The organism is Vibrio sp. B1Z05, from assembly GCF_052955985.1.
Map to the genome: position 1 here is coordinate 173,015 of NZ_CP130463.1, position 57,671 is coordinate 230,685.

General features: G+C 44.0%; 56 protein-coding genes and 1 pseudogene (2 of these 57 running past the window's edge). 44 read left to right on the forward strand and 13 right to left on the reverse strand.

The window, feature by feature from the left end; all coding sequences use genetic code 11:
* Nucleotides 1–1,076: the 5' end (the start) of a primosomal protein N' gene (gene priA / locus QV280_RS00815; RefSeq protein ID WP_152822191.1), read on the reverse strand. It extends 1,126 nt beyond the left edge of the window; only the first 1,076 of its 2,202 coding nucleotides appear in the window; the start codon lies at nucleotides 1,074–1,076; the stop codon falls past the left edge of the window.
* Nucleotides 1,077–1,376: 300 nt separating this feature from the next.
* Here priA and rpmE point away from each other — a divergent pair, with 300 nt between their 5' ends.
* Together rpmE and QV280_RS00825 are read left to right on the forward strand one after the other, a co-directional pair.
* The gene (gene rpmE, locus QV280_RS00820; protein ID WP_021714266.1) at nucleotides 1,377–1,595 is read left to right on the forward strand and encodes a 50S ribosomal protein L31; all 219 of its coding nucleotides are present in this window, start codon (nucleotides 1,377–1,379) and stop codon (nucleotides 1,593–1,595) included.
* Between the two features lie 213 nt (nucleotides 1,596–1,808).
* Nucleotides 1,809–3,071: a malic enzyme-like NAD(P)-binding protein gene (locus QV280_RS00825; RefSeq protein WP_023402420.1), complete on the forward strand. Its 1,263-nt coding sequence runs from the start codon at nucleotides 1,809–1,811 to the stop codon at nucleotides 3,069–3,071.
* 110 nt (nucleotides 3,072–3,181) lie between these two features.
* On the opposite strand, the gene metJ is transcribed toward QV280_RS00825, so the two are convergent.
* Nucleotides 3,182–3,499, reverse strand: coding sequence for a met regulon transcriptional regulator MetJ (metJ, locus tag QV280_RS00830; RefSeq protein ID WP_021714268.1), 318 nt, complete (start codon nucleotides 3,497–3,499; stop codon nucleotides 3,182–3,184).
* Between the two features lie 190 nt (nucleotides 3,500–3,689).
* Here metJ and QV280_RS00835 point away from each other — a divergent pair, with 190 nt between their 5' ends.
* From QV280_RS00835 to metF, 3 genes are all read left to right on the forward strand, one after another.
* Nucleotides 3,690–4,853 (forward strand): O-succinylhomoserine (thiol)-lyase, encoded by a 1,164-nt coding sequence (locus QV280_RS00835; protein ID WP_152822193.1) that lies wholly within the window; start codon nucleotides 3,690–3,692, stop codon nucleotides 4,851–4,853.
* Nucleotides 4,854–4,855: 2 nt separating this feature from the next.
* Nucleotides 4,856–7,264 carry a bifunctional aspartate kinase/homoserine dehydrogenase II gene (locus tag QV280_RS00840; RefSeq protein ID WP_152822195.1) on the forward strand — a complete coding sequence of 803 codons (2,409 nt, stop codon included), beginning with the start codon at nucleotides 4,856–4,858 and terminating at the stop codon, nucleotides 7,262–7,264.
* 170 nt (nucleotides 7,265–7,434) lie between these two features.
* On the forward strand, nucleotides 7,435–8,319 hold the full coding sequence (gene metF / locus QV280_RS00845; protein WP_152822197.1) for a methylenetetrahydrofolate reductase: 885 nt from the start codon (nucleotides 7,435–7,437) through the stop codon (nucleotides 8,317–8,319).
* A gap of 163 nt (nucleotides 8,320–8,482) precedes the next feature.
* On the opposite strand, the gene QV280_RS00850 is transcribed toward metF, so the two are convergent.
* The 3 genes from QV280_RS00850 to argE all read right to left on the reverse strand — a co-directional run bounded on the left by QV280_RS00850 (nucleotide 8,483) and on the right by argE (nucleotide 13,453).
* The gene (locus QV280_RS00850) at nucleotides 8,483–9,013 is read right to left on the reverse strand and encodes a PadR family transcriptional regulator (RefSeq protein WP_023402424.1); all 531 of its coding nucleotides are present in this window, start codon (nucleotides 9,011–9,013) and stop codon (nucleotides 8,483–8,485) included.
* Between the two features lie 465 nt (nucleotides 9,014–9,478).
* Nucleotides 9,479–12,109 (reverse strand): phosphoenolpyruvate carboxylase, encoded by a 2,631-nt coding sequence (gene ppc, locus QV280_RS00855; RefSeq protein ID WP_023402425.1) that lies wholly within the window; start codon nucleotides 12,107–12,109, stop codon nucleotides 9,479–9,481.
* 186 nt (nucleotides 12,110–12,295) lie between these two features.
* On the reverse strand, nucleotides 12,296–13,453 hold the full coding sequence (gene argE, locus QV280_RS00860) for an acetylornithine deacetylase (protein WP_152822199.1): 1,158 nt from the start codon (nucleotides 13,451–13,453) through the stop codon (nucleotides 12,296–12,298).
* 131 nt (nucleotides 13,454–13,584) lie between these two features.
* Here argE and argC point away from each other — a divergent pair, with 131 nt between their 5' ends.
* The 6 genes from argC (at nucleotide 13,585) to oxyR (ending at nucleotide 20,255) form a co-directional block, all read left to right on the forward strand.
* Nucleotides 13,585–14,604 (forward strand): N-acetyl-gamma-glutamyl-phosphate reductase, encoded by a 1,020-nt coding sequence (gene argC / locus QV280_RS00865; protein WP_152822202.1) that lies wholly within the window; start codon nucleotides 13,585–13,587, stop codon nucleotides 14,602–14,604.
* 22 nt (nucleotides 14,605–14,626) lie between these two features.
* Nucleotides 14,627–15,409, forward strand: coding sequence for an acetylglutamate kinase (gene argB, locus QV280_RS00870; RefSeq protein ID WP_152822204.1), 783 nt, complete (start codon nucleotides 14,627–14,629; stop codon nucleotides 15,407–15,409).
* A gap of 77 nt (nucleotides 15,410–15,486) precedes the next feature.
* The gene (locus tag QV280_RS00875; RefSeq protein ID WP_021714277.1) at nucleotides 15,487–16,701 is read left to right on the forward strand and encodes an argininosuccinate synthase; all 1,215 of its coding nucleotides are present in this window, start codon (nucleotides 15,487–15,489) and stop codon (nucleotides 16,699–16,701) included.
* A 56-nt stretch (nucleotides 16,702–16,757) separates the two neighbouring features.
* On the forward strand, nucleotides 16,758–18,632 hold the full coding sequence (gene argH, locus QV280_RS00880; RefSeq protein WP_021714278.1) for an argininosuccinate lyase: 1,875 nt from the start codon (nucleotides 16,758–16,760) through the stop codon (nucleotides 18,630–18,632).
* Between the two features lie 273 nt (nucleotides 18,633–18,905).
* Nucleotides 18,906–19,253, forward strand: coding sequence for a RidA family protein (locus QV280_RS00885; protein WP_023402429.1), 348 nt, complete (start codon nucleotides 18,906–18,908; stop codon nucleotides 19,251–19,253).
* A gap of 111 nt (nucleotides 19,254–19,364) precedes the next feature.
* Nucleotides 19,365–20,255 carry a DNA-binding transcriptional regulator OxyR gene (oxyR, locus tag QV280_RS00890; RefSeq protein WP_152822206.1) on the forward strand — a complete coding sequence of 297 codons (891 nt, stop codon included), beginning with the start codon at nucleotides 19,365–19,367 and terminating at the stop codon, nucleotides 20,253–20,255.
* A gap of 55 nt (nucleotides 20,256–20,310) precedes the next feature.
* On the opposite strand, the gene QV280_RS00895 is transcribed toward oxyR, so the two are convergent.
* Entirely contained in the window at nucleotides 20,311–22,971 is a 2,661-nt protein-coding gene (locus QV280_RS00895; RefSeq protein ID WP_367869620.1) for a penicillin-binding protein 1A, read from the reverse strand.
* A 132-nt stretch (nucleotides 22,972–23,103) separates the two neighbouring features.
* Between QV280_RS00895 and QV280_RS00900 the strand changes: the two genes are divergently transcribed.
* The 16 genes and pseudogenes from QV280_RS00900 (at nucleotide 23,104) to QV280_RS00975 (ending at nucleotide 38,608) form a co-directional block, all read left to right on the forward strand.
* Nucleotides 23,104–23,964: a hypothetical protein gene (locus tag QV280_RS00900; RefSeq protein ID WP_152822210.1), complete on the forward strand. Its 861-nt coding sequence runs from the start codon at nucleotides 23,104–23,106 to the stop codon at nucleotides 23,962–23,964.
* Nucleotides 23,964–24,509 carry a hypothetical protein gene (locus tag QV280_RS00905; RefSeq protein ID WP_152822212.1) on the forward strand — a complete coding sequence of 182 codons (546 nt, stop codon included), beginning with the start codon at nucleotides 23,964–23,966 and terminating at the stop codon, nucleotides 24,507–24,509. The genes QV280_RS00900 and QV280_RS00905 overlap by 1 nt, the downstream gene beginning before the upstream one ends.
* Nucleotides 24,506–25,063 carry a hypothetical protein gene (locus tag QV280_RS00910; RefSeq protein WP_023402434.1) on the forward strand — a complete coding sequence of 186 codons (558 nt, stop codon included), beginning with the start codon at nucleotides 24,506–24,508 and terminating at the stop codon, nucleotides 25,061–25,063. The genes QV280_RS00905 and QV280_RS00910 overlap by 4 nt, the downstream gene beginning before the upstream one ends.
* A gap of 124 nt (nucleotides 25,064–25,187) precedes the next feature.
* Nucleotides 25,188–26,219 (forward strand): annotated as a pseudogene (locus QV280_RS00915) (type IV pilus secretin PilQ); the annotation flags it as partial.
* Nucleotides 26,220–26,370: 151 nt separating this feature from the next.
* Nucleotides 26,371–26,889 (forward strand): shikimate kinase AroK, encoded by a 519-nt coding sequence (gene aroK, locus QV280_RS00920; RefSeq protein ID WP_023402436.1) that lies wholly within the window; start codon nucleotides 26,371–26,373, stop codon nucleotides 26,887–26,889.
* 35 nt (nucleotides 26,890–26,924) lie between these two features.
* Nucleotides 26,925–28,028 (forward strand): 3-dehydroquinate synthase, encoded by a 1,104-nt coding sequence (gene aroB / locus QV280_RS00925; protein ID WP_023402437.1) that lies wholly within the window; start codon nucleotides 26,925–26,927, stop codon nucleotides 28,026–28,028.
* A gap of 22 nt (nucleotides 28,029–28,050) precedes the next feature.
* Entirely contained in the window at nucleotides 28,051–29,487 is a 1,437-nt protein-coding gene (locus tag QV280_RS00930; protein ID WP_023402438.1) for an SPOR domain-containing protein, read from the forward strand.
* A gap of 67 nt (nucleotides 29,488–29,554) precedes the next feature.
* Nucleotides 29,555–30,376 carry a Dam family site-specific DNA-(adenine-N6)-methyltransferase gene (locus QV280_RS00935; protein ID WP_023402439.1) on the forward strand — a complete coding sequence of 274 codons (822 nt, stop codon included), beginning with the start codon at nucleotides 29,555–29,557 and terminating at the stop codon, nucleotides 30,374–30,376.
* Between the two features lie 104 nt (nucleotides 30,377–30,480).
* Nucleotides 30,481–31,152 (forward strand): ribulose-phosphate 3-epimerase, encoded by a 672-nt coding sequence (gene rpe, locus QV280_RS00940; RefSeq protein ID WP_023402440.1) that lies wholly within the window; start codon nucleotides 30,481–30,483, stop codon nucleotides 31,150–31,152.
* Nucleotides 31,153–31,168: 16 nt separating this feature from the next.
* Nucleotides 31,169–31,855: a phosphoglycolate phosphatase gene (locus QV280_RS00945; RefSeq protein WP_023402441.1), complete on the forward strand. Its 687-nt coding sequence runs from the start codon at nucleotides 31,169–31,171 to the stop codon at nucleotides 31,853–31,855.
* Between the two features lie 133 nt (nucleotides 31,856–31,988).
* Complete coding sequence (gene trpS, locus QV280_RS00950) at nucleotides 31,989–33,014, forward strand: tryptophan--tRNA ligase (protein ID WP_152822214.1); 1,026 nt, start codon at nucleotides 31,989–31,991, stop codon at nucleotides 33,012–33,014.
* Between the two features lie 107 nt (nucleotides 33,015–33,121).
* On the forward strand, nucleotides 33,122–33,712 hold the full coding sequence (locus QV280_RS00955) for an aminodeoxychorismate/anthranilate synthase component II (RefSeq protein ID WP_023402443.1): 591 nt from the start codon (nucleotides 33,122–33,124) through the stop codon (nucleotides 33,710–33,712).
* A gap of 296 nt (nucleotides 33,713–34,008) precedes the next feature.
* Nucleotides 34,009–35,217: an aspartate aminotransferase family protein gene (locus QV280_RS00960; RefSeq protein ID WP_023402444.1), complete on the forward strand. Its 1,209-nt coding sequence runs from the start codon at nucleotides 34,009–34,011 to the stop codon at nucleotides 35,215–35,217.
* 24 nt (nucleotides 35,218–35,241) lie between these two features.
* Nucleotides 35,242–36,261, forward strand: a complete 1,020-nt coding sequence (gene astA / locus QV280_RS00965) for an arginine N-succinyltransferase (protein WP_023402445.1) — start codon at nucleotides 35,242–35,244, stop codon at nucleotides 36,259–36,261.
* A 23-nt stretch (nucleotides 36,262–36,284) separates the two neighbouring features.
* Nucleotides 36,285–37,748, forward strand: coding sequence for a succinylglutamate-semialdehyde dehydrogenase (gene astD / locus QV280_RS00970; RefSeq protein ID WP_023402446.1), 1,464 nt, complete (start codon nucleotides 36,285–36,287; stop codon nucleotides 37,746–37,748).
* 62 nt (nucleotides 37,749–37,810) lie between these two features.
* The gene (locus QV280_RS00975; protein WP_152822216.1) at nucleotides 37,811–38,608 is read left to right on the forward strand and encodes a DUF1338 domain-containing protein; all 798 of its coding nucleotides are present in this window, start codon (nucleotides 37,811–37,813) and stop codon (nucleotides 38,606–38,608) included.
* 87 nt (nucleotides 38,609–38,695) lie between these two features.
* Here QV280_RS00975 and crp read toward each other — a convergent pair whose 3' ends face one another.
* The 6 genes from crp to QV280_RS01005 form a co-directional block, all read right to left on the reverse strand.
* Nucleotides 38,696–39,328 carry a cAMP-activated global transcriptional regulator CRP gene (gene crp / locus QV280_RS00980; RefSeq protein WP_017029447.1) on the reverse strand — a complete coding sequence of 211 codons (633 nt, stop codon included), beginning with the start codon at nucleotides 39,326–39,328 and terminating at the stop codon, nucleotides 38,696–38,698.
* A gap of 223 nt (nucleotides 39,329–39,551) precedes the next feature.
* The gene (locus QV280_RS00985) at nucleotides 39,552–40,421 is read right to left on the reverse strand and encodes a phosphoribulokinase (protein WP_023402448.1); all 870 of its coding nucleotides are present in this window, start codon (nucleotides 40,419–40,421) and stop codon (nucleotides 39,552–39,554) included.
* A gap of 65 nt (nucleotides 40,422–40,486) precedes the next feature.
* Entirely contained in the window at nucleotides 40,487–40,708 is a 222-nt protein-coding gene (locus QV280_RS00990) for a YheU family protein (protein WP_023402449.1), read from the reverse strand.
* Nucleotides 40,709–40,726: 18 nt separating this feature from the next.
* Nucleotides 40,727–41,707, reverse strand: coding sequence for a hydrolase (locus QV280_RS00995; RefSeq protein WP_023402450.1), 981 nt, complete (start codon nucleotides 41,705–41,707; stop codon nucleotides 40,727–40,729).
* Nucleotides 41,700–42,164, reverse strand: coding sequence for a TIGR02444 family protein (locus QV280_RS01000; protein WP_039969896.1), 465 nt, complete (start codon nucleotides 42,162–42,164; stop codon nucleotides 41,700–41,702). Before QV280_RS01000 ends, QV280_RS00995 begins: the two co-directional genes overlap by 8 nt.
* 6 nt (nucleotides 42,165–42,170) lie before the next feature.
* A complete protein-coding gene (locus tag QV280_RS01005; protein ID WP_023402452.1) occupies nucleotides 42,171–44,090 on the reverse strand; it encodes an ABC transporter ATP-binding protein in 1,920 nt (639 codons plus the stop codon).
* Between the two features lie 118 nt (nucleotides 44,091–44,208).
* Here QV280_RS01005 and kefG point away from each other — a divergent pair, with 118 nt between their 5' ends.
* The 4 genes from kefG (at nucleotide 44,209) to slyD (ending at nucleotide 47,425) form a co-directional block, all read left to right on the forward strand.
* Entirely contained in the window at nucleotides 44,209–44,805 is a 597-nt protein-coding gene (kefG, locus tag QV280_RS01010; RefSeq protein ID WP_152822218.1) for a glutathione-regulated potassium-efflux system ancillary protein KefG, read from the forward strand.
* On the forward strand, nucleotides 44,792–46,603 hold the full coding sequence (gene kefB / locus QV280_RS01015) for a glutathione-regulated potassium-efflux system protein KefB (RefSeq protein WP_152822220.1): 1,812 nt from the start codon (nucleotides 44,792–44,794) through the stop codon (nucleotides 46,601–46,603). The genes kefG and kefB overlap by 14 nt, the downstream gene beginning before the upstream one ends.
* Complete coding sequence (locus QV280_RS01020; protein ID WP_039969933.1) at nucleotides 46,593–46,790, forward strand: YheV family putative zinc ribbon protein; 198 nt, start codon at nucleotides 46,593–46,595, stop codon at nucleotides 46,788–46,790. The genes kefB and QV280_RS01020 overlap by 11 nt, the downstream gene beginning before the upstream one ends.
* Before the next feature lie 86 nt (nucleotides 46,791–46,876).
* Nucleotides 46,877–47,425, forward strand: coding sequence for a peptidylprolyl isomerase (gene slyD / locus QV280_RS01025; protein WP_152822222.1), 549 nt, complete (start codon nucleotides 46,877–46,879; stop codon nucleotides 47,423–47,425).
* A 113-nt stretch (nucleotides 47,426–47,538) separates the two neighbouring features.
* On the opposite strand, the gene QV280_RS01030 is transcribed toward slyD, so the two are convergent.
* Nucleotides 47,539–47,781 carry a SlyX family protein gene (locus QV280_RS01030; RefSeq protein WP_023402457.1) on the reverse strand — a complete coding sequence of 81 codons (243 nt, stop codon included), beginning with the start codon at nucleotides 47,779–47,781 and terminating at the stop codon, nucleotides 47,539–47,541.
* 365 nt (nucleotides 47,782–48,146) lie between these two features.
* Here QV280_RS01030 and fkpA point away from each other — a divergent pair, with 365 nt between their 5' ends.
* The 13 genes from fkpA to rplW all read left to right on the forward strand — a co-directional run.
* Nucleotides 48,147–48,947: an FKBP-type peptidyl-prolyl cis-trans isomerase gene (gene fkpA, locus QV280_RS01035; protein WP_023402458.1), complete on the forward strand. Its 801-nt coding sequence runs from the start codon at nucleotides 48,147–48,149 to the stop codon at nucleotides 48,945–48,947.
* A gap of 160 nt (nucleotides 48,948–49,107) precedes the next feature.
* On the forward strand, nucleotides 49,108–49,821 hold the full coding sequence (locus QV280_RS01040) for a helix-turn-helix transcriptional regulator (protein ID WP_023402459.1): 714 nt from the start codon (nucleotides 49,108–49,110) through the stop codon (nucleotides 49,819–49,821).
* Between the two features lies 1 nt (nucleotide 49,822).
* Nucleotides 49,823–50,215 carry a sulfurtransferase complex subunit TusD gene (gene tusD, locus QV280_RS01045; protein ID WP_023402460.1) on the forward strand — a complete coding sequence of 131 codons (393 nt, stop codon included), beginning with the start codon at nucleotides 49,823–49,825 and terminating at the stop codon, nucleotides 50,213–50,215.
* Nucleotides 50,212–50,568: a sulfurtransferase complex subunit TusC gene (gene tusC, locus QV280_RS01050; RefSeq protein ID WP_152822223.1), complete on the forward strand. Its 357-nt coding sequence runs from the start codon at nucleotides 50,212–50,214 to the stop codon at nucleotides 50,566–50,568. Before tusD ends, tusC begins: the two co-directional genes overlap by 4 nt.
* A gap of 3 nt (nucleotides 50,569–50,571) precedes the next feature.
* Complete coding sequence (tusB, locus tag QV280_RS01055; RefSeq protein WP_023402462.1) at nucleotides 50,572–50,847, forward strand: sulfurtransferase complex subunit TusB; 276 nt, start codon at nucleotides 50,572–50,574, stop codon at nucleotides 50,845–50,847.
* Nucleotides 50,848–51,041: 194 nt separating this feature from the next.
* Nucleotides 51,042–51,416: a 30S ribosomal protein S12 gene (gene rpsL / locus QV280_RS01060; protein WP_004399892.1), complete on the forward strand. Its 375-nt coding sequence runs from the start codon at nucleotides 51,042–51,044 to the stop codon at nucleotides 51,414–51,416.
* Nucleotides 51,417–51,530: 114 nt separating this feature from the next.
* Entirely contained in the window at nucleotides 51,531–52,001 is a 471-nt protein-coding gene (gene rpsG, locus QV280_RS01065) for a 30S ribosomal protein S7 (RefSeq protein ID WP_023402463.1), read from the forward strand.
* A gap of 139 nt (nucleotides 52,002–52,140) precedes the next feature.
* Nucleotides 52,141–54,234: an elongation factor G gene (gene fusA / locus QV280_RS01070; RefSeq protein WP_023402464.1), complete on the forward strand. Its 2,094-nt coding sequence runs from the start codon at nucleotides 52,141–52,143 to the stop codon at nucleotides 54,232–54,234.
* A 150-nt stretch (nucleotides 54,235–54,384) separates the two neighbouring features.
* Nucleotides 54,385–55,569: an elongation factor Tu gene (gene tuf, locus QV280_RS01075; protein WP_023402465.1), complete on the forward strand. Its 1,185-nt coding sequence runs from the start codon at nucleotides 54,385–54,387 to the stop codon at nucleotides 55,567–55,569.
* 462 nt (nucleotides 55,570–56,031) lie between these two features.
* A complete protein-coding gene (gene rpsJ / locus QV280_RS01080; RefSeq protein WP_001181007.1) occupies nucleotides 56,032–56,343 on the forward strand; it encodes a 30S ribosomal protein S10 in 312 nt (103 codons plus the stop codon).
* Between the two features lie 14 nt (nucleotides 56,344–56,357).
* A complete protein-coding gene (rplC, locus tag QV280_RS01085; RefSeq protein WP_023402466.1) occupies nucleotides 56,358–56,987 on the forward strand; it encodes a 50S ribosomal protein L3 in 630 nt (209 codons plus the stop codon).
* Nucleotides 56,988–57,003: 16 nt separating this feature from the next.
* Nucleotides 57,004–57,606 (forward strand): 50S ribosomal protein L4, encoded by a 603-nt coding sequence (gene rplD / locus QV280_RS01090; protein WP_023402467.1) that lies wholly within the window; start codon nucleotides 57,004–57,006, stop codon nucleotides 57,604–57,606.
* Nucleotides 57,603–57,671, forward strand: partial view of a 50S ribosomal protein L23 gene (gene rplW / locus QV280_RS01095; protein WP_017029101.1) — the 5' portion only. Its footprint extends 234 nt past the window's final position; only the first 69 of its 303 coding nucleotides appear in the window; its start codon is at nucleotides 57,603–57,605; the stop codon falls past the right edge of the window. The genes rplD and rplW overlap by 4 nt, the downstream gene beginning before the upstream one ends.

Below are 57,671 nucleotides of genomic sequence, written 5' to 3' on the forward strand. Positions count from 1 at the left end.
GGCGTAGCTGAGCCCAATACAACCGGCACACTTTCTGAGTGGGCGCGCATTATGGCTATATCTCTAGCATGATAACGCAGGCTATCTTGCTGTTTATACGAAGAGTCATGCTCTTCATCGACAATGACAATGCCAAGGTTGGCAAAAGGGGTCAGCAGTGCCGAGCGAGTACCAATTAGGATGCCACATTCTTTATTTTTGGCGGCCAGCCATGCATTCAAGCGTTCACTGTCATTAAGACCTGAGTGAATGGTCTCAATAGGCACATTAAAGCGTCGTTTAAATCGGTTGATGGTTTGCGGCGTTAAGCCTATTTCGGGAACTAAGACTAACGCTTGCTTACCTTGCTGGATTACTGACTCTATAAGTTGAAGATAAACCTCGGTTTTACCTGAACCTGTGACTCCATCTAGAAGTGCACATTCATACCCTTCAATGTGGTTGACTGTGACTACTGCCAGCATTTGTTCATGATTGAGTTGACGCTTGTCGTCTTCATTAATGAGCTCAGATGGCCACTGATCATTGATTTCAATGCGTTCAGAGCAAATTACCCATTGTTTCTGCTCTAAAGTTTTTAAAACAGAGCTAGAGATATCTAAAGTGGCAAGCTCATGTTGAGCCAGTGCGCCATATTGCAGAGCATGCATCACCTTAGCTTGCTGAACTGCTCGTCCAAAGCCTTGCATTAACTGGTTACGACCTGCTTCGGTGAGCTGCCATATTTTCTGTGGCTGCTTATGTGCCGGTTTACCTTTACGCAGAGCGCCGGGCATAGCCCCATTTAATGTTTCACCGAGTGGATACTGGTAAAATCGGCTAGCCCAATGAATCAGTTTATAAAGTTTATCTGGCCATATAGGCTCAACGTCAAGCACGGTCATTAAAGGCTTGAGCTTATTAATATCGTATTCTGATTGATGGGTGAGGGCGGTGATCACACCAAGTCGCTTATTTGGTCCAAACGGCACCCATACACGCACACCCACAACAGGAAATAAGTGCGATGGGATGAGGTATTCAAATTCTTTATCTAGAGGTACGGGCAGGGCAACTCTAGCAATTGTTGGGCGCATGGGATCTCTTTGATGTTTCTGCAATCAGATAATTACACAGATGATGATACTAGAAAAAGACCGAGGAGATGATGAAAAATATTGAGCACTTAGCCAAGTGTTGTCTCGCATATGGCTATATATAGGAATATTATGGTGAATGTGGCGAAAAAAGGGACAAATCAGTTGATCCTTAAAGACTAATTCATTACTATACTGCGCCTTGAAGATGCTGTATTACGCGGTGTCACTGTTAGAAACTACGTGTGGTGTCCAACCTTAGATTTGGATAGCGACGCGGCCTATAAATGAGGTTTTCCCATGAAACCAGGTATCCATCCTGAATACAAATCTGTAACAGCTAACTGCTCTTGCGGAAATACTTTTGAGTTCAACTCAACTCTAGCTAAAGAATCTATCCACCTAGACGTATGTGACAAATGTCACCCGTTCTACACTGGTAAGCAACGTATCGTTGATACTGGCGGCCGTGTTGATCGCTTTAACAAGCGTTTCGGTGCTCTTTCTTCTAAGAAATAATCTTAGTCGTAAAGATACAGAAAAAAGGTCGCCTAGGCGGCCTTTTTTGATCCTACAACAAATTGATTATCCAAGTTATTTACCTTCATTTCGATCTGGCAATCCCAAGCATTCTCTTTTTTACTCTGGTTACTTTGTAGTACATTGCCTGTTTTTTATTTACAATCACAAATTATTTACTTTCTCCTAATATCCACGAAGGGATGCTCTTAGATGTCAGATGACCAACCGATAAATGATTTCCGCCAACAAGCTCTCGATTACCACGAGTTTCCTAAGCCAGGAAAAATAGCTGTTGAATTAACAACGCCTGCTGATTCAGTTCATGATCTAGCGCTAGCTTATAGCCCAGGTGTTGCAGAGCCAGTACGTGAAATCGCCCAAAATGCTGATAACGTTTACAAGTACACAGCCAAAGGGAATATGGTTGCGGTTATTTCAAACGGCACCGCTATCTTGGGTTTAGGTAACTTAGGGCCAATGGCTTCTAAGCCGGTTATGGAAGGCAAAGCGTTATTGTTCAAACGCTTTGCCGGTTTGGACTCTATTGATATTGAAGTAAAGCACCGCACTATTGATGAGTTCATCGATACCGTGGCGGCGATTGCCGATACCTTTGGCGGAATTAACCTAGAAGATATCAAAGCGCCAGATTGTTTTGAGATTGAAAGTCGTCTTATCGAACGATGCGATGTGCCGGTATTTCACGATGATCAGCACGGCACTGCGATTGTGACCGCCGCCGGTATGCTTAACGCAATAGAGCTACAAGGAAAGCAACTGTGTGACTCTACTATTGTATGCTTGGGCGCCGGTGCTGCGGCAGTTGCGTGTATGGAGCTACTCATTAAATGCGGCGCACAGCGTGAAAAAATCTACATGTTAGATCGTAAAGGCGTTATTCATACTCGCCGTGACGATCTTAACGAATACAAACAGCTGTTTGCCAACAATACCGACAAACGTACCCTAGAAGATGTGATTGAAGGCGCGGATCTGTTCCTTGGCGTATCTGGTCCTAACTTGTTGTCACCTGAGGCATTGGCCTTGATGGCGGACAAACCAGTGGTGTTTGCCTGTTCTAACCCTGATCCTGAAATTAAACCAGAGCGTGCTCATGAAGTGCGTAGTGATTTGATTATGGGCACGGGACGTTCTGATTATCCAAACCAAGTGAACAACGTTATTTGTTTCCCATTTATCTTCCGTGGCGCTTTAGATGTGAGAGCCAGTGAGATTAATATTGAAATGAAGCTAGCGGCGGTGGAAGCAATTCGCCAGTTAGCAAAAGAACCAGTGCCAGAAGAAGTGATGAAAGCGGCTGGGGTAACGTCATTAGAGTTTGGTAATGGCTATATTATCCCTAAACCAATGGACCCACGCTTGTTACCTCGCGTAGCAAGAGCGGTAGCGGAAGCAGCGGTTGCCTCTGGCGTTGCTCGCATTGAGCTTCCTGAGAATTATATGCAGAGCTAATAGCAGAATGCAGGGTTAATAACCGAAAATTAAAAGGGGCTAGAGTGTGATCACTTTAGCCCCTTTTTTTATGAGTTAAATCTGAGCGTTGTGCTAGTTTAGTACTAGTGTTAGTCGTCGAAGACTTCTAATTCAATACCGAGATCGGACATGATTTTTTTTGCTTCAGTTGGAATTTCATCTGGGCAATCTTTTCTCAGATCTTCGTCGGTAGGGAGTGGTTGGCCAGTATAAGCGTGTAAGAAAGCTTCACATAGAAGCTCACTGTTGGTTGCATGGCGGAGGTTGTTTACCTGACGACGTGTTCGCTCATCAGTTAGAATTTTGAGAACCTTAAGTGGAATAGACACAGTGATCTTTTTTACTTGAGTGCTTTTTTTACCGTGTTCAGCATATGGGCTGATGTATTCGCCATTCCAGTCTGCCATTGGAAACCTTTATTACTTAGTTTTAAGAAGTTAATTTCCAATTCTAGCGATATTTACTGCTATATGTAAAGGCATTTAGACGTCTAGATGTGTTGAAGTCTAATACTGATCACGGTAATCTAGTATTAGATTCAGATTAATTTGATTGGTTACAAACTCCACCAGTCACTGCCAAAGGAAGGACAAGAAAATGAGCAGTAAACATAAGTCATCGACCATTGCCGTACGCACCGGTATAGAGTCTGATACCCAGCACCATGCTGTTGTTCCCCCTATTTACCTGTCCACAAACTATGGTTTTCCTTCATTTGGAGATGTACCAAAGTATGATTACACCCGCTCTGGAAACCCTAATCGTGGGCTTTTAGAGACGGCACTGTTTGAGTTGGAGTCAGGTAAAGGTGCTGTTGTTACCAACTGTGGTACATCAGCACTTAATTTATGGGTTTCGGCATTTTTAAGCCCAGACGATTTAATTATTGCGCCTCATGATTGTTATGGCGGTACTTACCGTTTATTTAACACTCGTGCGCAAAAAGGTGACTTTAAGGTTGAGTTTGTCGATCAATCAGATGATCAAGCCCTTGCTGCAGCGATTGCCAAAAAGCCAAAACTGATTCTTATTGAAACGCCATCGAACCCATTGGTGCGAGTAGTGGATATCGAGAAAGTGTGCCAGCAAGCGGCAGCCGTGGGTGCATTAGTGGGCGTCGACAATACATTTCTAACCCCCATTTACCAAAGACCATTAGAGCTTGGTGCTGATTTTGTCATCCATTCCACCACTAAATACATTAATGGTCATTCGGATGTGATTGGCGGGGTTGTGGTTACCAAAACTGAACAGCATGCTGAAGAACTTGGCTGGTGGGGTAACTGTATTGGTGCAACGGGCACGCCTTTTGATAGCTATATGACATTGCGCGGCATTCGCACTTTAGGTGCACGTATGCGTGTGCATGAAGAAAGCTCACAAGTTATTTTAAACTTTCTACAATCTCAAAAGCGTGTCAAAACCATTTATCACCCAAGCTTGCCAGATCACCCTGGCCATGACATTGCTAAACGTCAGCAGTCTGGTTTTGGTAGCATGCTCAGCTTTGAGTTTGATGGTGATTTAGAGCAACTGAAGACCTTTATTAACAGCTTAACATTGTTCTCTTTAGCGGAGTCTTTAGGTGGGGTAGAGAGTTTGATTTGTCACCCTGCGACTATGACTCATAGAGCTATGGGTGAAAAAGCATTGGCTGAAGCTGGTGTGTCTAATTTCTTATTACGTCTGTCTGTTGGGCTAGAAGATAGTGACGATCTTATTGATGATCTTGCCCAAGCATTTGATTCGGTCGAGGGTTAATTATGAACAACGCAACGCAACTGCATAAGTTTGGTGGTAGTAGTCTGGCAAATGCAGAATGCTTTGATCGCGTAGCCAATATATTAGCTGAGTACTCCAATGAGAGTGACTTAGTGATTGTTTCTGCTGCGGGCTCAACCACTAACAACTTGTTACGCTGGTTAGCGGCTTTAGAAAAAGATGGACGTATTGCGCATGAGATTTTACTTGAGCTAAGAAGCTATCAAAATCAATTGATTACCGATTTGCTTCCTCAGCAAACGGCGAGTGTTTTGCAAGAACAGCTTAACCGAGAATTTACCGCATTAAGTGCGCTAAATGCTCCGTTGACTGAGCAGCAAAAATCAGCGGCATTAGGTCACGGTGAAGTGTGGTCGTCTCGTCTCCTTAGTGCGCTGCTTTGTGATAGAGGTATGCCTAGTGCAGCGCTTGATTCTCGTGACTTCTTGCGCGCAGAAGCGGGCACTCAGCCAGAAATTGATCGCAACCTTTCTTGGCCATTATTGAAATCAGTGTTAGCTCAGCATCCTCAAAAACGCTTGGTTATTACCGGTTTTATGGCGCATAACCAACAAGGTGAAACAGTACTGCTTGGGCGTAATGGTTCCGATTATTCGGCGACCATTGTGGGGGCTTTGGCTGAAGTGGCCAAAGTCACTATTTGGAGTGACGTGGCGGGCGTATATAGCGCAGACCCGCGCATTGTCGAAGATGCCTGTTTACTGCCACTGCTTCGTCTTGATGAAGCCAGTGAATTAGCGCGCCTTGCCGCTCCTGTACTGCACAGCCGTACGCTACAACCTGTCGCACAAAGTGCTATGGATTTAGAGTTGCGTTGCAGTCACCAACCAGAGTCAGGTTCAACGCGTATTGAGCGTGTATTAGCTTCTGGTCGAGGCGCTAAGATAGTGACCTCATTAGATGATGTGAATTTGATTGAGCTGACTTTAAGCCCTGCACATGATTTTGAAAGTTTAGAGCCGCAAGTGTTGGCCTTGCTGAATAAAGCGCAGCTTGCGCCACTGGCCTATGAGTCACAATCGGATCAGCACTGCTTACGTCTGGCTTATACTAGCGAACTATTAGCCGGCGCCTTAGCCTGCATCAAAGCGGCAAACTTTGATGTGTCTGTTGCCGTGAAAACTGACTTATCCATGCTGGCCGCTGTAGGGGCCGGTGTGACTAACAACGCCAATCATTGTTTTGGTTTTTACCAAACACTGAAAAGTGTCAATGTTGAGTTCATGTTTGAAACCGAATCTGAGCTGAGCATTATCGCCATAGTAAGAACGAGTGCGATTCCTTCACTGCTTAAAGTGCTACACAATCAGTTATTCCAAGCACAAAAGCGTGTTGGCATCGTATTGTGTGGTAAAGGTAATATTGGTTCTAATTGGTTGGAGCTATTTGCTACGCAAAAAGACCAGTTAGAAAAGCGTCGCGGCATGAGCTTTGACCTTATCGGGGTAATTGCGAGCCAGAGTTATTGGTTTGATGAAAATGGCATAGATGCCAGCAAGGTCAACAGCCAGTTCTCCGATAATGCGGTTAGTAGCGAAGAAGATTGGCTACCGCTAGTTAAACGTCAATCGAGCTTTGATGAAATTATCGTATTGGATGTAACGGCCAGTCAGCAAGTGTCCGATCGCTACCTAGAGTTTGCCGAACATGGCATGCACTTAATATCAGCGAATAAATTGGCAGGTTCTGCGCCAAGTGAGTTTTACCATCAGGTGCAGGATGTATTTGCTAAAACGGGACGTCATTGGTTGTACAACGCCACTGTGGGCGCTGGATTGCCGGTAAACCATACTGTGAGAGACCTGCGAGAAAGCGGCGATGAAATTGTAGCATTATCAGGAATCTTCTCGGGAACCTTGTCATGGCTGTTCCAGCAGTATGACGGCTCTATTCCATTTAGTGAGTTGGTTGACTTAGCTTGGCAACAAGGGCTAACGGAACCTGATCCTCGAGCTGATTTAGACGGCACTGATGTGATGCGTAAATTAGTGATTTTGGCGCGTGAATCAGGCTTAGATCTAGAGCCTGAAGGGGTGAAGGTTGAATCTTTAGTTCCTGAGAGTTTATTGGCCTTATCTGTGGATGAATTCTTCCAGCAAGCCAGCGTGTTGAATGAAGCACTGGCAGAGCGCTTAGATAAAGCACAGAGCGAAGGAAAGGTTCTGCGATACATTGCACGTCTTTCAAAAGAAGGAGAGGCGACAGTGGGCGTAGAGGCGCTTGAAGCGCACCACTCTTTGGCTAACTTACTACCTTGTGACAATATTTTCGCTATTGAGAGTAAATGGTACAAAGATAACCCATTGGTTATACGCGGCCCTGGTGCGGGTCGAGAAGTCACGGCAGGTGCCTTGCAGTCCGATCTCAATCGTTTATCTAGTCTATTATAATTCTTATCTAAAGCATCCAATGCGTTCGCGTTGGATGCTTCTCCCCCAAAAGACTCAACTTTTGTACGAATTTTTGTTGACATCCCTCTCATAAATTTACATTATCTAGACATATAGACGTCTAAACGTTCAAAATTATGTGATTGTGCTGATGCACAGGGAGAGGAAATATGGGTTATACACACGCGAGCCACATTGATGCACTTAATCAAAACGTTGCTGAGCTTTCTGATAATATCAATGTCTCTTTCGAGTTCTTCCCTCCTAGCAGTGAAAAAATGGAGGAGACTCTGTGGAACTCGGTACATCGCTTAAAAGCATTGAAACCTAAATTTGTCTCTGTGACCTACGGTGCCAACTCTGGTGAGCGCGATCGTACGCACTCAATCATCAAAGAAATCAAAAGCCAAACCAACCTAATTGCGGCGCCGCATTTAACTTGTATTGATGCTTCTCGCGACGAGCTAATCACCATTGCCGATGATTACTGGAAAAACGGTATTGAGAGCATTGTGGCACTGCGTGGTGATATTCCGCCAAACGGTGGTACGCCAGATATGTACGCTTCTGATTTGGTTGAGTTGCTAAAATCTCGCCATGATTTTGATATCTCGGTAGCGGCTTTTCCTGAAGTGCATCCCGAAGCGAAAAGTGCGCAATCTGATTTATTAAATCTAAAGCGTAAAGTTGATGCGGGCGCCAACCGCGCAATCACGCAGTTTTTCTTTGATGTTGAAAGCTACCTTCGCTTTCGTGACCGCTGTGCAGCAACGGGTATCGATGTAGAGATTATTCCGGGTATTTTGCCTGTGTCTAACTTCAAGCAAGCTTCTCGCTTTGCAGCAATGAACAACGTGAAAGTACCTGGATGGATGGCAAAACAGTTTGAAGGGTTGGATGATGATCCAATGACTCGTCAATTGGTTGGGGCTAGTCAGGCTATTGATATGGTGCGTATTTTAAGTCGTGAAGGGGTAAAGGATTTCCACTTCTATACGTTGAACCGCGCTGAAATGACTTATGCCTTGTGCCACACGCTAGGTGTTCGCCCATAGTTCTCATCTGAGAATACTCTGCTAGAGATATAGAGTTTACGGATAAGTATTGCTAACGATAGGGATACGTTTAATAAGAATTTAAGCAGAGTTCAGATTTACAACTAAGCCAAATAAAACAAAGGACCCAGTGCATTACAAGCTAGGTCCTTTTGTTTTTCAGTTAAGCAATCTCGCTTAACACTTCTTCCGCCCACTCATTCCAAGCTTCGCGAGTCAAAAGATTACGACGTAAGGTTAGTCGTTCAATTTTTTCTTTGTGGCTCAAAATGCGAGTATCAGAGTAATGTGTATCTTCGATTTCTTTGTAGAACTGAACCAGTTTACGTGAATCGCTTAGTGCAAGTTGCAGTTGGTCAGAAAAACCTTCAGCAGGCTGAACTTCACATGCATAAAGTTTAGCTGCAAACTCATCTCTCACTGTTGGGTGCGAAATAGGTTGTTCAAACCATTTAGCCAGTGCCTCACGGCCGCGCTCTGTGATTGAGTAAATCTTTTTATCAGGCTTGCCTGATTGAGGGAATAGCTGACAAGTAACGAGCTCGTTTTCTGCCAGTTTATTTAACTCACGGTAAACCTGTTGGTGGCTTGCTTTCCAAAAGTAGCCAATGCTATAAGAAAACTCTTTTGTAATGTCGTAACCGGTAGCATCTTTTGTGCTTAGTACGGTCAATATAACGTGTGGTAATGACATGTTGTTCTTCCAAATTACTGCATATAAAAAACAACGCACAGTTCAGACTCTAGTTGGTCATCATTGAAGAGTGCGAGCCACTCAAGAAGTTCATGAGTGCATGTATTACCTTTTAAGCCATTCTCACCTGACCATAATTTATTTTATTATGTCTAATAAATAGGGAATATTGTGTCTCGTTATTTTTATTGTGAAACCCAAGATCCCCTACCTATAAGCTAACAGTTTACTATCATTTTTTGGCGTTAGATTAACGAAAAATAAGTATTACAAAAACATGTTTACTGCTTTTTGTCTCATATTGCCAACTTGCTCAAAAAGCCTAACAAGTCCTGTTGTCGGTTGGATGAAATGGTGGGTATATCACGGTTTTGTCTTTTGCGATGCGATAAGTCGAGAATATAAAAAAGCCCTAGCTCAATGAGCTAGGGCTTGAATTCTAAGCATCATAAACGCTGCTCGAACTTAACCTGTGTTACGCATTCCGGCTGCAATACCAGCAATGGTAATCATCAGAGCTTCTTCAAGCTCAGGGTTATTCTCTTCTGTTTGTCGAGTACGTTTTAGAAGCTCTACTTGCAACATGTTCAATGGATCAACATAGATGTTGCGTAGACGTATGGACTCTAGACCCCATGGGTCACTTTGCATTAGGTTCTCGTTGTTTTCTACTTTCAGAACCGTTTGGATGTCTTTTTGTAGTTGTCCACGAAGGTTTTCACCTAAACGCCATAGTGATGGGTCTGTGAGCTTCTCATCATACAGTTTAGAGATATCCATGCTGCACTTGTAGTACACCATTTCTAACATACCTAAGCGAGTAGAGAAGAACGGCCATTCACGACACATCTCTTCTAGTAACTCTAGATGACCTTGGTCAATGGAGTATTGAATCGCTTCACCTGCGCCTAACCATGCAGGAAGTACCAGACGGTTTTGGCTCCATGAGAAGATCCATGGAATCGCACGTAGGCTTTCTACGCCACCTTTCGGGTTACGCTTCGAAGGACGAGAACCTAGTGGCAGTTTACCTAGTTCAAGCTCAGGTGTGGCTGCGCGGAAGTAAGGAACAAAGTCTGCTTCGCCACGGACAACATTACGGTAAGACTCACAAGAAACCTGTGATAGCACTTCCATAAGATCACGCCAATCTTGTTTTGGCTCTGGAGGCGGAAGAAGGTTAGCTTCTAAAATGGCGCTAGCGTACAAGTTCAGGCTGTTGACAGCCACTTGTGGTAGACCAAGTTTAAAGCGAATCATCTCACCTTGCTCAGTAACACGTAGGCCACCTTTTAAGCTTTTTGGTGGTTGAGACAACAATGCTGCGTGTGCAGGAGCGCCACCACGGCCGATAGTACCGCCACGACCATGGAACAAGGTCAGGTCGATATTTTCCGCTTCAGAGACTTTAACTAGCTTATCCATTGCGTCGTATTGCGCCCAGCCTGCAGACATTACGCCGGCATCTTTTGCTGAGTCAGAGTAGCCAATCATGACCATCTGTTCGCCTTGGATAAATCCGCGATACCAATCAATGCTATACAGCTGTTGCATGACAGATTCTGAGTTATTCAAATCTTCTAGAGTTTCAAATAATGGACAAACGCCTAAACGGAATTTACAGCCAGCTTCACGCAGCAATAGGTGAACAGCAAGTACGTCAGAAGCGGTACGTGCCATTGAAATAACATAAGAACCAAAGGCTTCTTTAGGGTGAGCAGCAACAGTCTTACAGGTTTCAATCACCTCTTTAACCATTGGTGATGGTTCCCAGTTGTGCGGGATAAGAGGTCGATTATCGCTAAGCTCTTTAACTAGGAATGCAACTTTATCTTGCTCACTCCACTGGTCGTAATCACCTAGACCTAAGAAACGCGTAACTTCAGACAAGGCTTTTGAGTGCTCGGTGCTCTCTTGGCGAATGTCTAGTCGAACAAGGTGCACACCAAAACATTTAATGCGGCGAAGCGTATCAAGCAGCGAGCCTTCGGCAATCACGCCCATGCCACACTCATGTAGAGAGGTGTAGATGGTATGTAGTGGGTGCCAAAGTTGCTCAGCAGTTTCTAGGATGCTGACATTGGGAATAATATCGCCAGCCAGTCTTGCTGAAATCGATTTACGGGTATTGTTAAGCAGAGTGCGCATTTCTTTTAGGATGCCACGATATGGTTCGTGACTGTCACCTGCAAGTTCACGTACCGCTGCATTACACTCGATCATTGATAGCTCAGTGATCAGCTCTTCGATATCGGCGTGATATAGGTCAGCGGCTTTCCAGCGAGATAACCACAGTACTTCTTGAGTAATGTTATGAGTGACAAACGGGTTACCGTCTCGGTCCCCCCCCATCCAAGAAGAGAAATGCACAGGGCGAGCATCGATAGGTAGAGGCTCATCTAGGTGAGTCGATACTCGTTCGTCTAACTCACGTAAGAAATCAGGTACTGCTTCCCAAAGAGAGTTTTCAACAACCGCAAAACCCCATTTTGCTTCATCCAGAGGAGTAGGGCGTTGCTGACGGATAACATCTGAGTGCCAACTTTGAGCAATAAGTTGCTCGAGACGGCGCTCTGTTTTAATTCGTTCAGAGTGACCGATATCGCTAAGCTCTAGTTTAGATAAACAGTCGTTTATCTTAAGTAGCTTGTTGATCATGGTACGACGAGAGATTTCGGTAGGGTGTGCGGTTAGCACTAATTCAATATTGAGGTTCTTGATTGCGTCTGACGCTTCTTTTTTAGAAATCTCTTTAGAGTGAAGCTTACTAAACAGAGTCTGAAGTACATCAGGTTCGCAAACATGCTCTTCGCAATGACGAGAAATTGTATGGTACTGATCGGCTATATTGGTCAGATTCAAAAATTGGTTGAATGCGCGAGCGACGGGGATAAATTGCTCGTCCGGCAGGTTCTCAATCTCATGGATGAGAGCCTCTCTATCTTCTTGATGACCGCTACGAGCCGACTTAGACAACTTACGAAGAGTTTCAACTTTATTAAAAATCTCCTCTCCATGGGCGTCTTTAATGGTTCTGCCAAGTAGATTACCAAGCATCTTCACGTTACTGGTAAGTGCAGAATATTTCTTATTCATTTCATTGAGCCTCGTAATTAAATTACACACCTTTCCTTGAGTTAAGATCCAATCTATCGAAGAAAAGGGGTGAGAGTCAAACTTTGAACAAATTTGATTGAAAAACCAACGTTTGAATTGATTTGAATCATAATAGCTGACTCAAACAATTTTGATGTTGAAACTTTATTTCACTAATCGCTAAAACTAACTCGAAAAACAGTATTGATTGATCGATTTTTGTAAAATATTAATTGTTGGGTTTATAAAATCTAAACTTAAAAATTCATCTGGTTGATGCGCTTGGTCAATAGAGCCCGGTCCCATCACCAAAGTAGGGCATAACTCTTGTAAATAAGGCGCTTCTGTACAGTAGTTAACCGTTTGTGATTCGGTATCGCATATAAGCTGCATCTCTTGCACAAAGTGGTGATCGGCATGACATTCATAACCTGGAATTGGCGGATGCAGTGGTTTGACTTCAATTCGTCCGGGCCATTTTTGCATCACAGTCTGTAGATGCTCGTGCAGTAATTGATCTAGGCTCTCAAGGCTTAAACCTGGAAGCGGTCTAAGATCGTAATGCAATTCACAACAGCCACAAATACGGTTGGCACTGTCACCGCCGTGAATGTGCCCCAAATTCATAGTTGGGTTAGGGATAGCAAATCCAGGATGGTGGTAGTCTTTGATCAACTGTTGTTTTAGGTGCATCAACGAATACATCACTTCATGCATGATTTCTATCGCATTTATTCCTAGCGCAGGATCCGATGAATGCCCTGATTTACCGGTAATACGAATGGCATTTGCCATGTGTCCTTTGTGGCCACGTATCGGCACTAAGTTAGTGGGTTCACCAATGATGCAGTAGTCAGGTTTAAAGGGAGCCTCTTTGGCAAAATGCTTAGCACCGAGCATAGTGGTTTCTTCATCACAAGTGGCAAGAATATATAAAGGCTTGTTTTGCGTGCTCCAATCGGTGCCGTTTTTTTGCATTTGTTTTACTGCATCTAGGATAAAAGCAAAGAAGCCTTTCATATCCGCAGTGCCTAAGCCGTAATAGCGATTATCCGACAGAGTTAACTGGTGAGGGTCAAAATTCCAACGACCTTGATCAAAGGGAACAGTATCCGTGTGTCCCGCAAGTAACAGTCCACCTTCACCACTACCCAATTGAGCCATTAGGTTTAATTTTCCGGGTTCAACTTCTTCTGTGGTCACAGTAAAACCTAGGTCTTCAAACCAAGTGGCAAGTTTGGCAATAACTTGCGCATTTCCTTGGTCCCATTTTGGGTCGGTAGAACTGATGGAAGAAGTACTTATCAAGCCTTGATAAATATCAACAAATTTAGGTATAGGCATATTATCTTTGCATCCACTATTGACAGATAACTAATGAAAGGTTAAAACACATACTAAGTCACAAAGAATGAATAAAAAAGCAAAATAAGCCTTTTTAATTACATTAATAATCAATTTTATAGAGTCGGCTGATGATTAACGAAAAACAACTTAAAGTAGCGATTATTGGAGCTAGCGGTTATACCGGCGCTGAACTTGCCAATATGGTACTTAAACATCCTAGTCTCACGCTATCAGGTTTGTATGTTTCCGCCAACAGTCTAGACGCAAATAAACCTATTAGTCAGTTACATGGCAAATTGCTCGGTAAAATTGATATGCCACTGCTACCACTTAATGATGTGGTAGCGGTAGCCCAAGATGCTGATATTGTGTTCCTTGCTACTGCTCACCAAGTGAGTCACGACCTTGCTCCAGTATTTCTAAGCCATAACTGTCAGGTGTTTGATTTGTCTGGCGCATACCGAGTACAAGGCGATGATTTCTACACTCAATTCTATGGTTTTGAGCATGAACATTTAGCAGAGCTTGAACAAGCGGTGTATGGCCTAGCGGAATGGAATAAAGAGCAGATTGCACAAACTGACCTAGTGGCTGTAGCAGGATGTTACCCAACCGCATCGCAATTGGCGATTAAGCCGATTATTGAGGCGGGTTTACTGGATAGTAAGCAGTGGCCGGTTATCAATGCGGTGAGTGGCGTTTCTGGCGCAGGTATCAAAGCCAGTAAAACAAATAGCTTTTGCGAAGTCAGTTTGCAGGCGTACGGAGTATTTACTCACCGTCATCAACCAGAAATTGCTAATCATTTAGGGCAAGAGGTGGTTTTTACTCCTCACCTAGGCAATTTCAAACGCGGCATTTTAGCGACAATTACGCTTAAACTTGCTGACAACGTGAGCGCAGAACAAGTAGACCAAGCATTCAAAGCAGCCTACAGCCAAGCTGAGTTAGTCAGATTAAAACATCAAGAAATGCCTAAAATACAAGATGTTGAATACACTCCATTCTGTGATATCGGTTGGAGTGTGCAAGGACAGCACTTAATTGTAGTGTCTGCGATTGATAACCTATTAAAAGGTGCGTCAGCACAAGCAATGCAATGTTTGAATATTCGTAATCAATTCCCTGAAACAACGGCGTTGTTTTAAGTCATCGCAAAGGAAGTCATTTATGAGCACATTACCGTTAGTGATTAAATTAGGTGGAGCTGCACTTGAATGTAGCGAAACTTTGTCGAAGTTATTTAAAGCGATTGAGCAAGCGTCTCAACAATCTCAACGCTCAATTGTTGTGGTACACGGAGGCGGTTATTTGGTGGATGAGTTGCTAAATAGCTTACAATTGACTTCCACCAAGAAAGACGGACTGCGCGTGACTCCACAAGAGCAGATTCCTCTAATTACAGGCGCACTAGCAGGTACTGCAAACAAAATGCTACAAGGCGAAGCGATTAAATCGGGTTTAAAAACCGCAGGCTTATGTCTTGCTGATGGCGGATTGTGTCATATCGAACAGCTTGATCCAGAATTGGGCGCAGTCGGTAAAGCAACGCCTGGAGACGCAAGTTTATTACAAGCCATTTTGGCAACCAACACATTACCTATCATTAGCTCAATTGGCTTAACGTCTGCTGGGCAAATGATGAATGTAAATGCCGATCAAGCCGCCGTAGCCGTTGCCGGTGCTTTGGATGCGGAACTGGCATTATTGTCTGACGTGAGTGGTGTGTTAGACGGTAAAGGACATTTGCTCGATAGTTTGAATGAGAAACAAGCGGATGAGTTAATTCATGGACAAGTGATCACGGACGGAATGATCGTAAAAGTTCAAGCTGCACTGCAAGCGGCTAGCGATTTAGGTCGACCTATCCAAGTCGCTTCTTGGCGCTACCCAGAAAAATTAGAACAACTGTTTGCCGGACAAAATGTTGGCACCCTTTTTCAGCCTGAATAGTAGGCAATTACATTTAGTAAATAACAATTATTAGGAATGTTCCACAAGCAACTTTCCTATTTATCGGAGAATTTAGTATGAGCAAAGTTAAAGTAAACAAGGTCGTTGTAGCCTACTCTGGTGGCCTAGATACATCAGTTATCATCCCTTGGCTAAAAGAAAACTATGGCTGTGAAGTTGTGGCGTTTGTGGCTGATGTAGGTCAGGGCGAAGAAGAGCTACAAGGCATCGAAGAAAAAGCGAAAGCATCGGGTGCATCGGCTTGTTACATTGCTGACCTAAAAGAAGAAATGGTAGCGGATTACATCTTCCCAACGCTAAAAACAGGCGCATGCTACGAAGGTAAGTACCTACTAGGCACTTCTATGGCACGTCCTATTATCGCTAAGGCTCAAGTTGAAGTAGCACGTAAAGTAGGTGCAGACGCACTGTGTCACGGCTGTACTGGTAAAGGTAACGACCAAGTTCGTTTTGAAGGTGCATTTGCTGCTCTAGCACCAGACCTACATGTAATTGCGCCTTGGCGTGAGTGGGATCTAGTAAGCCGTGAAGAGTGTCTAGATTACCTAGCTGAGCGTAACATCCCTTGTTCTGCATCACTGACTAAGATCTACTCTCGTGATGCAAACGCATGGCACATCTCAACAGAAGGTGGCGTTCTAGAAGATACATGGAATGCGCCAAACGATGATTGCTGGGCATGGACAGTTGATCCAGAACAAGCGCCAAACGAATCAGAAACAGTGACTGTTAAAGTTGAAAAAGGCGAAGTGACTGAGATCAATGGCGAGAAAATGACGCCATACAACGCGCTAGTATTCTTAAATGAAAAAGGCGTTAAACACGGTGTTGGTCGTATTGATATCGTAGAAAACCGTCTTGTTGGTATGAAATCTCGTGGTTGTTACGAAACTCCAGGGGGCACTATCATCATGGAAGCGCTACGTGCTGTTGAGCAACTTGTGCTTGATAAAGCCGCTTTTGAATTCCGTGAAGAGTTGGGCGTAAAAGCGTCTCATCTTGTCTATGATGGCCGTTGGTTTACTCCACTATGTCGTTCAATCCTTGCTGCTTCAGATGAACTGGCTCAAGATGTGAATGGTGAAGTGGTAATTAAACTGTATAAAGGTCAAGCCACCGTTGTTCAGAAACGTTCTGACAACAGCCTTTACTCTGAAGAGTTTGCTACATTCGGCGAAGACGAAGTGTACGACCAAAGCCATGCTGAAGGCTTTATCCGTTTGTACTCGCTTTCAAGCAGAATCCGCGCTCTTAATGAATTAAAGAAATAGCGTTAAAAATAGAATAAAGTAAGCAGCATTAGACTAAGGAATTTCAGGAGAACACAATGGCATTATGGGGCGGTAGATTTACCCAAGCAGCAGACACTCGGTTTAAACAGTTCAACGATTCACTTCGCTTTGATTACCGATTGGCTGAGCAAGACATTGTTGGCTCGATCGCTTGGTCTAAGGCTCTGCATTCGGTCAATGTTCTAACAGAAGAAGAGCAGCAGAAACTTGAGTTAGCACTTAACGAGCTAAAACTTGAAGTGATGGAGGATCCTGAACAGATCCTTCAATCTGATGCTGAAGATATCCACTCATGGGTAGAGCAACAGTTAATCGGCAAAGTCGGGGATCTGGGTAAGAAGCTACACACCGGTCGTTCACGTAACGATCAGGTAGCAACGGATCTTAAACTGTGGTGTCGTCAGCAAGGCAATCAACTGTTGATTGCTTTAGATAAACTGCAAACCAAAATGGTTTCTGTTGCTGAGCAACATCAAGGTACGGTATTGCCAGGTTACACGCACTTACAGCGTGCTCAGCCGGTAACTTTTGCCCACTGGTGTCTTGCCTACGTTGAAATGCTAGAGCGTGATTACTCAAGATTGAGTGACGCAATCAAGCGTTTGGACACTTGTCCGCTCGGTTCTGGCGCATTGGCGGGTACGGCTTATCCAATGGATAGAGAGCAACTTGCACATTCATTGGGCTTTCGTCGCGCAACTCGCAACAGCCTAGATTCTGTTTCTGATCGTGACCATGTTATGGAGTTGATGTCGATTGCATCACTGTCAATGTTGCACCTTTCTCGTTTGGCAGAAGATATGATCTTCTACAACTCAGGTGAGTCCAACTTCATTGAATTGGCGGATACTGTGACTTCAGGCTCTTCATTGATGCCACAGAAGAAAAATCCAGATGCACTAGAGCTGATTCGTGGTAAGTGCGGCCGTGTATACGGTTCACTGGCTGGCATGATGATGACAGTTAAAGCATTGCCACTAGCGTACAACAAAGACATGCAAGAAGATAAGGAAGGTCTATTTGACGCCTTAGACACTTGGAACGATTGTATGGAAATGGCGGGTCTGTGTTTTGAAGGCATCAAAGTGAACGGTGAACGTACACTTGAAGCGGCGAAACAAGGCTATGCGAACTCTACTGAGCTTGCTGATTACTTAGTAGCGAAAGGTATTCCATTCCGTGAAGCACACCATATTGTTGGGGTTGCGGTTGTGGCGGCCATTGCCAAAGGTTGCGCACTGGAAGAGTTAAGCATTGAAGAGCTGAAACAGTTCTCTGATGTTATTGAGCATGATGTGTACGAGATTCTGACCATAGATTCTTGCCTTGAGAAGCGTTCGGCACTGGGCGGCGTAAGCCCTCAACAAGTGGCGCATGCGGTTGAGCAAGCACAGCAACGTTTAGAGCAAAGAGACACCTCTGGCGTTAAAGTTCGCGCTGCTCGCCTCACTGATATCGATACCTTAGAAGGTATGGTGGCTTACTGGGCTGGCTTAGGTGAAAACTTGCCGCGTAGCCGCAGTGAACTGATCCGTGATATTGGCTCTTTTGCGGTCGCAGAGCATCTTGGTGAAGTGACAGGTTGTGCTTCTCTGTATGTGTATGACTCAGGCTTAGCTGAAATTCGCTCTCTAGGTGTAGAGGCGGGTTGGCAGGGACAAGGTCAAGGCACAGCGGTTGTACAGCACTTGGTAGAACGAGCTCGTCAAATGGCGATTAAGAAAGTCTTTGTACTGACTAGAACGCCAGAGTTCTTTATGAAGCATCACTTCATTCCGACCTCAAAAATGCTACTACCAGAGAAAGTGCTAAAAGACTGTGAACAATGTCCACGTCAACACGCATGTGATGAAGTGGCATTGGAGCTGAACCTTAATGAGCAAATAATAGCTACGGTCAACGTCGCTTAATGTTGCACAGCACTATGCTAAATAACAGCACTATGCTAAATATTAGGAACTAGTTTAAAAAAGCAGTGTCTATAACAATACCACTGCTTTTCTTAGACCATTTCTAAGACGGCCCTTGAGCAAATCTGTTCAGGGGCCCTTTGTTTTTATGCGCGGTAGCGATTTTCTGTCATTTGCTATTCGATCTCATAGACACTTTCTAATCATTCATCTAGCCCCATAAACATGAACTTATTTACAATGCCGTCTCTATTTTAAGGGGATAAAAATACCATGATTGAACGTCAACAAACCAAACAACGAATGAGCCGTATTGTTAAGCACAACGGAACGATTTACCTATGTGGTCAGGTGTGTGCCGATGCCACTAAAGGCATTACTGAGCAAACCCAAACTATGCTGGATAAAGTAGAAGAATTGCTACTCGAAGCGGGCAGTGATAAAGAGCATATGCTGTCTGCCACCATCTACATCAAAGACATGCAAGATTTCCAAGAAATGAATGCCGTTTGGGATGCTTGGGTACCAGAAGGTCATGCACCGGCACGAGCGTGTGTCACTGCTGATATGGCTCGTGAAGCTCTGTTAGTTGAAATCTCAGTGATTGCTGCAGAAAAATAACTCAATCTAATCTTATTTTTGAAGGGTTCCCCACGTTATTAAAAACTATTTTGATAGGTATTAACGTTTGGTGTTACCTTATTGATAGGTAAATATTATTGAGAACAACTTTTGAATATTAGAGATTTTGAATATTTAGTGTCTTTGGCCGAGCACAAACATTTTCGTAAGGCCGCTGAAGCCTGTTTTGTGAGTCAGCCGACGTTAAGTGGTCAAATTCGTAAACTTGAAGATGAATTAGGTACCGCTTTACTTGAAAGAAGCAGTCGTAAAGTGTTGTTTACCGATGCTGGACTGTTACTTGTCGAACAAGCCAAGAAGGTACTTGCTGAAATTAAGCAGTTTACTGAAATGGCCAGCGCACAGGGTGATTCAATGCATGGGCCGATACATATAGGCTTTATCCCTACGGTAGGCCCATACCTGATGCCGCTGATTGTACCTAAGATAAAACATGATTTTCCTGATTTGGAAATGTTCCTGTATGAAGCGCAAACGCATCAGCTGGTTTCACAATTGGAAGAGGGAAAACTGGATTGTCTTATTCTGGCCGCAGTAAAAGAAACCGAACCTTTTAATGAGTTAGATATTTATGAAGAACCATTAGTTCTGGCGGTTCCTGAAAATCATCGATGGGGCGGGTTACAACAACTGGATATGCAGGAGTTGCAAGGCAGTACCGTACTTTCTTTAGGGGATGGGCACTGTTTGCGAGATCAAGCACTAGGGTTTTGCTTTGCTTCTGGCGCAGTGGAAGATCAACGTTTTAAAGCAACTAGCTTAGAAACACTGAGAAATATGGTTTCTGCGGGATCGGGCATTACTCTGTTACCAGAATTAGCGGTGCCACAGGAAAAATCTAAAGATGGCGTAAGCTATATTGAAGCGGTCAACCCTCAACCATGTCGAAAATTGGTTTTGGCTTATCGACCGGGCTCACCATTCAAACCAAGGTTTGAGGCATTAGCAAAGTATATTGCCAATAGCTTGCAAGAGTCTTGATTAAGCGAGATAAAAAAACCCCAGACATTGTCTGGGGATTTTGTGTTTCTAATACTTAGAATAAGCTTCCGCTATCTTCGCCATCCTCACTATCAGAGGAGTCACTGGAGAAAATATCTTCGCCGTAGAATCCATTGCTAGTGTTTTCAGGTTCGTATTCTGTTGGTGCTGTGCCTTCTAGAAAATACTCAAAGCGAGATGTTTCGTCGGCTTTTTGTGTCAGTAGGCTAGAACTACGATCAATACGCGCTTGAATGATGTGTCTAGGCACATGCTTACGTTTAATTGGCTTATCAGCCAATGCCACACGCATAAAGTCAATCCACGCAGGTTGCGCTGTTTTAGCTCCTGCTTCACCGCCAGAGGCTTGTTTAGAGCCTAGGTTAGCGTTTTTGCTGGTACGTCCTAGGTTGCGGTTATGATTATCAAAACCAACCCAAGTAACGGCAACAACATTTGGACCAAAGCCACTGTACCAAGCATCTTTCGATGAGTTAGTGGTACCTGTTTTACCGCCGATATCACGACGTTTTAAGGTTTGCGCACGGAAACCTGTGCCATTCCAGCCAGTACCTTTAGACCAGTTACCACCACCCCAGATGTTGCTGTACATCAACTCTCTAACTAAGAAAGCGGTTTGTGGGGTAATCACTCTTGGTGCGTATCTTGGTTGAGTATGCTCAGCCTGAATACTTTCACCTTTGTCATTGGTTAGCTCTGTTAGCTTCATCTCATGATCTTGAGCGTGCTTAGTCACGTCAGTCACTAAGGTGTTGTCACAGTGAGTTTTACAGATAACCGTTGGGTTAGCTTGGAAACGAACTTCACCATATGGGTTTTCTACACGTTCAATGTAGAAAGGTTCTACATAGTAACCGCCGTTGGCAAATACGGAATAACCTTGCGCCATTTGCACCGGTGTCAAGCTACCGGCACCTAGTGCGATGGTTTCAGAGCGCGGCGTGTTCTCTTTAGCAAAGCCAAAGCGAGTGAGGTAATCACGAGTCTTATCCAGACCCACAGCACGCAATACACGCACCGCCATTACGTTTTTCGATTGAGCAAGCCCGATACGAAGACGCGTTGGACCAAGATAAGTCGGTGGTGAGTTTTTAGGACGCCACGCAGTACCAGCACTCTCATCCCATTGGTTGATAGGGGCATCGTTGATCAAGGTTGCCAAAGTCATGCCATCATCAATCGCAGCCGAATAGATAAATGGTTTAATACTTGAGCCTACCTGACGTAACGATTGAGTGGCACGGTTGAACTTGTTGTGTACAAAGTTAAACCCGCCAACCAATGAGGTAATACGCCCTGAGGTTGGTTCAATTGAAACCATTGCTGTATTCGCACTTGGTATTTGGCTTAGTCGCCAAACAATCAGCGTTGGCTCTTCTGCAGGCTGTTGCTCTGTATCTGCTTTTGTATCGACGACAGGCGTTTCTACAGGAGTCAGTGCGCGAGCTATGTCCGTTGGACGAACCCAAACTTGTTGGCCAACTTCTAGAATGTCAGATGCGCTTTTCGGTGCAGGACCTTGGCTCTTATCGGTTTTATAACGACGAGCCCAACTCATGCCATCCCATTCTATAGTTTGGTAACCATAACTTTTAATGAAAACTTGAGCCGTTTTACCCTCAATGTTAGTGACCACAGCCGGGCGCATAGCACCGTAGCTTGGTTGGGTACGTAGGTATTTCTCTAGAGCAGGTTGATCCATAGCGGTTGCATTGGCTGCCCAAACGACTTTCTCTTCACCGCGGTAACCATGACGTTCGTCGTAGTTCACAAGGTTAGTGACAGCCGCAATATTAGCTGCATTTTGCAGTTTTGAATCTACCGTGGTGTAGATGCGCATACCTGAGGTATAAGCCGCTTCTTCACCAAATTTTTTCACCATCCAAGCACGAGCAATCTCTGCCACGTATGGCGCTCTTACTTGTGGCTGTGCGCCATGAGTTTCACCTAACAGATCTTCTGCTGTCGCATCATCAAATTGCTGTTGAGTGATTTTTTGCTCAGCTAGCATTCGGCCCAGTACCACATTACGTCGCGTAGTGGCGCGATCAATGGAATAGATAGGGTTCATGGTCGACGGCGCTTTGGGTAGGCCGGCAATCACCGCCAACTCACCTAGCGTGAGGTCTTGTAGACTTTTACCAAAGTAAACTTGGGCAGCGGCACCTACACCATAGGAGCGATGTCCTAGATAGATTTTATTGAGGTATAACTCGAGGATCTCTTGTTTACTCAATAACTGCTCAATGTGAACGGCAATAAATATCTCTTTAATTTTACGCATTACTTTCTTCTCATTGGATAAGAAGAAGTTTCGAGCCAACTGCTGAGTAATGGTACTTGCCCCTTGGCTGGCTGAACCTGTTGAGATTACGGCGACAGCGGCGCGAGTAATACCGATAGGGTCAAAACCATAGTGCTCATAGAAGCGGCTATCTTCGGTAGAGATAACAGCATCAATCAGTTCTTGAGGGATTTGATCAAGTTTTAAAGGGATACGACGCTTTTCGCCAAACTGGGCAATTAGCTTACCGTCGTGTGTGTATACCTGCATTGGTGTTTGCAGTTCAACATCTTTCAGCGTTGCCACATCCGGCAATTGAGGCTTTAGATAATAGTAAAAACCAAAAATTGTACCTAGCCCAAGAACTATGCAAATCAGTGCAAGAACTAACGTAATCTTTATGAACTTCACCCAAGTTTCCTTGTTTTTGAAAGATTTAAATTTGCTCATATTAACAATGAGCATAAACAATAACTTAGTGTAACCGCTTTTTTCATTGGCTACCTAAATTTTTGATATTTACTGTATTTAACAGGGATTTGTATGCTTTATTCCATATTTTCCGGCATTTCTATACGTCAAAACAAACTGATTTGTGTTGTGTTGAAGAACAGTAAATTGGGTTGGAAAATACAGGATTGCCTGACTTATCCGATTAAAAGTAAAAATGATTGGAAATCCGTTAGCGCAGAGCTAAATAAGCATTTACCAAAATGGCGGAATTGTGTCGCAATAAGCTTACAATTTGAAGAGGTGTTACGTAAGAGTTCTGTTATAAATTCATCGTTATCCGTAGATGAAGAGTCATCTTATGTGCGTGAACAGTTATCTCAAGTGTTAGGACAAGACCCTCTCGCCTATGATTATAAACGCAGTGCAGAGCAAAGTACGCCAGAGGATATAGACTTATTTATCTGCAAAAAGGAGACATTGGATACTTTGCTAAAGGAAAGTAGCTTAACCATTAATGTGGTGGGGTGGGCGCTGACCGATTTAGCTATCTTGAGCCAGCAATTACTATCTGATAGCCAACTAACGGCTCACTATGCCTTAGAAATCCGCGATGACAAAATCACAGCGGTATCTCTTGACGGGCGACTGACCACACATACATTTGATTCCAATCCCTGCCGTTTTTCTGAACTGGCGCAGAGCTTACAGCAGCATGAATTAGCGGTGAGTTTACAAGCAGAAGGCTCGAGTTTGAGTTTGTTGTTATTTGGCTCTCAGACGCAAGTCAGGAACTTTCAAGATAAAACCGCTACCTACTCAACGGTGTGTTGTATTGATGCCTCACAACTGTTGCAGGATAAAGTTCAAGACACGGAACTGATGGCATTTAGTTCGTATTATCCAGCACTGGCTTGTGCGCTCGGCGCTATGTCGTGGTGTGAGGTCTTCTAATGATTAACTTCCTTCCTTGGCGAGAACAGATAGCACGGCGTAAAAAGTGGGTTTTCTGGCTACGCCTTACTTTGTTGCCCTTATTAGTCTTGATTAGCCTGTTGATTGCTTTGAGGTTAACCACGCAATATCAACAGCAACTGCGTGTTGAGTTACAAGCATTGAACTCTGAAATAAATGCAGCGAAGCGCATTCATATTGAGGCGACTCGTATCGCAGATGAGAAAACTAACTGGCGTGAGCGCCTGCTTCTCGCTCAGAGCTATTATGCGCAAGGCGAGCGTCCTTTACCCATTGATATTTTGCCCCATAAACCTGCGATGCAAGGCATCAGCTTGTTGAGTTTTACTTGCCAATTTTCAGAATGTGAAATCAAAGGAAGGGTGCAATATCTCCATCAACTTAGCCCTTTTATGGATGATTTAGCCAAATCACCTTTTTTAAAGTATCTACAGATTGAACAACTGCTACCAAAGACTAGCAATGATATGCAAACCAGTACTCTGTTCTTAATTTCATTTCAACTGGTCAGTGAAGCGCTGTGAGTTGGTTATTGTTTTACGATTGGAGTCGCTGGCTTTATTTCCCTAAAGCTTGGATTTATGGCGTCAGTGTATTAATGGCAAGCAGTTGCGTGCTTGGTGCATGGGGAGTTTGGATTGCGCTTATTCAACCTAAACAACAAGAACTCATAGAACAGTTGTCATCCAAGCAGCATGAGCATCTTATTTATTTAAAAAAGTTAGAGTTACTGGCCCAGCCACAACCCGATTATCAAGCTCAATATCAACAGCTGACAATGAATCGCCCCTTAACATTGTCGAAAGTGAATCTGTTTAATTATGTCTCTGCTGATTTACAGCGCTCTTCCGTACTTCTTAGTGTGTGGCAATGGCATAAAGCACCTAACAGCCATCGCCTCACGGTGGAGGTACAAGGAGAGTTTTCTGCCGTTAGAAGTTTAGTGCAAAGGGTGATGGAATATTCAGATTTTGTCGCTCTAGAAAGTATGACCTTGGCGCGGGATTCGGTGCAGAGCAACCGGATTGATGGGCAATTTGTGTTCGACTTTTTTGTTGGGGATGAAGTAGGGGAATAATCACATGCAACGTACTTCTTTCATCCTTATTCTATGGTTTTTTTTTAGTTCAGTGCTTGCCGAGGAGCAGCAGTGGTTTTCTGCGCCAGCGATTGAGGTTCGCAATAATTCATCCCAACCCGCCGTGGCAATTGCACCTAGTCAGCCAGAACTCACAATTAATCCATTGGAAGCATTGAACACTCTCACTCTTCATCCACCGTTATCTTCACAACTGTTCGCGATTAAATACGCTAAAGCGTCAGATATTGCCGATATTTTGGATCATCATCGCCGAGTAGGGACGGTTTCAGAATTTGGTTCTATCGCGGTCGATGACAGAACTAACTCATTGCTTATCTATGATCATCCCGACAATTTAGTGCGTATTGTTGAGATTATTGAATCTTTAGATATCCCAGTTAAACAAGTACAAATTGAGGCCAGAATCGTCACTATCAATGAGGGCGAATTGGATGAGCTTGGCGTGCGTTGGGGCTTTAGCAATATTAATACGGATAGCAAAGTCACCCCTAGTATTGAAGCGTCAAAGGGCAGTACGGATTTGGTCGATCATTTAAATGTGAACTTGGGATTAGCTAACCCCAATGCCTCCACGATTGCTTTTCAATTGGCAAAACTAGGTTCAGATACCTTACTTGATTTAGAGCTTTCTGCTCTGCAGGCCGAATCAAGGGCTGAAATTATTTCCAGCCCAAGGTTAGTCACCACCAATAAGCAGGCTGCTTATATTGAGCAAGGTTCAGAAATCCCTTATTTAGAAGCGGCTTCAAGTGGCGCGACATCCATTTCATTTCGTAAAGCGGTGCTGAGTTTGAAGGTGGTTCCGCAGATAACGCCAGACAATCATCTAGTTTTAGACTTGATAGTGACCCAAGACAGACCTGGTCAAGTGGTCAAAACTGGCATCGGTGAATCGGTAGCTATCGACACGCAACGTGTGCAAACGCAAGTTTTGGTTGAAAATGGTGAAACTATTGTACTGGGTGGAATTTATCAGAAAAGCATTATCCGAAATGTTGAGAAAGTACCGTATCTTTCTGATATTCCTTGGTTTGGTCGCTTTTTTAAGCGAACTTCTGACAAGTTTGGACGTAGTGAGTTGTTGATATTTGTCACTCCTTCCATCCTCTTTCCAAAAAAAGATAAAATATAATTTGCATTGTTGATGGCAAATCCAGATAATTTCGGGTCTTATCACGATTCATATGTGAGGAACTTGGCGTCATTTCTCTATACCGACTATTTAGCGGTAAAATGAAGGTGGCGGTGTAATTTGACTTTAACGTTGTAAAATACTGCTTAACATGGCTGAAAAACGTAATATTTTCCTTGTTGGCCCAATGGGCGCCGGCAAAAGCACAATAGGTAGACACCTAGCACAGCAACTTCATATGGAGTTTGTTGATTCTGATACGGTAATCGAAGAGCGCACTGGCGCTGATATCGCTTGGGTATTCGATGTGGAAGGCGAAGAAGGCTTCCGCAAGCGTGAAGAAGGTGTGATCAATGACCTTACCCAAGAACAGGGTATCGTTCTTGCGACCGGTGGTGGCTCAGTAATGAGTAAAGAAAACCGCAACCGTCTATCTGCTCGTGGCGTGGTAGTGTATCTAGAGACCACTATCGAAAAACAACTTGCTCGCACTAATCGCGATAAAAAGCGTCCGCTTTTGCAAACTGATGAACCTCGTGAGGTTCTTGAGGCTTTAGCTGCAGAGCGTAACCCACAGTATGAAGAAGTTTCAGACTATACGGTTAAAACTGACGATCAAAGTGCAAAAATAGTTGCAAATCAAATCGTTAAAATGTTGGAAGAGCGTTAATCTTCCAACGTTAATCTTACTGAGGAGAGCATCCCATGGAACGGATCACGGTAAGTTTAGGGGAGCGAAGCTACCCAATTTCAATTGGTGCTGGGTTATTGGGTAACCCGGCCCTCTTTTCAAGTCTATTCCCATCGTCAAAAGATTTATCACAGCAACAAGTGGTTATTATCACTAACACAACCGTTGGTCCTCTCTACGCTGATAGAGTGAAGCAACAATTTGTTGAGTTAGGGTGCAACACAAAAGTCTTAGAACTGCCTGACGGTGAACAATATAAATCCCTAGAAACCTTTAATGATGTGATGAGCTTTTTGCTTGAGCATAACTACAGCCGCGACGTACTTTTAGTTGCATTAGGCGGTGGTGTCATTGGTGATCTGGTGGGATTTGTGGCTGCGTGTTACCAGCGCGGTGTAGATTTTGTGCAAATTCCGACAACTCTACTGTCTCAAGTCGATTCTTCTGTTGGTGGCAAGACTGCGGTTAACCATCCTTTAGGCAAAAATATGATAGGCGCGTTCTATCAACCTAAAGCTGTGATTATTGATATCAATACTTTAGCCACTTTGCCTGATAAAGAGTTTTCGGCCGGTATGGCTGAGGTAGTGAAATACGGTGTGATTGTAGATAAGCCATTTTTTGAATGGATAGAACAACATATCGAATCACTGACAGAGCTAGAGAGTAGTGCGGTTATCAAAGCGGTGGCTACCTGCTGTCAAATTAAAGCTGATGTTGTTGCTCAAGACGAAAAAGAGTCAGGTATTCGAGCGTTATTGAATCTTGGTCATACTTTTGGTCATGCTATTGAAGCTGAATTGGGCTATGGTAACTGGCTACATGGCGAAGCTGTGTCATCAGGTACCGTAATGGCAGCAAGAACGGCAGCCTATGCTGGAATGCTTGATGCTATTGATGTCGACAGAATTGAATCACTGCTTATTGCCTGCGATTTACCTGTACATACACCAGAGAGCATGTCTGGTGAGGACTTCATGAAGCATATGATGCGCGATAAAAAAGTACTGTCGGGACGTTTACGCTTAGTGTTACCCAATGCAATTGGTAGTGCCAAAGTGATTAGCGAAATCGACCTTACGCATGTTTATCAAGCTATCGAGGACGGACGTAAATAAAAGTAACATACAGGGATAGTGGATGAGTCAGTCTCATAAGGCCAGAACATTGGAGTTACAATCACAGGCGTTGTTGCTAGATAAATTGCGTCTGATGACTCGTTTTGGCTCAAATCTCGTTACTTTGATTGGCTCAAGAGGGGCAGGTAAATCCTGGCTTCTTGAGCGTCATTTCTCACAATGTATTGTCGGTTATAAAGCTAAGCTACTCGGTGAACCTGCGATGTCAGAGCAAGACATGGCTGAATCCTTATTGGCACAACTGACTACTAATCATGCGTATTCTGCGCAGCACTCTATTTTTGAAAATTTAGACCAAGCATTAGGCTTACCGGCGGCTGAATTTACTATTTTGGTGGATGATGCTGGCTTATTCTCCGAAGAAATTCTTTTGTCCTTGTGGAATTTGGTCGAGCGCATTCAAGCTCACCCTACGTGGACTATCAATGTAATCATGGCATGTGGCCCTGACTTATTGTCAAAGAAAATCCTGCCCCTATGTCATCAATTTAATACTCAACCTGTACAACTCATTATTGAGCCTCTGCCAAAAACAGAGGTGGAATTTTTCTTAGAGTTGATGGTACTTAGAAAATTTGAAAGCTTGAACAAGCGCGACAGTATTCGTAAAAAGGCGAATCGTTGCCCTCAGTATCCGGGCGAATTAATGGCATTAGGAAGTAAAGTGAAACCAATGAAAACGGCATTATCTTCTCACAATGGCTCAGCCAAATCCGGCGTTGTTGTGATCATTCTCATTATTGTGATTGCGTTAATCGCTTGGTGGGTATTATCCGCTTCAAACTCTACTTCGCAGCCCGATGCAACCGATCAGGCATTAAGTAGCAATGTTGAGAAAGCCACTCCTGAATCTGAAAGCGTACAAAACCAACAGGTTGCTGATTTTTCGGCTAAAGAAGAACAAACTCTGACTGACGATAGCCATCAATTGCCACCACCAGTAACCGGTAAAACCATCACTTTAGATGATAATAGCCGTGGTCAAGAACGAGTCGTTGTTCCTGACAAGGTGGTTGATTCTTTGATTGATACTGAAACGCAAGTGGTGAAGCCGACAGTGAAGCCGTCGACTTCGACAATTGCCACTCCATCGGCATCTGCAGAACAAGACAATAGCACTCAGCCAATAGTCCATTTCTCTTTTGCGCGAGATGAACTGCTGGCTATCAGCAGTAAGCGCTATACCGTACAACTTGGCGCATTACGCAGTATGGGAGAAGTGCAGGCGTTTATTGATGAGCACCAATTGCAAAACCAAGTACGCATTTATCCGACACCTCGTTCGGGTAAAACTTGGTACATTATTACCTATCAAGACTTCCGTTTTGTAAAGCAAGCCAGTGAAGCAATTGAACAGTTACCCGATGCGCTACAAAGTGTCGGCCCTTGGGTTAAGTCGATGTCACAAGTGCACAAAGAGGTTGTGGCAGGAAAATAACACTGAGACATATGTCATTTTGTGATACATTCCGCGTCCTAGAAACTATGGGTAGTGAAGACCAGCAATGAAAAAACAACGAGCCTTTTTAAAGTGGGCAGGTGGTAAATATGGACTCGTTGATGATATTCAGCGTCATCTACCACAAGCAAAAAAGCTAGTTGAACCTTTTGTTGGGGCAGGCTCGGTATTTTTAAATACCGACTATGAACACTACCTACTTGCAGATATCAATCCAGATCTTATCAATCTGTACAATCTGTTAAAGCATGATCCGCAGCCTTATATCAATGAGGCAAAACGCATGTTCACCGCTGAATACAATCAAAAAGAAGTGTATCTAGACGTTCGCAAACAGTTCAACGCCAGCGATGATATTCAGTTTCGCTCGGTGGCCTTTTTGTATATGAATCGCTTTGGTTTTAATGGTTTATGTCGCTATAACAAAAAAGGCGGTTTTAATGTGCCGTTTGGTTCGTATAAAAAGCCTTACTTCCCAGAACAAGAACTGGAGTTTTTTGCTGAAAAAGCCAGTAAAGCGACTTTTGTCTGTGAAGGATATTTAGAGACCTTTAAGCGTGCCAGAAAGGGCAGTGTTATCTACTGCGATCCGCCTTATGCGCCGTTATCGACCACTTCAAACTTTACTACCTACTCAGGTAATGGTTTTTCTCTGGATGACCAAGCCGCATTAGCGGATGTTGCCGAGCGCACTGCCAATAAGCGTGGCATCCCGGTACTGATCTCAAACCATGACACGGTATTAACGCGTCGCTTATATCATGGCGCGCAACTGAATGTGGTGAAAGTGAAGCGCACCATTAGCCGAAATGGCGCAGGACGCAATAAGGTGGACGAATTGTTAGCCTTATTTAATCGTGATGCTTAACACCAGTCGCAACATTGACATTCATTTGTAAATTGTCCTTTTAGTTTATAGTTTGCTTTTGTAGAATTGCGCGCAAATTGAACGCATTATTCTAGGGAACAGCTATGAACGACTTTCTTATTGCACCATCTATTTTATCTGCAGATTTTGCTCGTTTAGGCGAAGATGTTGAGCGTGTATTGGCCGCCGGTGCCGATGTAGTGCATTTTGATGTAATGGATAATCACTATGTGCCAAATCTGACTTTTGGCGCACCTATCTGTAAAGCACTGCGTGATTACGGCATTACCGCACCTATCGATGTTCACCTGATGGTGAAGCCTGTTGATTCTATTGTTCCAGAATTTGCTAAAGCGGGTGCCAGCATGATTACCTTCCATATCGAAGCGTCTGAGCATGTTGACCGCACTTTGCAACTCATCAAGCAACACGGCTGTAAAGCGGGCGTTGTATTAAACCCAGCCACTCCTTTGACTCACTTAGACTACATCATGGATAAGGTTGATATGATCTTATTGATGTCTGTAAACCCAGGTTTCGGCGGTCAGTCATTTATCCCTAACACTTTAGATAAGCTACGCGCGGTGCGTGAACGTATTGACGCAAGCGGTCGTGATATTCGTTTAGAGATCGATGGCGGAGTTAAGGTTGACAACATTCGTGAAATTGCGGAAGCAGGTGCGGATATGTTTGTGGCAGGTTCGGCGATTTTTAATCAACCTGATTATCAACAGGTGATTAATGAAATGCGCGCCGAATTAGCTAAAGTGAAATAATTAAGGTGAAATAACTGTGGCTCTAAATCTAACTAAGTTATTGGCTTTTGATCTCGATGGAACGCTTCTCGACAGTGTTCCAGATCTTGCCATTGCAACGGATCAAGCGGTACAAGCTATGGGGCACCCAAGTGTCTCTGAAGCGCAAGTGCGCGAGTGGGTAGGCAATGGCGCAGATGTATTAGTGGCGCGTGCTTTAAGTCGAAGCATGCACATTGACCCAGCATTGAGTGACGAAACTAAGCAACAAGCGCGCCAGTATTTTGACCGCTTTTATGCCGAGTGTGGACACACGCAAAGCAACTTATATCCTAGCGTTGCAGAATCGCTAAATAAGCTTCATCAAGCCGGTTATCTATTGGCGATTGTGACCAATAAACCTTATCAGTTTGTACCAGAGATCCTATCTCAGCATGGTCTTAGTGACCTCTTCATCGACGTATTAGGTGGCGATGCTCTGGAAAAGAAAAAGCCCGATCCAATGCCACTGAATCACCTGCTTGAAAAGCATCAGCTTTCAACGGCCGAGATGATCATGATTGGAGATTCTAAAAACGACATTCTGGCCGCGAAAAATGCCGGAGTGACATCCGTTGCTTTACCGTATGGTTATAATCACGGTGAGCCTATCGAGTCTTCTCACCCCGATTATCTGATTGACGACTTATCACAGTTAGTTGAACTGCTGCCATCTTGCCACTGATCCCCAATGAATGAGCCTGAATTGTCAACTTAGGCTCGTTTTACTGTTTTTTTTCTTCCAATATATTTGTCGATGAGTACACTGTTTTATCGTATAAAAAATTAATTTTAGAAGTATTGAGGAAGTAATTATCATGACCACTAAACCAATAGTGTTAAGCGGTGTTCAGCCGTCTGGTGAATTAAGCATTGGCAACTATCTTGGTGCTCTGCGTCAATGGAATCAGATGCAAGATGATTACGACTGCCAATACTGTGTTGTTGACCTACATGCCATCACGGTACGTCAAGATGCTAAAGCTCTGCACGAAGCAACTCTAGACGCTCTGGCTATTTGTCTTGCAGTAGGCGTAACCCCAGAAAAGAGCACTTTGTTTGTTCAATCTCACGTACCAGAGCACGCTCAACTAGGCTGGATTCTAAACTGCTACACCCAAATGGGTGAGTTAAATCGTATGACTCAGTTTAAGGATAAGTCGCAACGCTACGCGAATGACGTAAATGTGGGCTTATATGATTACCCAGTATTGATGGCAGCCGATATCTTGCTATACGGCGCGCACCAAGTGCCGGTGGGCAACGATCAGAAGCAACACCTTGAGTTAGCTCGTGATATCGCAAACCGCTTTAACAACATCTACGCAACCCCTGAATCGCCTATCTTCCAAATCCCAGAACCGCACATTCCAACTGTGAATGCTCGTGTGATGAGCTTACAAGATGCGAACAAGAAGATGTCGAAGTCGGATGATAACCGTAAGAACGTGATTACGCTTCTTGAAGATCCTAAATCGATCATCAAGAAAATCAACAAAGCGCAAACGGATCCAGAAAATCCACCGCGCATTGCTTATGATGTAGAAAACAAAGCGGGTATCGCAAACCTTATGGGTCTTTACTCTGCCGCTACCAATAAAACCTTTGCTGAAATTGAAGCTCAATACCAAGGTGTTGAGATGTACGGCCCATTCAAGAAAGATGTGGGCGAAGCCTTAGTTGAAATGCTAGAGCCAATTCAAGCTGAATATCGTCGTGTTCGTCAGGACATGCCTTATCTTAACGAAGTTATGAAAGCGGGCGCTGAAAAAGCATCTGCACGAGCTGCGGTAACATTGGAAAAAGTTTACCAAGCGGTTGGTTTTGTTAAGCGCCCGTTTTAAACCTCTTACTTAAGCACTGCTTTTAATTAAACGCGGGCTCAAATCAGTTGTGATAGAATGCCATCGCCTCAAAGGTGGTGGCATTTTTTATTTGTTTGGATTTTTGTATGCTGTTAATCATTGATAACTATGACTCTTTTACTTACAACCTCTATCAATACTTTTGTAAGTTAGGTTGCGAGACTAAAGTTGTACGCAATGATGCCATTACCCTTGCCCAAATCCATGCCTTACAACCACAAGCCATTGTGATATCGCCCGGGCCTTGTACACCTAACGAAGCGGGTATTTCGCTACAGGTTATTCAAGAGTTCATGGGGAAAGTGCCCTTACTTGGCGTTTGTCTTGGCCATCAAGCGATTGCTCAAGTGCTGGGTGGGAAAGTCATTCGTGCGGATAAAGTCATGCACGGAAAAACCTCTCCAATTCGCCACACCAACCAAGGCGTATTCACTGATTTAAATAATCCACTCACGGTCACTCGTTATCATTCTCTGATCGTAGAAAAAACCTCTTTACCTGATTGCCTTGAAATGACTTCATGGACGGTTGATGAAAATGGACAAGCCAAAGAGATCATGGGCTATCGTCATAAGACCTTGCCTATCGAAGGGGTGCAGTTTCATCCAGAATCGATTAAGACAGAGCAGGGACTAGAGATCTTAGCTAACTTCTTTAAGCATACTGCTTGTCTATAGTTCACAGCTTATAATCAAAAACGCATATCTATTGAGATTGCTTGCATAATATTTATCTAGAATTATTGGTGTTGTGCAGGTGTTTGTTATGCTCAATGATATCTTTTTCTCTTTATTATCCCTATCGAGTCACACTGTGCACGATTTGTTCGGTATACTAGGCCAATAAAACAGATATTTAGCTTGAAATAGTTAATAACTTGTTAATACAATGCCTATATAGACGAAAAGTCTTCTGCAATGCATAAATAACGAATTTTACCGTTGCAGGGAAAATGCATAAAGGAGTGATGGATATGACAGATGTAACGCGTAAAGACTTCGATGAAGTAATGATTCCTTGCTATAACCCAATGGCGGTTATTCCTGTTCGAGGGCAAGGTGCGCGAGTCTGGGATCAGCAGGACAACGAATACATTGATTTTGCGGGTGGGATTGCGGTGAGCTGTTTAGGGCACTGTCATCCAATCATGGTTGAAGCCTTATCTGAGCAAGCCAATAAGTTATGGCACCTAAGTAATGTCATGACCAACGAACCGGCACTTCGATTAGGTAAGAAACTGGTTCAATTGAGCTTTGCTGATAAAGTCTTTTTTGCTAACTCAGGCGCAGAAGCGAACGAAGCCGCTTTAAAATTGGCACGCCGTTACGCTGCCGATGAGTTTGGTAGTCAAAAATCAAAAATCATCGCTTTTAATCAAGGTTTTCATGGTCGAACTTTCTTTACTGTGACCGTGGGTGGACAAGCCGCTTACTCTGATGGTTTTGGTCCTAAGCCTGGTGATATTGAGCATATTCCTTACAACGATATCGAAGCCTTCAAAGCTGCAATATCTGACGAAACTTGTGCGGTGATGATGGAGCCTCTACAAGGCGAAGGTGGCATTATTTCGCCACAGCCAGAGTTTGCACAAACAGTGCGTGAACTGTGTGATAAGCACAATGCACTACTGATTTTTGATGAAGTTCAAACAGGTAATGGTCGTACAGGTGATTTCTATGCTTACCAAGGATTAGGTGTGACACCTGATATCTTGAGTACAGCTAAATCGTTAGGTGGCGGTTTTCCTATCGGCGCTATGTTAACCACCGATAAGCTAGCGCAGCATTTCAAAGTGGGCACTCATGGTTCTACTTATGGCGGTAACCCATTGGCGTGTGCTGTCGCAGAAGCGGTAGTCAATCACATTTCACAGCCTGAAGTTCTGCAAGGTGTGAAAGATCGTGAAGCTATTTTCCGTGCCGAGCTTGAGCGCATCAATGCTAAGTATCCAATGTTTGCTGAATTTAGAGGTAAAGGGCTACTACTGGGCGCTGAACTTAATGACAACTGGAAAGGCCGAGCTCGTGACGTATTAGTTGCGGCAGGTGAAGAGGGACTACTGGTGTTAGTTGCTGGAGCAAATGTGGTTCGCTTTACGCCTTCACTCGTGATCACGACAGAAGAAATTACACAAGGACTTAAACGCTTCGAAGCAGCAGTAGCAAAATTATATAACGCCTAGCTTTCTATCAGGGAGGATAGTCAGATGTTGGTAGTACGCCCAATTTTCAAGGATGATAATGAGGCTCTGTATTTATGTGCAGAAGAGTCTGGTCACGGTTTTACTTCTTTGCCCGTCAATGAAGAGTTATTGCAAAATAGAATCGAGCATTCGGTCAATAGCTTTTCAAAACCAGACGTTACCCAACCGGGTGACGAAGGCTATTTGATGGTTGGGGTTGATTGCGATACCGGTGAAGTAGCAGGTACTACTGCCATTGAAGCGTCTGTTGGTTGGGATGTGCCTTTTTACTCTTACCACATCAGTAAGGTGGTGCATTCCTCGCCAAAGCTAGGGGTCAATAATGTGGTCAAACTCTTAACGTTTGGCAACAACTACACAGGTTGTAGTGAAATCTGCAGCTTGTTTTTACGCCCTAAATTTCGAGGCGGTCTCAACGGCCGCCTAATGTCTAAATCTCGCCTTCTTATGTTAGCAGAGCATCCACATCGCTTCTCTAAAACCATCTTTGCTGAAATGCGCGGAGTCTCTGATGATAAGGGCAACTCGCCATTTTGGGATTGGTTGCAAGAACACTTCTTTTCCATCGACTTTACGATGGCCGATTACCTGACAGGGATAGGTAAAAAGGGCTTTATTGCCGATTTGATGCCTAAGCTGCCCATCTATATCAACCTGTTGAGTAAAGAGGCGCAAGCGGTTATCGGTCAGGTACACGACAATACTCGCCCTGCCTTGAAGCTACTGGAAAATGAAGGGTTCACTTGTCGGGATTATGTCGATATTTTTGATGCGGGACCAACGGTAGAGTGTGACCTGCGTAATATCGATACTGTGCGCCATTCTTTTCGAGCTAAGGTGTCGATTGCCGAACATGGCAGTTCGACTAACTATCTGATTTGTAATACCTCGTTTGAACATTTCCGAGCCGTCGCTCAACAAGCTGCATTTGATGCAGCAAGCCAAACCGTCATCATTAGCCCTAAAGTTGCCAAAGCCCTTCAAGTTGAAGTGGGCGACTGGGTTCGCATGGCCGCTGTATAACTCGAATAACAAGGATGAATCGTATGCAAACGCATTTTATAGCCGGTGAGTGGATTTCAGGACAAGGTGATGAAATTTGCTCTTTATCTCCCTATAACAGTGAAGTGATTTGGCAGGGGCATGCGGCTAGTAAAGGGCAGGTTGAGCTGGCGGTGTCCAGTGCGCGACATGCTTTTATTAGCTGGAAGAAGCGTCCCTATGCTGAGCGAGAACAAATCATGGTGCGATTTGCTGAGTTAGTGAAAGAAAACGCTGAGCTTATTGCTGAAACTGTGGCGAAAGAGACGGGCAAACCTTTATGGGAAACACGCACCGAAGCAGCGGCGATGGCGGGAAAAATTGCCCTGTCAATTAAGTCCTATCATCAAAGAACCGGTACCCAGCATAAACAAGTTGCGGGAAATGATGTCACGCTACAGCATCGCCCGTTAGGTGTATTGGCGGTCTTTGGGCCTTATAATTTCCCTGTTCATCTGCCAAATGGACATATTGTTCCTGCTTTATTGGCAGGGAATAGCGTTGTATTTAAACCGTCCGATCTCACGCCGTTATGTGGCGAATTAGCCATCAAACTTTGGTATCAAGCGGGACTGCCTGCTGGCGTTATCAATTTGGTGCAGGGCGCTAAAGAAACGGGAATAGCGCTGGCGGAGTCGACGCAAATAGATGGTCTACTGTTTACCGGCAGTGCTAATACTGGGCATATTCTGCATCGTCAATTTGCGGGGCAGCCGGATAAAATGTTAGCGCTAGAAATGGGAGGCAATAACCCTCTTATTGTCAGTGAGCAGTTTGGTGAATTAGATGCTGCTGTACACACCATAATCCAATCTGCGTTTATCAGTGCCGGTCAGCGCTGTACCTGTGCAAGGCGTTTGTATATACCCGTAGGTGAGGCTGGAGACGCTCTTATCGCTCGTCTTGTTGAGGTGACTAAGAAGCTGAAAATGGATCAGCCGTTTGCTCAGTCTCAACCTTTTATGGGGACATTGATCTCTCGAACTGCCGCTGGGCAAATTATTGCAGCTAAACAATCTTTAATAGAGCTTGGTGCTAAACCATTACTTGATGGGCAGTTGCTCAATGATGCGTTTATTTCGCCGACGATTTTAGAGGTGAGTGCTATTGCTGACTTACCGGATGAAGAATACTTTGGGCCACTGTTGCAGGTGGCGCGCTTTACTCAGTTTGAAGATGCAGTGGTGCAGGCCAATAACACCCAGTACGGGCTTTCAGCAGGGCTTATCTCGACTCGTGATGAAGAGTGGCAATTCTTCTTAGATGAAATCCGTGCAGGCATTGTGAATCGCAATCGACCTATTACAGGAGCCAGTGGCGATGCACCATTTGGCGGGCCGGGAGCATCGGGTAATTTAAGACCGAGTGCATTCTATGCCGCAGACTATTGTGCGTATCCAATGGCGTCTATCCAAGGTGATGCGCCAATTCTACCGGAAACATTATCTCCGGGAATTGAGTTCGACTAACCGTCGGTTCAACTAACAATCCGTGTGACTAGTAATTGCGTTTGGCTAACTAAGGAGGGGTTATGGGTGTACAAAAGCTATTTGACCTGTTGTGGGATGATTTTAATGGCAGGCTCTGCCCATCATCGCAGGTGATCCACGAATTATTAAAGCAAGATAAAGCTTTGATTAATGATCATATTGCGTTGCGAACTTTTGCTTGTTCGCCCGTTGGCTTAGATGTTTTAGCACAGCCCTTTCTCGATCTTGGTTATCAAGAAGGTGGTGACTATGTATTCAAAGCCAAAAAATTGGTGGCAAAGCACTATCAGCACCCACAGCCTGATTTCCCCAAAGTCTTTATTAGTCAATTACAACTAGAGCAGTGTTCAGACGAATTGCAGGCCATTGTCAGGCAATTGATTGAGCAAATAGATCCACAACAACTTGTGGGCTCTAACTTTTTGCATGGCGGACGCTTATGGGATTTGAGCTTTGAGCAATATCAGCAATTAGCACAAGAGAGTGAATACGCCGCATGGGTTGCCGCACATGGTTATGGAGCCAATCATTTTACCGTCAGCGTTAATCAACTAGCGCAGTTTGCTGAGGTGGGCGAGGTGAATGCCTTTTTGCAAGAAAAGCAGTTTGCCATCAATGCTTCTGGCGGTGAAGTAAAAGGAACACCAGAGGTGTTATTAGAACAATCTTCGACCATGGCCGATAAGGTAGAGGTTAAATTTACCGATGGCATACAAAGCGTGCCGGGTGGTTTTTATGAGTTTGCTAAGCGTTATAAAGATAGCCAAGGCCAGCTTTATCAAGGCTTTGTAGAGGCATCAGCTGATAAGATTTTTGAAAGCACCAATAGTGGTAAATAACACGTTATTCAACGGAATATCGGAAGTGCAGGCAATAAAAAACCGCTGTTGAATAACAGCGGTTTTAGTATTTTAATCTAAAGTTGATTAACGAGTACCGTAAACCACAATAGTTTTACCATGTGCAGAAATCAGGTTTTGCTCTTCAAGCATCTTCAAGATACGACCTACAGTCTCACGAGAACAACCTACGATCTGACCAATTTCTTGACGAGTGATCTTAATTTGCATGCCGTCTGGGTGAGTCATTGCGTCAGGTTGTTTAGCAAGGTTAAGCAGAGTCTGAGCAATACGACCAGTCACGTCTAGGAACGCAAGGTCACCTACTTTTTGACTTGTCACTTGCAGACGATTAGCCATTTGCGAAGAAAGACGCATTAGGATGTCTGGATTAACTTGAATTAGCTGACGGAATTTCTTGAATGAAATTTCAGCAACCTCACATGGAGATTTAGCACGAACCCATGCGGTACGCTCTTGATCGTCTTCAAAAAGACCTAGCTCACCGATGAAATCACCTTGGTTAAGGTAAGAAAGAATCATTTCTTTCCCTTCTTCATCTTTAATCAGTACTGCTACAGAACCTTTTACGATGTAGTAAAGAGTTTCCGCTTTTTCGCCAGCGTGGATCAATGTGCTTTTTGAAGGGTATTTGTGGATGTGGCAATGTGACAAAAACCACTCTAAAGTTGGATCTGTTTGAGGTTTACCTAAAACCATATTCTTATCTTCCTCTCTCAGCGAGTATAATTATGTCCCCAGACATCGCCATCTAAGGGGCGAGGGGTGTAGTTGCTGCTACTACGTTTAATTTTTTGCAGTACGAATAGTAACTTTTTTTCAGCGAAATTTCTTGATTTTGATCGTCATGCATTGTTGAATTTTCACACAAAAGCGTGTCCTTAATCACACTCTTTAATAAGAGTGTGATTAAGGTCGGACCTTAGCCTATCTTTCCTGTCTCTAGCAGTTGTTGCAATATAGGTCGAATAATGAGCTCCATGGCGAAGCTCATCTTGCCGCCGGGTACAACTAAGGTGTTATGTCGAGACATAAATGAGCCATCTATCATGGCTAAAAGATAGGGGAAATCGACGTTTTTAAAGCCGCGCATACGGATCACCACAAAGCTTTCATCTAAGCTTGGAATGCCCTTGGCGTTGAGTGGATTTGAGGTATCCACCGTTGGTACACGTTGAAAGTTAATATGGGTGCGTGAAAACTGAGGGGTGATGAAGTTTAAATAGTCATCCATAGAACGCACGATCGAGTCCATCACTGCTTCTCGTGAGTGCCCTCGGTCGCGAGTATCGCGAACAAACTTTTGAATCCATTCCAAGTTTACTATTGGCACCATACCAATCAGCAAATCAACATGTTTAGCAACGTTGCAAGTGCTATCCACTACGCCACCGTGCAAGCCTTCATAGAATAAAACGTCGCTATTTTCTGGAAGCTCTTGCCACGGGGTAAATGTGCCGGGCATTTGGTTGTAAGGCACCGCTTCATCAAATGTGTGTAGGTAGCGACGTACTTTGCCTTCTCCCTTTTCGCCATACTCCTTGAAGAAGTTTTCTAGGGCGGGAAAGTCATTGGCTTCAGGACCAAAGTAGCTAATGTGGCGCCCTTGCTCTTTAGCTTTACGGATAGCAACATCCATTTCAGGGCGAGTAAAGCGGTGAAAGCTATCTCCTTCAACCCAAGCCGCCTTAGTGTTCATCATATTGAACATTTTACGGAAGGCTTCAGAGGTGGTGGTGGTGCCTGCTCCAGAGGAGCCAGTTACCGCTATGATCGGATGTTTAGCTGACATGACTTTCCTTGTCTGTGATTTGTTGCGAATGAATAGTATACAAATAACACTCGCTTATTTCAGTGTTATAAAGGTTTCGAGTTATGACTTACTTTTATATCGATACTTTCATGTAATTCGGAGTAAACAATAACCGCTGTTCCTTGTTGAAGCTGTTGCTTGATTTGGTCCACTTTATCCGCAAGAGATATTTCAACTTCTCCGTAATCGGTGCCTTCTCGCAGGATATACTCTTTAATCAGGCTTTCTAGTGTTTCTGGGGCAATTTCTTTCCACGGTACAATCATGCTAGATACTTATTTAAGTTATTGTTGAGGCGTAAATTTATCATAAAAGCTAGGTACCGCCATCTCTAACCAAAAATGAGGAGAGCTTAGCGACCCTCCAACAAAGCCAACATGCCCTCCATTATTGACTAAATGATAGTTGAGATTACTGTTTAGCTTAAATGTCGGGATCACGTCATCGGTCATAAACGGGTCATCCTTAGCATGAATAATATGTGTTGGAATTTGAATATCATTTAGCCTTGGCAGTCCAGAGCATCGCGTATAGTAATCTTTCGCGTCGATGTAACCGTGCAGTGGGGCAGTAATTGCGTTATCAAATTGATGTAACAAACGCATATTGTTGATGGTATCAATATCGATGCCGATGGCTTCTTTTAGCAACTCAATTTTTTGTAATGAGTGTTTTTTTAACGAGTTCAGTAAGTAATTTTGATAGAGCTTACTAAAGCCTTGTTCAATGCGTTGCGAGCACACGGCTAAATCCAGTGGCGCACAGATCACGGTCGCTTCATCAACCAAAGGTTGTTCGTTATAACGTGCGAGATAGTTCACTAGCATGTTTCCGCCAAGCGAAATCCCAACCGCGACTTTAGGGTTATTGGGAAAACGCTGATGGATTTGCTGGAGGAAAAAGCGTGCGTCCTCGGTTTCCCCTGAGTGGTAGGCTCGTGCTTGTTTGTTCGGTTTACCGCTGCAACCTCTAAAATGCATCATCACTGATAGCCAGCCTTTGTTGGCAAAGGCATGCATCAGTCCGTGAGCGTAAGGGCTGTTAAAACTTCCTTCTAAACCATGAAAGAGAATAAATATAGGCTTATTCTGCGCAGATGGTGCTTGCCAGTGTTCACTCCATGCCAAATCAAGAAAATCGTCATCAGCGGTGATTAATGTTTCCCAAACTGGAGTAAACAGAGGTTGCCGACGAATAAACCTAGGCATGAGCGTTTGGATATGTGGGTTTTGAATGCTCCAATGCGGAGAAAAGCGATTAATCATGAATTTGCTTATTAAATATCTCGGCGAGTTGCTGCGCACCTAGTTGGCGGCAATAGTCGTTGATTAAGTGGGGCTGAGTCACTGCTGTCAGGGGCAATTGATGAAGTACCGCGACAATATCGGCTTGTTGTTGGCGTTCGAGTTGCAACTCAAATTGTAGAGACTCACGATATAAAGACTCGGGTAAATGCGCTTTGGATTTTCGTCTTAACTCTCTGAAATGCAGCAATAAAGGCTCAGTGCGAGCAAGGCTTTGTATTACCTTAGGCCACTGCGAATCGGCAAAAGAGAGGTGCTGTTCATCAAGCCATTTTACCGTGAGCAGCAGATTTACATTGCCGTGAAAATGGTTTTGCAGGTGCAAGCACGCCTCTTTGATCTCCTGCACACAGTAGTAGCGCAAACTAAATTGCCACAAACTATCTAGGGTCAAAAGACGGTTCGGCGTGCTGTCCATCCGTTGTTATTCGTTATCCAGCTCTTGTTGCATTTCTTCTAGAGTTTCTTGATCTGTCATCCATTCCATTTCCACTTCCTCAAGTTCCGATTTTGCACTGGCTTGCTGGCTGAGCACTTGAGTAAGTTTAGCTTTGTTTTCCGCCTGATACAGGTCGGTATCGCTAAGTTGCTCTTCGCATTGCTCTAACACCTTGTTGAGCTTATCCATTTTCTTTTCTAAAGCGGTGATATTTTTACGAATGGGCGCGGTGAGTTTACGAAACTCAGCTTCTTTGCGTTTTTGATCTTTTTTCGCCGCCGCTGAATGCACAGAAGATTTAGGTTCATCACTCGATTGCGCTTTTTTGATCTCTTTTTGTTGCTCGGTTAGCCACTTGTAGTAGTCGGTTAAGTCACCATCAAAAGGTTCAACTTGTTTGTCGTGAACTAGGTAAAGGTCATCGGTGGTCGCACGCAGTAGATACCTATCGTGACTGACGATAACCATGGCACCTTCAAAGGTTTGCAGAGCCATGGTCAAGGCTTGGCGCATGTCTAAATCAAGGTGGTTGGTTGGCTCATCCAGTAGTAGCAAGTTAGGTTTTTGCCACACCAGTAACGCCAGCACTAAACGGGCTTTTTCACCGCCAGAGAAAGGCGCAACTTTATCAAGCGCTTTATCGCCTTGGAAGCCAAAGCTACCTAGGTAGTCACGCAACTGCTGTTCAGTATGCTTGGGTGCAATTTGCATTAAATGTTGTAGCGGAGTTTCATCAGGATGCAGCGTTTCTAATTGATGCTGAGCAAAGTAACCGATTTTTACCCCTTGCGAGTAGGTAAAATCACCGCTTTTCGAAGCCAGTTCACCAGACAGCAATTTGATTAGTGTTGATTTACCTGCTCCGTTACGGCCAAGCAGGCCAATACGACTACCAGGAACCAAGTTTAAGCGAATCTTTTCTAAGATCAGCGTGTCGTCATAACCCGCTGATACGTGATCCATCATGACAATTGGGTTTGGCAGCGCCGCAGGTTCACGAAACTGGAAGCTAAATGGATTATCAAATTGCGCAGGCAACACTTGCTCCATTTTCTCCAAGGCTTTAATACGGCTTTGTGCTTGGCGCGCTTTTGAGGCTTTATAACGGAAGCGGTCAATATAGCTTTGCATATGAGCCACTTGTTTTTGTTGCTTTTGATACATGGCTTGTTGCAAGACCAGTTTTTGCGCACGCTGGCTTTCAAATGATGAGTAGTTACCTGTGTACTCATTCAATTGTTCGTTTTCAACATGGATGATACGACCCACGACAGGATCGAGAAAATCCCTATCATGGGAAATGAGCACTAGTGTGCCTCGATAGTTTTGCAGCCAACGTTCTAGCCACATTACCGCGTCTAAATCTAAGTGGTTGGTTGGTTCATCAAGTAGCAATAGATCAGAGCGACACAGCAGTGCTTGGGCAAGGTTTAAGCGCATGCGCCAACCCCCCGAAAACTGGGTGAGGTTCCATTGCATTTGCGCTTGAGAAAAACCTAAACCATCCAGTAACTCCGCCGCGCGAGCACGAATTGAATAACCCCCAATGGTTTCAATTTTGCCATGCAGTTCAGCAACCTTGTTGCCATCGTCAGCCAGTTCAGCTTTGGCTAAATCGGCTTCAAGCTGGCGGTATTCTCTATCGCCATCAATGACATATTCGATTGAAGTACGCTCTAAAGCAGGGGTTTCTTGGGCAACCCAAGCCAGTTCCCAGTGTTTGGGCTGTTTAAAGTCGCCGGCATCAATGCTCAATTCACCTTTCATTAAAGCGAATAAGGTGGATTTACCACATCCATTCTTGCCAACAAGGCCCACCTTGTCTCCCGGATGAATAGTGGCAGAAGCATCTTGCAAAAGTGCTTTACCGCCGCGCAATAATTGAATGTCTGAAATCGTAATCATGAAAATGCTAAGCGTTAATCGAATATGTTGCTCGCATATTAGGGGGAATAGGGGTAAAAGTCGATCCCTTGACATGATAGGATGAGGGCAATGTAACAGTTAAGGAAAGTGTCAAGGAATGACAAAGCTGTCTGCTTACCCCTCAAGTGTCCCTCGAGTGTTGGTCATATACGCTCACCCTGAACCGGATAGCTCGGTAGCTAATCGGTGCATGATTGATCAAATCAAAGAATTGCCCAATGTCACTGTTCACGATTTATACGCTGAATATCCCGACTTTTTTATTGATATCGCATTAGAACAGCAACGCTTGCTCCAGCACGATGTCATCGTGTTTCAACACCCTATGTTTTTGTATTCTTGCCCAGCCTTACTCAAAGAATGGATGGATCGCGTGTTGGATAAAGGGTTTGCCTTTGGCTCTCACTGTGCGCTGCAAGGAAAGCATTGGCGTAGCGTGATTACAACCGGAGGGCAAAAGTCAGCCTTCTCTCCCCAAGGCTATAATAAATACCCTCTAGAGCAGATATTACAACCGTTTGAGTTGACCGCTTTGCTGTGTCAGATGCATTGGATTGAACCTATGGTTTTATACTGGTCACGTACGATTCCTGATGCCGAGCGTGCGCAACATGCTTTGCAATATCGACAATGGTTGGTAAATCCTCTGGCTGAGCAAGCAGGTGTGGAAGGGGGCAGTAATGGCGCTAAATAATGAACTCATAGAAAGCAGTGTGTTGTTTTTAGGTGCCGCCGTTATCGCTGTGCCTTTGGCGCAACGACTGGGGCTTGGCTCGGTATTGGGTTATCTGCTGGCGGGGGTGGTGATTGGCCCGTGGGGATTGTCTTTAATTAATGATGTCGATGCCATTTTGCACTTCTCAGAGCTTGGGGTGGTACTGCTGCTGTTTTTAATTGGCTTGGAGCTGAACCCTAAAAAACTGTGGGCGATGCGCATTCCTATTTTAGGCTTAGGCGGAGCTCAAGTGCTTATATCGACACTGTTTATCTCTATGGTGGCATTTTTGCTAGGTCAATCATGGATGAGCAGTATTGCCATTGGCATGGGCTTGGCGTTGTCATCAACCGCCATTGCATTGCGAGTGATTGATGAGCAAGGGTTAGCGGGAAGTGAAACCGGCCAGTCAGGATTTGCGGTATTACTGTTCCAAGATATTGCGGTGATTCCTATGCTGGCTTTGCTGCCGTTATTGGCAGGAGGGGTAGCCGGTAATTGGGCTGATGTAGGGATGACATTGTTAGCTGTGGTTGCTTTATTAGTTGCTGGTCACTTCTTACTTAGGCCTTTGTTTCGATTCGTACTCTCTACTGGAACGCGTGAGTTATTTACCGCCGCTGCATTGCTGGTGGTCTTTGGCATTGCGGTAACCATGCAACATCTTGGCTTGTCGATGGCGTTAGGTACATTTTTAGCGGGAGTGTTGTTGGCTGAAAGTGAATACCGACATGAGCTAGAAATCACTATTGAGCCTTTTAAAGGTCTATTGCTTGGGCTGTTTTTTATCTCGGTGGGGATGTCGGTCAATCTAGGCTTACTATTTGATAGTCCTTTATTGATTCTCGCAACGGTAGTGGGGTTAGTCACCGCCAAGGGGCTCATTTTATATGTACTGGCACGTCTGTTTGGCATCAAGTCTAAATCGCGCAGTCGAATGGCGGCAATTTTAAGTCAAGGTGGCGAGTTTGCTTTTGTTATCTTTACTGCGTCATTAGCGCTGGGTCTGTTATCTAATTCTGTGGCTAGCTTTTTGTTGGTGGTGGTCAGTTTGTCTATGGTGACCACGCCGCTAATATTAAAAGTACAGTCGTGGATTTATTCGCGCAGCATTAATAGCAGTGATGAAGCGGAATCTCACGAACAGGTACGCGATCGAGAACCGCGAGTTATCGTGGCGGGCTTTGGTCGTTTCGGCCAAGTGATTGGTCGTTTGATGTACGCTAATAAAGTAAAGCTGACTATCTTAGAAAGCGACCCAAGCCAGATAAAACTATTACGTAAATTTGGTTATAAAGTCTATTTTGGGGATGTCACTAATATCGACTTATTACGTTCAGCAGGCGCTGAAAATGCAGAAGCGATAGTGCTGTGTACTGATGCCCCTGATGAGATCATTCGCACTGTTGAGTTATGCCAGCAACATTTCCCTAATTTAAAAGTCTTTGCTCGAGCGCGCAGTCGCGTAGAAGCCTATCAATTACTCAATCATGGCGTGCCAGGTTATTCACGAGAAACCTTTTTGGGCGCGTTAGATTTAGGGCGACAATTGTTGGTTGCGTTAGGTATGCACCCTCATCAAGCCACTCGCGCCGCTAAGCATTTTAATAAGTTAGATAATACTATGCTGAAAGAGTTGTTGCCTCAGCATAGTGATGAAAGTGATTTAGCCCTGCGAGCTAAAGAAGCACGTAAAGAGCTAGAAGAGATCTTTGGTCGAGAAATAGAAAACGAACGTCAGTCGAGCAATTACTGGAATAGAAATGATGAAAATTAGAAAACGATTTATTGCGGGTGCTGAATGTCCAGAGTGTCACGATATGGATAGCTTGCGCTGGTGGGAAGTGAATAATATCGAATGGGTAGAATGTGTGAGTTGTGATTATAAACAGCCTCGTTTGCCCGCAGAAAAGCAACAAAAAGCAAAAGATCAGGATATGATTGGGATCTTTAAACCAGAATAGAATTAAGCGCTAGCCATGGCAAAGGTTAGTCTGTATTATTGCGCCTCTTTTTTGAACAGTTGAATAACCAACTTTTTGGAGTGACTATGAAAATCGACAATAACTCAGTAGTAAGTCTTGCATATCAAGTAAAGCTTGAAGAAGGCGTAGTTGTTGATCAAGCCGGTGTGGATGCACCATTGGATTATCTACACGGACACAACAACCTAGTAGTTGGTTTAGAAAAAGCTCTTGCTGGTCGCGCAGTTGGCGACAAGTTCAGCGTGACTGTAAGTCCTGAAGAAGCGTACGGTGAGCACAGCGACGCTATGGTGCAACGTGTTCCTGCCAATGTATTCCAAGGCGTAGATGAACTAGAAGTTGGCATGCGCTTTTTAGCAGATACAGACCAAGGCCAAATTCCTGTAGAAATTACAGAAGTTGACGGTGACGAAGTTGTTGTTGATGGTAACCACATGCTAGCAGGTCAAACTCTAACGTTTGACGTAGAAGTAGTGGCGATTCGTGAAGCAACAGAAGAAGAAGTTGCACACGGCCACATCCACAGAGAAGGCGCTCATGGCCATGACGATCATGAATGCTGTGGTGGTAAAGGTGAGTGTGGTAAAGGCGACGACTGCTGCTCTAACCACTAGACTGCTGCTTTAACTACTAAAAGTTAAATCACTTAGACTTAATTTAGAAAGCCTCCCTAATCGGAGGCTTTTTTCGTTTTACAGGTAGTGCCGTGATGTGCAGCAAATAGAGATTAGTAATGAGGTGGTGGGGTCTCTTCAGATGGATCGGCAAGGTTAGAGGTATCCATGTTTTTCACTTTACCCACTACGTATTTCATTTGTGTTTGCATTCTTGAAATCAGTAATTGTTGCTGACTTAGTGCATCATTAAGTTCATCGATGGTTTGTTCTTGAAATGCCGCTTTACACTCAAGATCATCAATTTTCTGATTAAGCTTTTGGATTAGTGTTGAAATCTCTGTTGTATCTGACATTGCATTGAGCCTATAAAATCGATAACGGGGAGCAGTTTACCTTAGATTACCTGTGCCTTCATCTCTATATCCTACCCTTATAACCGAATACTAGCAGGGAAATAGCCGTAGGGTTGGCGGGAAATGGACTCTTATAGAAGCCAATCAGGCGATTTAACTCGCTTACTAGGGAACTAATCTAAAGAGTAGGGTCTAAGTCCCTATCTCACACATTTTTACTTAGAAATGACAATTAAAGGTTGTGTAGGCGTAATTATAATTCGCACACTGACCTGTAATTTGTTAATTTTAATAAAATATTAACGGAAACAATTTGCACCTAATAGTGCTTAAAGTAATGGCTAAGCCATGATTTGGAGAAATAAATGAAATCAATGCTAAAACTTTCTCTGCTTGCAGCAACAGTTGCCCTAGCAGTTGGTTGTCAAAAAGAAGAAGCACCAAAGACAGACGCAGCAGCCCCAGCCGCAACTGAAGCAGCCGCTCCAGCAGAAGCTAGTGCAATGCAGTTTAAATCTGACGACGATAAAGCGGCATACGCAATCGGTGTTTCATTTGCAACTTACCTAAAAGCAAGTGTAGAGAAACCAAAAGAGATTGGTATTGAGCTTAGCGATGAAATGGTACTGAAAGGTATTACGGATTCATTTGCCGGTAATGCTGGTCTTAAAGAAGATGAAATCCGTACGGTTCTTGAAGGTCTAGACGCTCGCGTTAGCAAGAAAATGGCTGAAAAAGCCGCGGCTAAATCAGCTGCAGCATTGAAAGCTGGCGAAGATTTCCGTGCTGATTTTGCTAAGAAAGATGGCGTAACCAAAACTGATTCTGGCATCCTTTACCAAGTTGAAAAACAAGGTGACGGCGCGACTCCTAAAGCTACCGACGTAGTTAAAGTTCACTATACAGGTACTTTAACGGACGGCACTAAGTTCGATAGCTCTATCGACCGTGGCGAACCAGCAACATTCCCACTTAACCGTGTGATTCCTGGTTGGACTGAAGGTCTGCAACTTATGAAAGTGGGTTCTAAATACAAATTTGTTATCCCACCAGAGCTAGCTTACGGCGACCAAGAGTCTCCAGCTATCCCTGCTAACTCTACTTTAGTGTTTGAAGTTGAGCTGCTAGGTATTGAAGCTCCAGCGGCACAGCCTGCTACTAAGTAATAGCAAATAGGCTTTATAAAACCGAGGCTTGCCTCGGTTTTTTGCATTTTGTTTATGATTTAGATCAGAATATTAATGTGTTAATTCAGGTTGCTCTCTCTTTTTTCAAATAATCTGATAAACTTTAACTTATTATTTGAATTATTAACTGGATAGATACGTGAACACTGAAATTATTGATGCTGAATCGCTATTAGAGCTGGATTCTGTTGATATCAAACCTTTTACAGAGCACGACAAGATCATCCTGCGCTCGTATGAAGCAGTAGTTGATGGTATTGCCAGTTTGATAGGACAGTTTTGTGAGATCGTTCTGCATTCGTTAGAAGATCTTAATACCTCGGCTATACGCATAGCCAATGGCGAAAATACTGGCCGTCAGGTAGGTTCTCCAATTACAGTTCTTGCCCTTAAAATGTTAAAAGACATTGAAGGTTCAGAAAGAAACTTCTCTCGCTCATACTTTACTCGCGCCAAAGGTGGGGTATTAATGAAATCGATCACTGTGGCGATTCGCAATGGCGATAACCGAGTGATTGGGCTTCTTTGTATCAATGTCAATTTAGATGCTCCTTTCTCGCAAGTGCTGACTTCATTTATGCCAACTGAAGAAGCACAAGCTGCGGCTTCGTCAGTGAATTTTGCCAGTGATGTTGAAGAGCTGGTGGATCAAACCGTTGAACGCACCATTGATGAAGTGAATGCGGATAAGATGGTGTCGAATAACACTAAAAACCGTCAAATCGTCATGGAACTGTATGACAAAGGTATCTTTGATATAAAAGATGCTATCAGTAGTGTGGCCGATCGTTTGAATATCTCGAAACATACAGTGTATTTGTATATTCGTCAGCGTAAGACTGAGGACGAGTAATTTGAGCTTAACGTACACCTTAGTGGTGAATGGTGAGGTATATGGTGAGCAGTCAAGTTTGAATGCTTATCAGTTTGCCAAAGCTCTGATCAACAAAGGCCACCGTTTAGTGAATGTTTTCTTTTACCAACAAGGCGTCACAAACGGCAACGGTTTAACTGTGCCTGCTAATGATGAATTTGATTTGGTTTCGGCGTGGCAGCAGTTGGCAGCAGAGCATGGGGTGTTATTGCAAACATGTGTAGCGGCAGCCTTGCGCAGAGGCATGGTCGGGCAACAAGAAGCCGAGCAACACCAATTGGCGCAATCTAATCTTGCCGATGGTTTTGAACAGTCTGGATTAGGCAGTTTAGCCGAATCGTTACTGAGTCAGGATAGGGTAGTGCAGTTTTGAAAAGTATTGCCTTTGTATTTACGACCTCACCACACACTACAGCTGCTGGGCGTGAAGCACTTGATGCGGTTTTAGCAACTTCAGCATACAGCGAAAATCTGTCACTGTTTTTTATTGGTGATGGCGTCAGTCAGCTATTAAAGCATCAACAACCGCAATCGATATTGAGTCGCGACTATATCTCAGCATTTCGACTGCTGGATTTATATGAGGTAGAAGATTTGTTTGTCTGTGACGCTAGCCTTAATGACTTTGGCTTTTCTGCGGATGACTTATTTTTGGATGCGCAGTTACTCAGCGGTACTGAAATCGCCCAAAAACTGGCCGCTTGTGATGTGGTATTAAGGTTTTAAATTATGTTGCACATAGTAACTCGTTTACACTTTGTAGAGACTCTATCTTCGTATGTGCTAGAAAAAGACAGCATATTACTGGTTGAAGAGGCCGTGTATGCCATCAATCCTAAGCACAAATTGCACGCTTGTTTGCCTAAGCAAGTAACGCTTAAGGCTTTGCAGCCTGACGTGAGCGCAAGAGGATTAGAAGCGGTGTGTGCGACACATATTGAATGTGTCGATTTTGCCGGTTTTGTTGACCTTACAGCAGAGCACAGTAAATCCTTAACTTGGTAAATACCCCCTAAAAACTATTCTAGATAGCGAATATAGTATCGATCTGTCGCGGATCGGCTCAGATGTTAAAAAAGATCTGTATATTTCTTGACACCCCTCCCGTCCCCGAATAGAATTTCGCGTCCCTAATTGCACTAGTGTGATAGGGCTTAGATTTTTCACAAAGCTTATTTTAAGTAATCAGGAGCTAGTTAATGGCAACTATTAACCAGTTGGTACGCAAGCCACGTGCAAAGCAAGTTGTTAAAAGCAACGTGCCTGCACTAGAAGCGTGCCCACAAAAACGTGGTGTATGTACTCGTGTTTACACAACTACACCAAAAAAACCTAACTCAGCACTTCGTAAGGTTTGCCGTGTTCGTCTAACGAACGGCTTTGAAGTGACTTCGTACATCGGCGGTGAAGGTCACAACCTTCAAGAGCACAGTGTTGTTCTTATCCGTGGCGGTCGTGTTAAAGACCTTCCTGGTGTACGTTACCACACTGTTCGTGGCGCACTTGACTGTGCAGGCGTAAATGACCGTAAACAAGGTCGTTCTAAGTACGGTGTGAAGCGTCCTAAGTCTTAATGCCCTTCTTGTTATAAAGAAGCGTTAAGTAAGGCCAAACATTAAAATTACATATTAATTTTGAAGAAACTGTAAAGTTTTGGATAACCTGAAGAAGACAACGGAGAAATTCCTATGCCACGTCGTCGCGTTATTGGTCAGCGTAAGATCCTTCCAGATCCTAAGTTCAAATCTGAATTGCTGGCAAAATTCGTTAACATCCTTATGGTTGACGGAAAAAAATCTACTGCAGAAAAAATTGTTTACACTGCACTAGAAGTTATGGCTGAGAAGTCTGGTAAAGACCACTTAGCTGTATTTGAAGAAGCTCTTGAAAATGTTCGCCCAGCGGTAGAAGTTAAATCTCGCCGTGTAGGTGGTTCAACTTACCAAGTACCTGTAGAAGTACGTCCGGTTCGCCGTAACGCACTTGCTATGCGTTGGTTGGTTGAAGCTGCGCGCAAGCGTGGTGAAAAATCTATGGCTCAACGCCTAGCTGCTGAAATGCTAGACGCGTCTGAGAACAAAGGTACTGCGGTTAAGAAACGTGAAGACGTTCACCGCATGGCTGACGCTAACAAAGCGTTTGCTCACTACCGCTGGTAATCCCTCGGTAAGACCTTTAATGCAGCGAGCCTTGCTCGCTGCATTTCTCTATTTTTCAGAAAGGAAAAATAGGGTCTATTCATATTTTAAAAGCCTATATTTTTAAAACATTAATAGTCCCTAATAAGAGGATAGAATCGTGGCTCGTAAAACTCCTATTGAGCGCTACCGTAATATCGGTATCGTAGCTCACGTAGATGCAGGTAAAACAACCACAAGTGAGCGTATTCTATTCTATACCGGTCTCTCTCATAAAATTGGTGAGGTTCATGACGGCGCAGCTATCATGGACTGGATGGAGCAAGAGCAAGAACGTGGTATTACTATCACTTCTGCGGCGACCACCACCTTTTGGCGCGGTATGGAAGCTCAATTCCAAGATCATCGCATCAACATTATCGATACCCCTGGACACGTTGACTTTACTATCGAAGTAGAACGCTCATTGCGTGTACTTGATGGTGCCGTTGTCGTTTTCTGTGGCGCATCGGGTGTTGAGCCTCAATCTGAGACAGTTTGGCGTCAAGCAGATAAGTACCATGTTCCTCGTTTAGTGTTCGTTAACAAAATGGACCGTACAGGCGCTGACTTCCTGCGCGTTGTTGACCAAATTGAAGAGCGTCTTGGTGCAACTCCAGTGCCTATTCAATTGAATATTGGTGCTGAAGATGAATTTGCAGGTGTTGTAGACCTGATCAAGATGAAGCGCATCAGCTGGAATGAAGCTGATCAAGGTATGTCTTTCTCTTATGAAGATGTCCCTGCTGATATGCTTGAAAGCGCAGAAGAATGGCGTACTAACTTAGTGGAAGCAGCTGCTGAAGCTAACGAAGAGCTGATGGATAAGTACCTTGAAGAAGGTGAGTTAACGGAAGCAGAGATCAAACAAGGTCTACGCATTCGTACTCTTAACAACGAAATTGTACTTGCAACTTGTGGTAGTGCCTTTAAAAACAAGGGTGTTCAAGCAGTACTTGATGCAGTTGTTGATTTCTTACCATCACCTGTTGATGTACCCGCAATTCAAGGCGTTGATGAAAACGAAAATGTTGTTGAGCGTCATGCCGATGATAAAGAACCGTTTTCTGCATTAGCATTTAAGATTGCAACAGACCCGTTTGTAGGTACTTTAACCTTCATGCGTGTTTACTCTGGAGTTGTCAAATCGGCTGGAACAGTCTACAACTCAGTTAAAGAGAAAAAAGAACGTCTTGGTCGTATTGTACAAATGCACTCGAACAAGCGTGAAGAAGTGAAAGAAGTGTACGCAGGTGACATCGCGGCCGTTATCGGCTTAAAAGATGTGACGACAGGTGATACATTGTGCGATCAGAATCACAAGGTGATTCTAGAACGTATGGAATTTCCTGACCCTGTAATTCAAATTGTGGTAGAACCTAGATCTCAAGCAGACCAAGATAAAATGGCCATTGCTTTAGAAAAGTTAGCTGCAGAAGATCCTTCTTTCCACGTAGAAATGGACAACGAAACGGGTCAAACCTTGATCTCTGGTATGGGTGAGCTTCACTTAGATATCATCGTTGACCGTATGAAGCGTGAATTTAACGTTGGTTGTAACGTAGGTAACCCTCAGGTTGCTTACCGCGAAGCAATTCGTGGCAAAACCAAGGTTGAAGGTAAATTTATTCGTCAAGGTGAACGTAACCAGTATGGTCACGTATGGCTTGAGCTTGAGCCATCAGAACCGGGCGAAGGTTTTGTTTTTGTGAACGATATTGTGGACGGTGTAGTTCCTAGCGAATACATCAGTTCGGTATCGAAAGGTATCGAAGAGCAAATGATTAATGGTGTGCTTGCTGGCTATCCTATGCAGGATGTCAAAGCGACCTTAGTTGATGGTTCTTACCATGATGTCGACTCAAGTGAGATAGCGTTTAGAATCGCTGCCTCAATGGCGTTCAGGGAAGGTGCACTTGATGCACAACCAGTTCTCCTTGAACCAATGATGAAAGTTGAAATAACCACGCCAGAAGACTGGATGGGTAGTGTAGTAGGTGACTTAAACCGTCGTCGCGGCATTATTGAAGGCATGGAAGACGGAACTGCTGGACTCAAAGTTGTCCGTGCGCAGGTACCATTGTCTGTCATGTTTGGCTATTCAACTGACTTACGTTCAGCGACACAAGGCCGTGCTTCTTACTCTATGGAGTTTAGTGAGTACGCTGAAGTGCCGAAGAATGTGGCTGATGCTATTATTGCCGAGCGTGGTTAATCATTTAGGCGCTAAATAGAACTGATGAATTTTTTCAAATCAGTGCGCCTAAATATTGCGCTAAAGGCGTTTGATGCTTAAAATAGCAAATTCTGGCGCGCCTCGACTATGTTCGGTCGCGGCGAATCATAACTAGGAAGGAACACGATCGTGTCTAAAGAAAAATTTGAACGTACGAAACCGCACGTAAACGTTGGTACTATCGGCCACGTTGACCACGGTAAAACAACTCTAACTGCAGCTATCTGTACTACTCTTTCAAAAGTATACGGTGGTGAAGCTAAAGACTTCGCATCTATCGATAATGCTCCAGAAGAGCGTGAGCGCGGTATCACAATCGCTACTTCTCACGTAGAGTACGATACTCCAGAACGTCACTACGCACACGTAGACTGTCCAGGACACGCCGATTATGTTAAAAACATGATCACTGGTGCTGCTCAAATGGATGGTGGTATCCTAGTTGTTGCTGCAACTGATGGTCCAATGCCTCAAACTCGTGAGCACATCCTACTTGGTCGTCAGGTTGGTATTCCTTACATCATCGTATTCATGAACAAATGTGACATGGTTGATGACGAAGAGCTACTTGAACTAGTAGAAATGGAAGTTCGTGAACTTCTTTCTGAGTACGAATACCCAGGAGATGATCTTCCAGTAATCCAAGGTTCTGCACTTGGCGCACTAAACGGCGAGAAGCAGTGGGAAGACAAGATTGTTGAGCTTGCAGAAGCACTAGATTCTTACATTCCACTTCCAGAGCGTGCTGTTGACCAACCGTTCCTACTACCAATTGAAGATGTATTCTCAATTCAAGGTCGTGGTACTGTTGTTACTGGTCGTATCGAGCGCGGTATCCTACGCGTAGGTGACGAAGTAGAAATCGTTGGTATCAAAGATACTACTCTTACTACTTGTACTGGTGTTGAAATGTTCCGTAAACTGCTTGACGAAGGTCGTGCTGGTGAGAACGTTGGTGCACTACTACGTGGTACTAAGCGTGATGACGTTGAACGTGGCCAAGTACTTGCTGCTAAAGGTTCTATCAACCCACACACTAAATTTGAGTCAGAAGTATACGTTCTTTCTAAAGATGAAGGCGGCCGTCATACTCCTTTCTTCAAAGGTTACCGTCCACAGTTCTACTTCCGTACAACTGACGTAACAGGCGACATCACTCTACCTGAAGGCGTAGAAATGGTAATGCCAGGTGACAACGTTCAAATGACTGTTGAGCTAATCGCTCCAATCGCAATGGACGAAGGTCTACGCTTCGCAATCCGTGAAGGTGGCCGTACTGTTGGTGCTGGTGTTGTTGCTAAGATCTTTGACTAATATTTAGTTAAAATCTTGCACACTTCTTCATAAGAAGAAACTGCATTTAAAAGGGAAGCTTAGGCTTCCCTTTTTTTATGCTAAAAATAGTGAGGGCAGTACAGGGGAGGGTGGATATTAGTGCTAGTCTCTAGTGGCTTTACGTAAATTACGATTAATTTTCGCTCACCTCTTGCATCCCCCTCTACGATCTGTATAATCCTCCGCACTGACTTAAGTCGGTTGTGAACCAATGAGCACTGAGGAGCTAGGGAAACCTAGGTAACGTATACTCAGCTTATGTTCGCGGTTAATACAATTAATAAACTAGCTTTATGCTATAAGTTAATCGAAAATTAGCTGACAATGCTTCCTGATTTTGGAAGCTACGGTTTCACATAAATCAATCGGCATTCCCTTATTAATTTAAGAGTGAGTGGCGATATTGTTTGTGTATTTAATTATTAATTGGAGCTCTGTCTCATGCAGAACCAACGTATTCGTATCCGCCTTAAAGCTTTCGATTATAAACTAATCGATGCTTCAACTGCGGAAATCGTTGAAACAGCAAAACGTACCGGCGCGCAGGTTCGTGGTCCTATTCCACTACCTACTCGTAAAGAACGTTTCACTGTTCTTATCTCTCCACACGTTAACAAAGACGCACGTGACCAGTATGAAATTCGTACACACAAGCGTTTGATCGACATCGTTGAACCAACTGACAAGACTGTAGATGCTCTTATGCGTCTAGACCTTGCTGCTGGTGTTGATGTTCAAATCAGCCTAGGTTAAGGGAGATTAGAAGAATGATTGGTCTAGTCGGACGTAAAGTGGGTATGACCCGCGTATTTACCGAAGAAGGCGTTTCTATCCCAGTAACTGTAGTGGAAGTAGAAAACAACCGTGTATCACAAGTTCGTACTCTTGATACTGATGGTTATTCTGCAATCCAGATTACAGCTGGTGCTAAGAAAGCTAACCGCGTTAATAAAGCCGAAGCTGGTCACTTTGCGAAAGCAGGTGTTGAAGCAGGTCGCGGTCTTTGGGAATTCCGTTTAGAAAACGGTGAAGAGTTTGAAGTTGGCGCTGAGCTAAACGTAGAACTTTTCAATGAAGTAAAAAAAGTAGACGTTACTGGTACTTCTAAAGGTAAAGGCTTCCAAGGCGCTATCAAGCGTTGGAATTTCTCTACTCAAGATATGACTCACGGTAACTCCTTGTCTCACCGCGCACCAGGTTCAATTGGCCAATGTCAAACTCCAGGTCGCGTATTTAAAGGCAAGAAAATGGCTGGTCACATGGGTGCTGAGCGTGTAACGACTCAAAACCTAGAGATCGTACGTGTTGACGCTGAGCGCAATCTGCTTCTTATTAAAGGTGCAGTACCAGGCTCAATCGGCGGCAACGTTATCGTAAAACCAGCTGTTAAAGCATAACGTCTAGGAGTAAGTAATGGAATTGATGGTTAAAGGTGCTGATGCACTAACTGTTTCCGAGACTACTTTCGGACGTGACTTCAACGAAGCTCTTGTACACCAAGTAGTTGTTGCTTATGCAGCAGGTGCTCGTCAAGGTACTCGTGCTCAAAAGACTCGTTCTGAAGTATCTGGCGGTGGCGCTAAGCCATGGCGTCAAAAAGGTACTGGCCGTGCACGTGCTGGTACAATTCGTAGCCCAATCTGGCGATCAGGTGGTGTTACTTTTGCTGCGAAACCACAGGATCACAGCCAAAAAGTAAACAAAAAAATGTATCGCGGTGCTATGAAAAGCATTCTTTCTGAGCTTGTTCGTCAAGAGCGTTTAATCGTTGTTGATAACTTCTCAGTAGAAGCACCAAAAACAAAAGAGCTAGTAGCTAAGCTTAAAGATCTTGAGCTTAACGACGTTCTAATCGTGACTAGTGAAGTAGATGAGAATCTATTCTTAGCTGCTCGTAACCTTTATAAAGTTGATGCACGTGACGTAGCTGGTATTGATCCAGTAAGCCTAATTGCATTCGACAAGGTTCTAATTACTGCTGATGCAGTGAAGCAAGTTGAGGAGATGCTGGCATGATCACTGAAGAGCGTCTACTAAAAGTTCTACGTGCTCCACATATCTCTGAAAAAGCAACTATGGCT

What these genes read in the sequence shown, in the direction of transcription:
- QV280_RS00850 (WP_023402424.1), bottom strand. Translation starts at nt 9,013, where the DNA reads ATGTCATTACCACACGTTATATTGACCGTACTAAGCACAAAAGATGCT.
- fkpA (WP_023402458.1), top strand. Translation starts at nt 48,147, where the DNA reads ATGAAATCAATGCTAAAACTTTCTCTGCTTGCAGCAACAGTTGCCCTA.
- slyD (WP_152822222.1), top strand. Translation starts at nt 46,877, where the DNA reads ATGAAAATCGACAATAACTCAGTAGTAAGTCTTGCATATCAAGTAAAG.
- crp (WP_017029447.1), bottom strand. Translation starts at nt 39,328, where the DNA reads ATGGTTTTAGGTAAACCTCAAACAGATCCAACTTTAGAGTGGTTTTTG.
- QV280_RS01000 (WP_039969896.1), bottom strand. Translation starts at nt 42,164, where the DNA reads ATGGACAGCACGCCGAACCGTCTTTTGACCCTAGATAGTTTGTGGCAA.
- QV280_RS00835 (WP_152822193.1), top strand. Translation starts at nt 3,690, where the DNA reads ATGAGCAGTAAACATAAGTCATCGACCATTGCCGTACGCACCGGTATA.
- kefB (WP_152822220.1), top strand. Translation starts at nt 44,792, where the DNA reads ATGGCGCTAAATAATGAACTCATAGAAAGCAGTGTGTTGTTTTTAGGT.
- rplC (WP_023402466.1), top strand. Translation starts at nt 56,358, where the DNA reads ATGATTGGTCTAGTCGGACGTAAAGTGGGTATGACCCGCGTATTTACC.
- ppc (WP_023402425.1), bottom strand. Translation starts at nt 12,109, where the DNA reads ATGAATAAGAAATATTCTGCACTTACCAGTAACGTGAAGATGCTTGGT.
- QV280_RS00930 (WP_023402438.1), top strand. Translation starts at nt 28,051, where the DNA reads ATGAGTCAGTCTCATAAGGCCAGAACATTGGAGTTACAATCACAGGCG.
- QV280_RS00960 (WP_023402444.1), top strand. Translation starts at nt 34,009, where the DNA reads ATGACAGATGTAACGCGTAAAGACTTCGATGAAGTAATGATTCCTTGC.
- argB (WP_152822204.1), top strand. Translation starts at nt 14,627, where the DNA reads ATGAGCACATTACCGTTAGTGATTAAATTAGGTGGAGCTGCACTTGAA.
- astD (WP_023402446.1), top strand. Translation starts at nt 36,285, where the DNA reads ATGCAAACGCATTTTATAGCCGGTGAGTGGATTTCAGGACAAGGTGAT.
- rpsG (WP_023402463.1), top strand. Translation starts at nt 51,531, where the DNA reads ATGCCACGTCGTCGCGTTATTGGTCAGCGTAAGATCCTTCCAGATCCT.
- QV280_RS00875 (WP_021714277.1), top strand. Translation starts at nt 15,487, where the DNA reads ATGAGCAAAGTTAAAGTAAACAAGGTCGTTGTAGCCTACTCTGGTGGC.
- rplD (WP_023402467.1), top strand. Translation starts at nt 57,004, where the DNA reads ATGGAATTGATGGTTAAAGGTGCTGATGCACTAACTGTTTCCGAGACT.
- astA (WP_023402445.1), top strand. Translation starts at nt 35,242, where the DNA reads ATGTTGGTAGTACGCCCAATTTTCAAGGATGATAATGAGGCTCTGTAT.
- rpsJ (WP_001181007.1), top strand. Translation starts at nt 56,032, where the DNA reads ATGCAGAACCAACGTATTCGTATCCGCCTTAAAGCTTTCGATTATAAA.
- metF (WP_152822197.1), top strand. Translation starts at nt 7,435, where the DNA reads ATGGGTTATACACACGCGAGCCACATTGATGCACTTAATCAAAACGTT.
- rpsL (WP_004399892.1), top strand. Translation starts at nt 51,042, where the DNA reads ATGGCAACTATTAACCAGTTGGTACGCAAGCCACGTGCAAAGCAAGTT.
- tusB (WP_023402462.1), top strand. Translation starts at nt 50,572, where the DNA reads ATGTTGCACATAGTAACTCGTTTACACTTTGTAGAGACTCTATCTTCG.
- QV280_RS00975 (WP_152822216.1), top strand. Translation starts at nt 37,811, where the DNA reads ATGGGTGTACAAAAGCTATTTGACCTGTTGTGGGATGATTTTAATGGC.
- QV280_RS00995 (WP_023402450.1), bottom strand. Translation starts at nt 41,707, where the DNA reads ATGATTAATCGCTTTTCTCCGCATTGGAGCATTCAAAACCCACATATC.
- rpmE (WP_021714266.1), top strand. Translation starts at nt 1,377, where the DNA reads ATGAAACCAGGTATCCATCCTGAATACAAATCTGTAACAGCTAACTGC.
- metJ (WP_021714268.1), bottom strand. Translation starts at nt 3,499, where the DNA reads ATGGCAGACTGGAATGGCGAATACATCAGCCCATATGCTGAACACGGT.
- QV280_RS00905 (WP_152822212.1), top strand. Translation starts at nt 23,964, where the DNA reads ATGATTAACTTCCTTCCTTGGCGAGAACAGATAGCACGGCGTAAAAAG.
- QV280_RS00885 (WP_023402429.1), top strand. Translation starts at nt 18,906, where the DNA reads ATGATTGAACGTCAACAAACCAAACAACGAATGAGCCGTATTGTTAAG.
- argC (WP_152822202.1), top strand. Translation starts at nt 13,585, where the DNA reads ATGATTAACGAAAAACAACTTAAAGTAGCGATTATTGGAGCTAGCGGT.
- QV280_RS00935 (WP_023402439.1), top strand. Translation starts at nt 29,555, where the DNA reads ATGAAAAAACAACGAGCCTTTTTAAAGTGGGCAGGTGGTAAATATGGA.
- QV280_RS00985 (WP_023402448.1), bottom strand. Translation starts at nt 40,421, where the DNA reads ATGTCAGCTAAACATCCGATCATAGCGGTAACTGGCTCCTCTGGAGCA.
- aroK (WP_023402436.1), top strand. Translation starts at nt 26,371, where the DNA reads ATGGCTGAAAAACGTAATATTTTCCTTGTTGGCCCAATGGGCGCCGGC.
- aroB (WP_023402437.1), top strand. Translation starts at nt 26,925, where the DNA reads ATGGAACGGATCACGGTAAGTTTAGGGGAGCGAAGCTACCCAATTTCA.
- argH (WP_021714278.1), top strand. Translation starts at nt 16,758, where the DNA reads ATGGCATTATGGGGCGGTAGATTTACCCAAGCAGCAGACACTCGGTTT.
- rpe (WP_023402440.1), top strand. Translation starts at nt 30,481, where the DNA reads ATGAACGACTTTCTTATTGCACCATCTATTTTATCTGCAGATTTTGCT.
- QV280_RS00955 (WP_023402443.1), top strand. Translation starts at nt 33,122, where the DNA reads ATGCTGTTAATCATTGATAACTATGACTCTTTTACTTACAACCTCTAT.
- argE (WP_152822199.1), bottom strand. Translation starts at nt 13,453, where the DNA reads ATGCCTATACCTAAATTTGTTGATATTTATCAAGGCTTGATAAGTACT.
- QV280_RS01020 (WP_039969933.1), top strand. Translation starts at nt 46,593, where the DNA reads ATGAAAATTAGAAAACGATTTATTGCGGGTGCTGAATGTCCAGAGTGT.
- QV280_RS01030 (WP_023402457.1), bottom strand. Translation starts at nt 47,781, where the DNA reads ATGTCAGATACAACAGAGATTTCAACACTAATCCAAAAGCTTAATCAG.
- trpS (WP_152822214.1), top strand. Translation starts at nt 31,989, where the DNA reads ATGACCACTAAACCAATAGTGTTAAGCGGTGTTCAGCCGTCTGGTGAA.
- QV280_RS01005 (WP_023402452.1), bottom strand. Translation starts at nt 44,090, where the DNA reads ATGATTACGATTTCAGACATTCAATTATTGCGCGGCGGTAAAGCACTT.
- kefG (WP_152822218.1), top strand. Translation starts at nt 44,209, where the DNA reads ATGACAAAGCTGTCTGCTTACCCCTCAAGTGTCCCTCGAGTGTTGGTC.
- QV280_RS00990 (WP_023402449.1), bottom strand. Translation starts at nt 40,708, where the DNA reads ATGATTGTACCGTGGAAAGAAATTGCCCCAGAAACACTAGAAAGCCTG.
- QV280_RS00840 (WP_152822195.1), top strand. Translation starts at nt 4,856, where the DNA reads ATGAACAACGCAACGCAACTGCATAAGTTTGGTGGTAGTAGTCTGGCA.
- QV280_RS00900 (WP_152822210.1), top strand. Translation starts at nt 23,104, where the DNA reads ATGCTTTATTCCATATTTTCCGGCATTTCTATACGTCAAAACAAACTG.
- QV280_RS00825 (WP_023402420.1), top strand. Translation starts at nt 1,809, where the DNA reads ATGTCAGATGACCAACCGATAAATGATTTCCGCCAACAAGCTCTCGAT.